The organism is Peptoniphilus grossensis (assembly GCF_001940285.1).
Lineage (GTDB): Bacteria > Bacillota > Clostridia > Tissierellales > Peptoniphilaceae > Peptoniphilus_A > Peptoniphilus_A faecalis.
The window spans coordinates 1,441,787-1,499,457 of the sequence record NZ_MJIH01000001.1; the positions used below are offsets into that span (position 1 = coordinate 1,441,787).

General features: G+C 32.1%; 47 protein-coding genes, 3 pseudogenes, 1 riboswitch and 1 other annotated feature (2 of these 52 running past the window's edge). Of the genes and pseudogenes, 44 read left to right on the forward strand and 6 right to left on the reverse strand.

Going from position 1 to position 57,671, the window contains the following annotated elements; translation table 11 throughout:
* From BIV18_RS06995 to BIV18_RS07015, 5 genes are all read left to right on the forward strand, one after another.
* Positions 1-186, forward strand: the final stretch of a protein-coding gene (locus tag BIV18_RS06995; RefSeq protein WP_075659920.1) for a dicarboxylate/amino acid:cation symporter. The gene continues 1,032 nt to the left of window position 1, outside the view; the window shows 186 of its 1,218 coding nt (coding positions 1,033-1,218); its start codon lies off the left edge, out of view; its stop codon occupies positions 184-186.
* A 341-nt stretch (positions 187-527) separates the two neighbouring features.
* Positions 528-1,352 carry a triphosphoribosyl-dephospho-CoA synthase gene (locus BIV18_RS07000; protein WP_075659921.1) on the forward strand — a complete coding sequence of 275 codons (825 nt, stop codon included), beginning with the start codon at positions 528-530 and terminating at the stop codon, positions 1,350-1,352.
* Positions 1,345-2,337, forward strand: a complete 993-nt coding sequence (citC, locus tag BIV18_RS07005) for a [citrate (pro-3S)-lyase] ligase (RefSeq protein WP_083635553.1) — start codon at positions 1,345-1,347, stop codon at positions 2,335-2,337. Before BIV18_RS07000 ends, citC begins: the two co-directional genes overlap by 8 nt.
* A complete protein-coding gene (gene citX, locus BIV18_RS07010) occupies positions 2,324-2,836 on the forward strand; it encodes a citrate lyase holo-[acyl-carrier protein] synthase (RefSeq protein ID WP_075659922.1) in 513 nt (170 codons plus the stop codon). Before citC ends, citX begins: the two co-directional genes overlap by 14 nt.
* Positions 2,837-3,187: 351 nt before the next feature.
* Positions 3,188-4,375 (forward strand): NADP-dependent isocitrate dehydrogenase, encoded by a 1,188-nt coding sequence (locus tag BIV18_RS07015; protein WP_075659923.1) that lies wholly within the window; start codon positions 3,188-3,190, stop codon positions 4,373-4,375.
* Between the two features lie 237 nt (positions 4,376-4,612).
* On the opposite strand, the gene BIV18_RS07020 is transcribed toward BIV18_RS07015, so the two are convergent.
* The gene (locus BIV18_RS07020) at positions 4,613-5,911 is read right to left on the reverse strand and encodes a CitMHS family transporter (protein WP_075659924.1); all 1,299 of its coding nucleotides are present in this window, start codon (positions 5,909-5,911) and stop codon (positions 4,613-4,615) included.
* A 127-nt stretch (positions 5,912-6,038) separates the two neighbouring features.
* Between BIV18_RS07020 and BIV18_RS07025 the strand changes: the two genes are divergently transcribed.
* The 16 genes and pseudogenes from BIV18_RS07025 to BIV18_RS07100 all read left to right on the forward strand — a co-directional run bounded on the left by BIV18_RS07025 (position 6,039) and on the right by BIV18_RS07100 (position 25,332).
* Positions 6,039-6,956: a LysR family transcriptional regulator gene (locus BIV18_RS07025; RefSeq protein WP_075659925.1), complete on the forward strand. Its 918-nt coding sequence runs from the start codon at positions 6,039-6,041 to the stop codon at positions 6,954-6,956.
* 339 nt (positions 6,957-7,295) lie between these two features.
* Positions 7,296-8,585 (forward strand): 2-hydroxycarboxylate transporter family protein, encoded by a 1,290-nt coding sequence (locus tag BIV18_RS07030; RefSeq protein ID WP_075659926.1) that lies wholly within the window; start codon positions 7,296-7,298, stop codon positions 8,583-8,585.
* Between the two features lie 14 nt (positions 8,586-8,599).
* The gene (gene citD, locus BIV18_RS07035) at positions 8,600-8,881 is read left to right on the forward strand and encodes a citrate lyase acyl carrier protein (RefSeq protein WP_075659927.1); all 282 of its coding nucleotides are present in this window, start codon (positions 8,600-8,602) and stop codon (positions 8,879-8,881) included.
* Positions 8,882-8,885: 4 nt separating this feature from the next.
* Positions 8,886-9,785, forward strand: a complete 900-nt coding sequence (citE, locus tag BIV18_RS07040; protein ID WP_075659928.1) for a citrate (pro-3S)-lyase subunit beta — start codon at positions 8,886-8,888, stop codon at positions 9,783-9,785.
* Positions 9,775-11,322, forward strand: coding sequence for a citrate lyase subunit alpha (citF, locus tag BIV18_RS07045; protein ID WP_075659929.1), 1,548 nt, complete (start codon positions 9,775-9,777; stop codon positions 11,320-11,322). The genes citE and citF overlap by 11 nt, the downstream gene beginning before the upstream one ends.
* A 413-nt stretch (positions 11,323-11,735) precedes the next feature.
* Entirely contained in the window at positions 11,736-12,941 is a 1,206-nt protein-coding gene (locus tag BIV18_RS07050; protein WP_075659930.1) for an aconitase X catalytic domain-containing protein, read from the forward strand.
* On the forward strand, positions 12,941-13,345 hold the full coding sequence (locus BIV18_RS07055; protein ID WP_075659931.1) for an aconitase X swivel domain-containing protein: 405 nt from the start codon (positions 12,941-12,943) through the stop codon (positions 13,343-13,345). Before BIV18_RS07050 ends, BIV18_RS07055 begins: the two co-directional genes overlap by 1 nt.
* A 16-nt stretch (positions 13,346-13,361) precedes the next feature.
* The gene (locus tag BIV18_RS07060) at positions 13,362-14,402 is read left to right on the forward strand and encodes a TRAP transporter substrate-binding protein (protein WP_075659932.1); all 1,041 of its coding nucleotides are present in this window, start codon (positions 13,362-13,364) and stop codon (positions 14,400-14,402) included.
* 55 nt (positions 14,403-14,457) lie between these two features.
* A complete protein-coding gene (locus BIV18_RS07065) occupies positions 14,458-14,970 on the forward strand; it encodes a TRAP transporter small permease (protein ID WP_075659933.1) in 513 nt (170 codons plus the stop codon).
* A gap of 1 nt (position 14,971) precedes the next feature.
* Positions 14,972-16,240 carry a TRAP transporter large permease gene (locus tag BIV18_RS07070; protein WP_075659934.1) on the forward strand — a complete coding sequence of 423 codons (1,269 nt, stop codon included), beginning with the start codon at positions 14,972-14,974 and terminating at the stop codon, positions 16,238-16,240.
* 16 nt (positions 16,241-16,256) lie between these two features.
* The gene (locus BIV18_RS07075) at positions 16,257-17,228 is read left to right on the forward strand and encodes an NAD(P)-dependent oxidoreductase (RefSeq protein WP_075659935.1); all 972 of its coding nucleotides are present in this window, start codon (positions 16,257-16,259) and stop codon (positions 17,226-17,228) included.
* Positions 17,229-17,263: 35 nt separating this feature from the next.
* Positions 17,264-17,938: a GntR family transcriptional regulator gene (locus BIV18_RS07080; protein WP_075659936.1), complete on the forward strand. Its 675-nt coding sequence runs from the start codon at positions 17,264-17,266 to the stop codon at positions 17,936-17,938.
* A 624-nt stretch (positions 17,939-18,562) separates the two neighbouring features.
* A pseudogene (locus tag BIV18_RS11365) lies at positions 18,563-18,919 on the forward strand (lysostaphin resistance A-like protein).
* Between the two features lie 285 nt (positions 18,920-19,204).
* Positions 19,205-22,171, forward strand: a complete 2,967-nt coding sequence (locus BIV18_RS07090) for a stalk domain-containing protein (RefSeq protein ID WP_075659938.1) — start codon at positions 19,205-19,207, stop codon at positions 22,169-22,171.
* A gap of 243 nt (positions 22,172-22,414) precedes the next feature.
* Positions 22,415-22,840 (forward strand): annotated as a pseudogene (locus BIV18_RS11370) (DUF6608 family protein).
* Positions 22,841-23,241: 401 nt separating this feature from the next.
* Positions 23,242-23,470: a binding site (T-box leader), on the forward strand.
* Between the two features lie 65 nt (positions 23,471-23,535).
* Positions 23,536-25,332: a homoserine O-acetyltransferase/O-succinyltransferase family protein gene (locus BIV18_RS07100; RefSeq protein ID WP_075659939.1), complete on the forward strand. Its 1,797-nt coding sequence runs from the start codon at positions 23,536-23,538 to the stop codon at positions 25,330-25,332.
* Positions 25,333-25,432: 100 nt separating this feature from the next.
* Here the strand turns inward: BIV18_RS07100 and gap are convergent, their stop codons facing one another.
* Entirely contained in the window at positions 25,433-26,455 is a 1,023-nt protein-coding gene (gene gap / locus BIV18_RS07105; protein WP_075659940.1) for a type I glyceraldehyde-3-phosphate dehydrogenase, read from the reverse strand.
* A gap of 380 nt (positions 26,456-26,835) precedes the next feature.
* Here gap and BIV18_RS07110 point away from each other — a divergent pair, with 380 nt between their 5' ends.
* From BIV18_RS07110 to BIV18_RS10665, 6 genes are all read left to right on the forward strand, one after another.
* Positions 26,836-27,426, forward strand: a complete 591-nt coding sequence (locus BIV18_RS07110; RefSeq protein ID WP_075659941.1) for an HDIG domain-containing metalloprotein — start codon at positions 26,836-26,838, stop codon at positions 27,424-27,426.
* 90 nt (positions 27,427-27,516) lie between these two features.
* Positions 27,517-27,741, forward strand: a complete 225-nt coding sequence (locus tag BIV18_RS07115) for a preprotein translocase subunit SecG (protein WP_075659942.1) — start codon at positions 27,517-27,519, stop codon at positions 27,739-27,741.
* Positions 27,742-27,763: 22 nt separating this feature from the next.
* On the forward strand, positions 27,764-29,767 hold the full coding sequence (locus BIV18_RS07120; protein WP_075659943.1) for a sodium-translocating pyrophosphatase: 2,004 nt from the start codon (positions 27,764-27,766) through the stop codon (positions 29,765-29,767).
* Between the two features lie 241 nt (positions 29,768-30,008).
* Positions 30,009-30,389 carry a hypothetical protein gene (locus tag BIV18_RS07125; protein WP_075659944.1) on the forward strand — a complete coding sequence of 127 codons (381 nt, stop codon included), beginning with the start codon at positions 30,009-30,011 and terminating at the stop codon, positions 30,387-30,389.
* Positions 30,390-30,537: 148 nt separating this feature from the next.
* The gene (locus tag BIV18_RS07130) at positions 30,538-30,891 is read left to right on the forward strand and encodes a hypothetical protein (protein ID WP_075659945.1); all 354 of its coding nucleotides are present in this window, start codon (positions 30,538-30,540) and stop codon (positions 30,889-30,891) included.
* A gap of 27 nt (positions 30,892-30,918) precedes the next feature.
* On the forward strand, positions 30,919-31,056 hold the full coding sequence (locus tag BIV18_RS10665) for a hypothetical protein (protein WP_178385780.1): 138 nt from the start codon (positions 30,919-30,921) through the stop codon (positions 31,054-31,056).
* A gap of 76 nt (positions 31,057-31,132) precedes the next feature.
* Here BIV18_RS10665 and BIV18_RS07135 read toward each other — a convergent pair whose 3' ends face one another.
* Complete coding sequence (locus BIV18_RS07135) at positions 31,133-32,560, reverse strand: leucyl aminopeptidase (protein ID WP_075659946.1); 1,428 nt, start codon at positions 32,558-32,560, stop codon at positions 31,133-31,135.
* A 182-nt stretch (positions 32,561-32,742) separates the two neighbouring features.
* Between BIV18_RS07135 and BIV18_RS07140 the strand changes: the two genes are divergently transcribed.
* From BIV18_RS07140 to BIV18_RS07150, 3 genes are all read left to right on the forward strand, one after another.
* Positions 32,743-33,648 carry a DMT family transporter gene (locus tag BIV18_RS07140; RefSeq protein ID WP_075659947.1) on the forward strand — a complete coding sequence of 302 codons (906 nt, stop codon included), beginning with the start codon at positions 32,743-32,745 and terminating at the stop codon, positions 33,646-33,648.
* 75 nt (positions 33,649-33,723) lie between these two features.
* On the forward strand, positions 33,724-34,350 hold the full coding sequence (locus BIV18_RS07145; protein WP_075659948.1) for a cytidylate kinase-like family protein: 627 nt from the start codon (positions 33,724-33,726) through the stop codon (positions 34,348-34,350).
* A 184-nt stretch (positions 34,351-34,534) separates the two neighbouring features.
* Positions 34,535-35,602: an enoyl-CoA hydratase/isomerase family protein gene (locus BIV18_RS07150; protein WP_075660395.1), complete on the forward strand. Its 1,068-nt coding sequence runs from the start codon at positions 34,535-34,537 to the stop codon at positions 35,600-35,602.
* 42 nt (positions 35,603-35,644) lie between these two features.
* Here BIV18_RS07150 and BIV18_RS07155 read toward each other — a convergent pair whose 3' ends face one another.
* Complete coding sequence (locus tag BIV18_RS07155) at positions 35,645-36,253, reverse strand: DUF4230 domain-containing protein (protein ID WP_075659949.1); 609 nt, start codon at positions 36,251-36,253, stop codon at positions 35,645-35,647.
* A 133-nt stretch (positions 36,254-36,386) separates the two neighbouring features.
* On the opposite strand from BIV18_RS07155, the pseudogene BIV18_RS07160 reads away from it, so the two are divergent.
* Both BIV18_RS07160 and BIV18_RS07165 read left to right on the forward strand, forming a co-directional pair.
* Positions 36,387-37,738 (forward strand): annotated as a pseudogene (locus tag BIV18_RS07160) (hemolysin family protein).
* Positions 37,739-37,965: 227 nt separating this feature from the next.
* Positions 37,966-39,192, forward strand: coding sequence for an ArgE/DapE family deacylase (locus BIV18_RS07165; RefSeq protein ID WP_075660396.1), 1,227 nt, complete (start codon positions 37,966-37,968; stop codon positions 39,190-39,192).
* 356 nt (positions 39,193-39,548) lie between these two features.
* Here the strand turns inward: BIV18_RS07165 and BIV18_RS07170 are convergent, their stop codons facing one another.
* Positions 39,549-40,388: a gamma-glutamyl-gamma-aminobutyrate hydrolase family protein gene (locus BIV18_RS07170; protein ID WP_075659950.1), complete on the reverse strand. Its 840-nt coding sequence runs from the start codon at positions 40,386-40,388 to the stop codon at positions 39,549-39,551.
* A gap of 302 nt (positions 40,389-40,690) precedes the next feature.
* Here BIV18_RS07170 and BIV18_RS07175 point away from each other — a divergent pair, with 302 nt between their 5' ends.
* The 6 genes from BIV18_RS07175 (at position 40,691) to BIV18_RS07200 (ending at position 49,066) form a co-directional block, all read left to right on the forward strand.
* Complete coding sequence (locus tag BIV18_RS07175) at positions 40,691-41,608, forward strand: DnaJ C-terminal domain-containing protein (RefSeq protein ID WP_075659951.1); 918 nt, start codon at positions 40,691-40,693, stop codon at positions 41,606-41,608.
* 19 nt (positions 41,609-41,627) lie between these two features.
* Positions 41,628-44,207: an ATP-dependent chaperone ClpB gene (gene clpB, locus BIV18_RS07180; RefSeq protein WP_075659952.1), complete on the forward strand. Its 2,580-nt coding sequence runs from the start codon at positions 41,628-41,630 to the stop codon at positions 44,205-44,207.
* A 178-nt stretch (positions 44,208-44,385) separates the two neighbouring features.
* A complete protein-coding gene (locus BIV18_RS07185; RefSeq protein WP_075659953.1) occupies positions 44,386-46,275 on the forward strand; it encodes an S-layer homology domain-containing protein in 1,890 nt (629 codons plus the stop codon).
* Between the two features lie 152 nt (positions 46,276-46,427).
* Positions 46,428-46,594: riboswitch (Lysine riboswitch) on the forward strand.
* A gap of 101 nt (positions 46,595-46,695) precedes the next feature.
* The gene (locus BIV18_RS07190; protein ID WP_075659954.1) at positions 46,696-47,550 is read left to right on the forward strand and encodes a transporter substrate-binding domain-containing protein; all 855 of its coding nucleotides are present in this window, start codon (positions 46,696-46,698) and stop codon (positions 47,548-47,550) included.
* Positions 47,551-47,565: 15 nt separating this feature from the next.
* Positions 47,566-48,336, forward strand: coding sequence for an amino acid ABC transporter permease (locus tag BIV18_RS07195; protein ID WP_075659955.1), 771 nt, complete (start codon positions 47,566-47,568; stop codon positions 48,334-48,336).
* A gap of 1 nt (position 48,337) precedes the next feature.
* Positions 48,338-49,066, forward strand: coding sequence for an amino acid ABC transporter ATP-binding protein (locus BIV18_RS07200; protein ID WP_075659956.1), 729 nt, complete (start codon positions 48,338-48,340; stop codon positions 49,064-49,066).
* 166 nt (positions 49,067-49,232) lie between these two features.
* On the opposite strand, the gene BIV18_RS07205 is transcribed toward BIV18_RS07200, so the two are convergent.
* Entirely contained in the window at positions 49,233-50,222 is a 990-nt protein-coding gene (locus BIV18_RS07205) for a YeiH family protein (RefSeq protein WP_075659957.1), read from the reverse strand.
* Between the two features lie 234 nt (positions 50,223-50,456).
* Between BIV18_RS07205 and BIV18_RS07210 the strand changes: the two genes are divergently transcribed.
* From BIV18_RS07210 to lon, 6 genes are all read left to right on the forward strand, one after another.
* Entirely contained in the window at positions 50,457-52,160 is a 1,704-nt protein-coding gene (locus BIV18_RS07210; RefSeq protein ID WP_075659958.1) for a proline--tRNA ligase, read from the forward strand.
* 1 nt (position 52,161) lies between these two features.
* Positions 52,162-52,383 carry a YdbC family protein gene (locus tag BIV18_RS07215; protein WP_075659959.1) on the forward strand — a complete coding sequence of 74 codons (222 nt, stop codon included), beginning with the start codon at positions 52,162-52,164 and terminating at the stop codon, positions 52,381-52,383.
* Positions 52,384-52,455: 72 nt separating this feature from the next.
* Complete coding sequence (tig, locus tag BIV18_RS07220) at positions 52,456-53,808, forward strand: trigger factor (RefSeq protein ID WP_075659960.1); 1,353 nt, start codon at positions 52,456-52,458, stop codon at positions 53,806-53,808.
* A gap of 17 nt (positions 53,809-53,825) precedes the next feature.
* Entirely contained in the window at positions 53,826-54,410 is a 585-nt protein-coding gene (gene clpP, locus BIV18_RS07225) for an ATP-dependent Clp endopeptidase proteolytic subunit ClpP (RefSeq protein ID WP_075659961.1), read from the forward strand.
* An 8-nt stretch (positions 54,411-54,418) separates the two neighbouring features.
* Positions 54,419-55,636, forward strand: a complete 1,218-nt coding sequence (gene clpX, locus BIV18_RS07230) for an ATP-dependent Clp protease ATP-binding subunit ClpX (protein ID WP_075659962.1) — start codon at positions 54,419-54,421, stop codon at positions 55,634-55,636.
* Positions 55,637-55,680: 44 nt separating this feature from the next.
* On the forward strand, positions 55,681-57,671 hold the 5' portion of the coding sequence (lon, locus tag BIV18_RS07235; RefSeq protein ID WP_075659963.1) for an endopeptidase La. 343 nt of this gene lie beyond the right edge of the window; the window shows 1,991 of its 2,334 coding nt (coding positions 1-1,991); the start codon lies at positions 55,681-55,683; the stop codon falls past the right edge of the window.

Genomic DNA, 57,671 nt, shown 5'->3' on the forward strand with positions numbered 1-57,671 from the left:
ATTCCTGGTTCAGGATTAGTTATGTTAACCATAGTTTTGTCTTCAGTAAATCTTCCCATGGAAGCCATAGGACTTTTAGCTGGGATTGATAGGATATTAAATATGGGTAGAGTAGTTCCCAATATTGTAGGAGATGCAGCTACATCAATAATAGTAGCTAGGACAGAAAAAACTTTAAATAATTAGTAATTGTGTAAAAGAAAACCTACTTTTTAGAGGCATCCTTTTAGAGATTAAAGGATGTCTTTTTTTTATATATTTTGTTTACTATTTATAATTTAGATTATCTTTATTTGTTTTAACAAAATTATTTTTTAGATGATAAAACTAAAAGGCCCTTGATGTTTCACTTTTATCTTTTGGCATATATAACAAGGAGCATAAAAATAAGCATTGCATCTTAAACATAAGTCTACTCATTCTGCACCTATTCTGATAATTTATATCCTCAAAATAATAATGAGAGTTTATGAAAATAATAGGTAGATGAAAAATTTTTTATTTATTATAATGATGGCGGAGGGATTATGTTAAACTCAAATATTATTGCAAGACTCTCAACTTATGCGTTAATCTACGAAGTATCACTTAGTCCAAAGCCGGGTCTTGTAACTTTGTTAGATTCCGGTGCACATAAAGATATGGATTATATAGATTTTTTAAATTCAGCTTTGGTACTACATGATTATTTTAAAATTGCCTACGAACTTGGCGAAAATTCATCTGGCGAAGATTATGATGAGCTTAGGAAATATGGAATTGTTTACGAAAAAAAGATGAAAGATGCAACTCATGGAGCAAACACTCACAAAGGGATTATTTTTTCCTTGGGACTTATGGTATATGCAACTGCAATTGAAATAAAAAGAAAAGATTTTTCCTTTGAAAAAATCATTTCAAGAGTTTCCTATTTGAATCGTGGAATTACTAGAGAACTAAATAAAAAGATTGCTACAAGTCATGGTGAAGAAAACTATAAAAAATACGGAGTAAAGGGAATAAGAGCAGAGGCAGAGAAAGGATTTTCAAAGGCTCTACTAGGTCTAAAATTTTTAAAAGAAGCTGAAAAAAACATAAACTTTGACTATGCTCTTACGGGAACTCTTTATTATTATATGTCTTTTATTGAAGATTCAAATATTATAAAAAGAGGAGGACTTGAAGGATTTAAATTTTTAAAGGAAAGTGCAAACTATGTTTTAACAAATAAACTTTACGAGACAAGTTGTGGCATGGTGGAGATTGAAAAAATAAATAAGGAGTTTAAAAGGAGAAATTTAAGTCCTGGAGGTTGTGCTGATTTTTTAATTTTAACTCTTTATTTATATCTATTGGAGGATTACATTGATTGAATATAAAGAAGTAATGAATTTCGAGAAAGGGAAAGTTGAAAAATTTTTAAAAAGATTTGATATAGATTACGAGAGGGACATTGAGTACACAATTATAGCGGTGGATGGTGATAAAATTGTGGGGACGGGCTCATCGTCTGGACGAGTTTTAAAATGTTTTGCCATTGAAGAAAGTTATCAGGGCATGGGCATTACTAATGCTATAATCACAAGACTTTTGAATCACCAATATGAAGTGGGAAACAAGCATCTCTTCATTTTTACAAAGCCAAAGAATGTAAAAATATTTTCTGATTTTGGATTTTCTATAGTCGAAGAGACAGAAGATGTGGCACTACTTGATAATAAAATAGAGCAACTCCATTGTATTCTAAAAAACATTAGCGATCATAGAGAATCTGGTGCCATTGTAATAAATGCAAACCCAATGACTAAGGGACATCTATATTTAATTGAGACTGCGAGAAAGTTTACGGATCTTCTTCACATCTTTATGGTGGAAGAGGAGGGTTCGACATTCCCCTATAAGTTTAGGTATCAAATAGTGAAAGAAGAAGTGGAAAAATTTGACGATGTAATTTTGCACCCAGGTAATGACTACATTATTTCAAAAAATACTTTTCCAACATATTTTTATAAGGACGAAAAAACAATTTTGAAAGCATATTCAGAACTTGACACGAAAATTTTTGGAAGATACTTCGCAAAGGCGTTAAATATCAAAAAAAGGTTTGTGGGAACAGAAGACATAGACATTGTAACTAAAAATTATAACGAGACTATGAAAAAAATTTTGCCAAATTATGGAGTTGAGTTAGTGGAAATCGAGAGGTTAAAAAGTGATGAAGAAGTAATCTCTGCATCAAAGGTGAGGAAACTTCTAAAGGAAAAAAAATTTCAAGAAGCCTATAAGTATTTGCCAGCTGCTACAATAAAGGCATTGAAATCAGATGAAGGGCAGAAAATAATAAATGAAAGACTCTAAAATAGTTCGCATGCAAAAAATGCTTGATGCAAAGGAAAAAAGATATTATAAAATAAAGGCTCTGACGGAAAAATTTAACTCCCCAGTGCTTTCCTTTATGCTAAATATTCCCGGCGAAGAAAAAAACTTTAAGGAAGCAGTAAAATTTCATAGAGATTATATAGAAAAAATAAAAAAAATTTTGCAAGAAAATAGCATCAGCATTCTTGAAGAAGAATACAATAATCTAAGGACGGGAATGGAGTATATTGCTGCCATCGATTGTAATGGAAAATTTGTAAAGAAAAGGATGATAGATCTTGAAGAAAAAAATCTTGGAGGAAGACTTCTTGATATAGATATTTATGACAAAGATTTTACACAAATTTCAAGATCAAGCTTAGGACTTTCCGAGAGAAGGTGCATAATTTGCGGGGATGTGGCAAGGACTTGTATAAAAGAAGAAAGGCATAGTATAGAAGAACTTGAAGAGAAAGTGCTAGAAATTTTAAAACTTTAATTTAAAGAGTTACACTTAAAGATAATACGACCTTGGAAAAATTTAATAAAATGTTATTGTAAAGGATTTGTTTTAATGCAGATGGCAAATAAGCTTTTGCAAGAAATATTTTGATTAATATATGCTTTGTTATAATCAATTTTATGAAAAAAAGTTTTTTGTAGTATTTAATAAATCAAAAACTTTTTAAATACTATAAGAGAATCATCCTACATCTTTTAACTTTTTTAATTTTAGCATATATTTTCTTTTTAATAGATTTTTACATAGGGTGAGGCTATATCAAAACTTGTTTTTTGATATTAGTCTTATATAAAAGCTTTTGATAGAATTTTATAAGAGGTGAATATATTGGCAAAAATTAAAATGAAAAATCCAATCGTAGAAATGGATGGAGACGAGATGACGAGAGTCATCTGGAAAGATATAAAAAAAGAATTGCTTGAACCATATATTGATTTAAATCTTGATTATTATGATCTATCGATAGAAAACAGAAACAATACTTATGATGAAGTAACAATTGATTCGGCAAAAGCTGTCGCTAGGCATCACATAGGCGTTAAATGTGCAACGATTACAGCAAATGAAGATAGAGTAAAAGAATTCAATTTAAATAAAATCTACCCTTCTCCAAATGCTACAATAAGAGCATATCTTGATGGTGTAATGTTTAGAGAACCCATTATTTTTGATTGTTTAGACATTTTAATCCCTACTTGGAAAGAGCCAATAGCAATAGCAAGGCATTCCTTTGGAGATATATATGTTTCAAAAGCTTTAAATGTAAAAAAAGGCGATGAATTAACAGTTTCAATTAATGGAGAAGACAAATATTCTTATAAACCTGATTATGACGCTATTTTTTTAACTCAATATAATAAAGTTAAGTCAATCGAAGATTTTGCTCATGTATCCTTCAAATACGCTATTTCTAAAAACATGAATTTAATTTTTTCAACTAAGGATACTGTAGTTTTAGGATACGATTCTGTTTTTAAAGAAATATTTAATGAAACTTATAAAGAATACAAAGATGAGTTTGAAAAAAGGGGATTAAATTATCATTACTACTTAATAGATAATGCTATAGCACAAATAATGAAATCAAAGGGAAATATTCTATGGGCTTTAAAGAATTATGACGGAGATGTGATGAGTGATATGATTTCTGCGGTATATGGATCATTATCTCTAATGGAATCATCAATTATTGGCAATGGCACTTATTTGTATGAAGCAGCACATGGAACTGTAACTGACCATTATAGAAGATATCAAAAGGGAGAGATTCCATCCACAAACTCTGTTGCTCTAATATTTACTTGGGCATCTGGAATTGAAAAAAGAGGTCAGCTTGATGGAAACAAAGAATTAGAAGATTTTGGAGTAAAATTAAAGAAGTCAGTTAGAGATACTATTGAAAGTGGATTTATAACTGGTGATTTAATATCAAGCTATAATAAGAGTGAATATGTAAAAGTAAATTATTTAGAATTTATAGAAAAGGTAAAAGAGTTTTTAGATAAATTAATATAATATTAGTATATAGCAGGCGAAAGCTTGCTTTTTTATTTTAATAATTGAAAAGATTAACAAAAAGTGGCTGTTGCAAAAGTCCTAAAAAAAGACGAGAAAATAGAGAAATCCTCGTCTTTTTTTACAATGTAATCACGGAAAAACAAAAAAACAATAGCTAAACTTAAATACTTGATAAAAAAAGATGTTGCAGAGTAGAATCATATATTCTGCAACATGACCTTTTAAACATAAATATTATAGATGAATTATTCCAAATACTAAACCTGCTAAAACCATTAGTATTGAGACAGAATACAAGTATTTGAAAGAGAACTTTATATGATCCTTTAATTCTAAATTTTCAACTAATCCTAGTGCAAGGTAAGTTGCAGGAACAAGTGGAGAAATCATCAGAGACACGTTTTTTCCAATCAACATAGCCATAGCTGTGTTAATTCCTTCAATACCAAAAGCCTTGCCAACTTCTATTATTGGTGGCATTAGTCCAAAGAAATAAGCGTCCGTACCAACAAGCATTCCCATAGGAAGTGCAAGGAAGCCAAAGATTAAATGAGTAAATCTTCCGAGAGCACTTGGAATAATATTAGTTAAAGTTATTGCCATAGCTTCAATCATTCCAGTTCCGTCCATTATTCCAACCATTATTCCAGCGGATAAAATTGTTGCAGAAATAGTTAAAGCTGATGCCGCATGTTCTTTAATTTTTTCGTTTTGCTCTTTTAAGCTTGGGTAGTTAATGCAAAGAGCAAGGGATAATCCAATCATAAAAACATAATAAGATTGGAGAATATCAACCATCAATAGACCTATTACAGCAATTGTCAAAATAATATTTAAAGGAAGGAGTTTCTTAAATCTTGGGTCAAGTTCTTCTGAAGATTTTTCAACATTAGATGATTGGATTTTCAAAGTTGTGCCAGCTCCTCTTTTCTTTTCAATTGTTCCAAGAATTATTGCAAGAGTAATTGTTGAAACGATTCCAAAAACTTGGATTGGAATTAATTTTAACCAGAGTCCAGTTGCATCAATACCAAGAACTGTTGCAGCTCTTGCAACAGGACCACCCCAAGGAAGAAGATTCATAACTCCCATTGCACAAGCAGTTAAACAAAGTAAAACCTGCGGTCTTATTCCCATTCTCTTATAAATTGGATACATAGTAGGTATTGTTATAAGGACAGTAGTAGCAGTAGCACCATCAAGGTGGGCAATAATACCTATTATTCCAGTTGCAATGGTAATGGCAATAACATTTTCTCCAGCCATAGCAACAAGTTTATCTACTATAACATCAAAAACTCCAACATCACTCATGATGCAGAAGAAAACGATTGAGAAAATAAACAAAATAGAGTTATTAGATACTGTCTTCATACCAGCACCAATCATTTCTTTCAAATCAGGGATACTAGTTCCAATTAAAAGAGCAGCTATACTAGGTACTAAAATAAGAACAACGATAGGGCTCATCTTTCCTTTTAAAAGCAAAACTATAATTGCTAGAACTAATAAAAAACCTACTAATGATAACATAAAATACCTCCTGTTATGTAATTGACATAAAGTCTTCTTATATATAGAATATTATCGTATTAAATATACTATGTAACAAATACTATTTTAAAATATATAATATAGATTTTAACTATGGGAGGAGAGTATGAACGATAGAGAATTACTTTATATTAAAACTATAGCTGATACTAAGTCGATATCAAAAGCTGCAGAAAAACTTTATATTGCTCAACCAAGTCTAAGCCAAGCACTACAAAGAATTGAAAAAGAATTAGGAACTCATTTATTTATTCGCGAACCAAGAGGTATGAAGTTAACCTATGCAGGGGAAAAGTATTACCTAATGGCGAAAGAAATTTTAAATATATATAATGATTTTAAATCGGAAATCACACATATAAATGAATTAAAATCAGGTAGACTAGTTATAGGAGTAGCAAGATATTTAGGCATGAACATCCTTCCTAAAGTTCTTCCAAATTTCAACAAGAATTATCCTAATATTGAAATAGTAATTAAAGAAGAAAACACAAGAGTTTTAGAGGAACTTGTTTTAAGTGGGGATGTTGATTTTGCTATAACTCATGTCCATAAAAAAGATATAAATGATAATATAGAATATGAGATGCTAAGAAAAGATGAATTCCTTTTAGTTACTTCTAAAGATTATTTAAAAAATTCAGAAAAAGTTAAAGAAGACAATGGTAAAAAGTTTGTAGACTTAAAAGATTTAGCATTAGAGAAATTTATACTTTTAAATATAAATAAAGGAATAAGAAAGGTACAAGAAAGGACAATAAAGTCCTATGGAATAAATCCAAAGGTTATTTTAACTACAAAAAATTTTGAGACTGCGAAGAGACTTGCGGCTAAGGGCATGGGAGTAACTATAATACCTAAGGATTATTTAAGTATATTTAACCAAGATAAGGATTATGATAGTTTTAATCTGATTGGAACAAAGGAAAATATATGGTACACGGCTATTCTTACAATTCCAAATTTATATAAGTCTCAAGCTACACAGGTTTTTATTGAAGAAATGAAAAAGTATTTTTTCTAATTAATTTTCGATTGTCATAAAAATATAATTAATAATAGAATTAAAATTTAATATGCAAAATATCTACAAATATATTATTATACTTTTATTAAAAATCTTAAAAATGGATTTGATAATTTGCATCTTTTTTAAAATAATAACTTAATAAATTTAAAGAAAAGCAAGCAATGGACTTGCTTTTTTAAATTTTATTATGCATTTAAAAGCGTTATAACAAAATTATTTTGTTAAGTCTACAACATAATTGTTACAACGAAGAGGCTAAAAGGAAATCTTACTTATTGAATAAGAGCATGTTTCTGGGGTATTATAGAAATATAGAAAAAAAGGAGGTTTTTTATGAAGAAAAAATATTTTGGACTTAATCTTCCAATGCTATTAATTTTAGCAATAATTGTTTTCATAGCGACTTATTTGGGAGTTTTGTCTAAGGATTTAGCGGGCGGAGTTGCCCTAATGTTCGCAATAGGTATAATTTTATATGAAATTGGCGAGAAAATTCCATTTTGGAACACTTATGTGGGTGGTGGACTTGTTCTTGCATTTTTAGGTACTGCAGTTTTATGTTATTACAAAGTAATTCCTGAAGAATATGTTGAACTTATTTCATCTGTAAACTCAAAACCAATGGGAGTTTTAAACTTCTTCATCATAATGCTTATCACTGGTTCACTTCTTGGACTAAATAGAGAGCTTATGATTAAGTCTTTTGCGGGTTATATACCAGCAATCCTAGGTGGAGTTGTTGGTGCAGCAGTTCTTGGAATTATTGGAGGACTTTTCTTTGGAGTTTCTCCTGCAAACACTGTTTTAAAATACGTTCTTCCAGTAATGGGTGGAGGTAATGGTGCAGGTGCAGTTCCATTAAGTCAAATTTATGAAAGAGTTACTGGAGACGCTGCAGCAAATTATTATGGATTTGCAATTTCAATTCTTACTATTGCAAATATTTTCGCAATAATTGCTGGCGGTCTTTTAAATAAAATTGGAGAAAAAAATCCAAAGCTTACTGGTGATAAGAAAACTCTTATGAGATCTGCTCCAGAAATTGGAAAGGGAGAAGAAAAATTCACTACACAAATAAAAGACTACACAGGAGCAATTTTAATGGGTCTTACTTTTTATCAATTGGGAAGACTTATTGCAGATAAAATTTGGGATCCACTAGTTCCATCAGTTCCAATTCACCCTTTTGCCTTTATGATTATTTTAGTTGCCCTAGCTAATGGTCTTGGAATTATTCCAGGTTCACTTAGACAAGCTGCAAAGGAAGTTCAGTCTTTCTTTACTAAAAATATTGTAATTTTAGTAATGGTTGGCGTAGGTGTTGAAACTGATTTACACGAGCTTGTAGCTGCAATAACTATAGGAAATGTTATTATGGCACTTTTAATTGTAATAGGCGCTATAATTGGTTCAGGACTTGTTGGTCACCTTGTAGGATTCTACTTTGTAGACTCTGCTGTTACAGCAGGACTATGTATGGCTAACAGAGGTGGTTCTGGAGATATCGCTGTTCTTGGAGCAGCTGATAGAATGGAACTTATGAGTTATGCTCAACTTTCATCAAGACTTGGTGGAGGAATTATACTTGTAATAGGTTCAATACTTTTTGGATCACTCATGTAGTAGGAGGGATATTTTTGAAACTAAAAAAGGAAGCAATGGCTGGAACTCTCGAGTCAAATGATATTTTAATAACAGTTGACGATGGCGAAGGCATCTCTATTGAACTTGAAAGTTCAGTGAAAAAACAATTTGGCAAACAAATTGAAAAAGTTATAAGAGAAACTTTAGAAAAGTTAGATATTAAGGATGCAAAAGTTACTGCAGTAGACAAGGGAGCCCTTGACTACACAATAAGAGCAAGAGTAGAAGCAGCATGCTTTAGAGCAGCTGAAAGTACAGAATATAAATGGAGCTGATATTTTGAAAGAAAGATTAAGAAGAACAATGATGTTTCTTCCAGGTAACAACCCTGCAAATATTACTGATGCTCATATTTATGGCCCGGATTCAATTATGATCGACCTTGAAGATGCAACGAGTATCAACCAAAAAGATGCGGCAAGATTTTTAGTTTACAATGCACTTAAAACTTTGGACTATGGAAAGACTGAAGTTGTTGTTAGAATTAATTCCCTTGACACACCATTTGGACGTGAAGATATTAAGGCAGTGGTTAAGGCTGGAGTAGATGTAATTAGATTGCCTAAATCAGAAACGGCACAAGATGTAAAAGATGTAGATGAAATAATAACTGAAGTCGAAGAAGAAATGGGATGCCTCGGCAAAACTCTTATGATGGCAGCTATTGAATCTCCAACTGGTGTAATAAATGCAGTTGATATTGCAAAGGCTTCACCTAGAATGATGGGCATTGCCCTTGGAGCTGCCGACTATGTTACAAATTTAAAGACACAAAGATCAACTCATGGTTGGGAACTTTTTGCAGCAAGAAGCCAAATAGTACTAGCTGCAAGAAATGCAGGCATTGCTTGTTTTGATACAGTTAATACAAATCTTGACGATATGGATGCCTTTAGAGAAGAAGTTCAATTTATAAAGGATCTTGGCTTTGATGGAAAATCTGTAATTCACCCTAAACAAATTGCTGTTGTAAATGAAGTTTACACACCAACGGAAAAGGACATTACAAAATCTCTTCGCATTATTGCAGGTTCAAAGGAAGCCGAAAGAAAGGGCTCTGGAGTTATTACTGTTGACGGAAAGATGGTTGACTATCCAATTATAGCTGGAGCACAAAGAGTATTGGATCTTGCAGTTGCTAGTGGAGTGCTAAAAAAGGAGGATATTGATGAACTATAATAAAAATGCAGTAGGAAGAGATATCCCTGAATACCTTGAAGGCATTGGTGAACTTGTTCCCTTTAAAGGCGAAGGCAAATATCTTAGAACAGACAAAAAGGCTTCACCAAAAATCAGATATGGAAATAGAGATGAAAGTAAACTACTAGGTTCAATCGAAGAAGCTGTAAAGAAAAGTGGTCTTAAAGACGGCATGACAATTTCTTTCCACCATCACCTAAGAAATGGTGATTATGTTGTAAACATGGTTATGCAAGTTATTGCAGACATGGGCATTAAAGATTTAACTCTTGCACCATCATCCCTTTCACCATGCCACGACAAATTAATTCCTCTAATTGAAGCCGGTGTAATAACTGGAATTCAGTCTTCAGGACTTAGAGGGGAACTGGGAGAAAAGATTTCTCAAGGAATTCTTAAAAAACCTTGTATAATTCGTTCCCACGGAGGACGTGCAAGAGCAATTGAAGATGGCGAACTTCACATTGACGTAGCATTTCTTGCAGCACCTTCCTGTGATGAATATGGCAACATAAACGGCAGAGAAGGAAAATCCGCTTGTGGTTCACTTGGTTATGCAATTGTAGATGCACAATACGCCGATTGCGTAATTGCAATCACAGATAATCTTGTACCCTTTCCAAATATTCCTGCATCAATTGGCATGATGTATGTTGATTATGTAGTTCAAGTTGATGCAATAGGAGATCCAAAGGGAATTGTTTCTGGCTCAATTAGATTTAACGACAATCCTAGAGATTTATTAATAGCAAATAATGCAGTAAAGGCAATCAAAGCCTCTGGACTTTATAAAGATGGATTTAGATTTCAAACTGGAGCAGCAGGATCAACTCTTGCAGTTGCAAAGCTTCTTCGTGAAGAGATGAAAAGGGATGGCATAAAGGCATCAATGGCACTTGGCGGAATCACTGGATACATGGTTACAATGCTTGAAGAAGGATTAATCGATGGAATTTACGATACACAATCCTTTGACCTTGATGCAGTAAGATCAATTCGTGAAAATGCAAAACACTTTGAACAAACAGCATCATCTTATGCAAATCCAAATAACCCAACTCCAGCAGTTAATACTCTTGACTTTGTACTTCTTGGCGCACTTGAAATCGACACAGACTTCAATGTAAATGTAATGACTAGATCTGATGGAGTTATTAACCAAGCAGTTGGCGGACACCAAGATACTGCACCAGGAGCAAAAATGTCCTTAATTCTTGCACCACTTGTAAGATCAAGAAATCCAATTATTATGGATAAAGTTACAACAGTTTGCACACCGGGAGAATCTGTAGATGTAGTATGTACTGACTATGGAATCTCCGTAAATCCAAAGAGAAAAGATTTAATCGAAAAATTTAAAGAAGCTGGAATTGAAGTTAAAGACATCAAAGAATTGCAACAAATGGCAGAAAAGCTAACAGGAAAACCTGAAGAAATTAAATTCTCTGAGGAAGTAGTTGCAGTTGTAGAATACAGAGATGGTTCTATAATTGATGTAATTAAAAAGGAAGCTTAAAATTAGAACTAAAAACTAACTATACTAAAAAAAGGCTCTATGTCAAATTTTGGAGAGACTCGATAATATCGGGTCTCTTTTTTTAGTATGACTGGCATGTCCCATATCTAGGATGAAAGTTTCTAATTTTATCAAATTTAGTCAAAACTACAGAAGATTCAAAGATACTAAGTGATATAAAAAACAACTAACAAAGGATTACTAAGAAGAATTAATTATAATTAAAATTTAACTTAAAGCATATAAAAATAATATAGAAAAAATTATTGTATAGATTACAAGAAAGTTATATTTATATTAGATAATTATAAAAAATTCGATTTCTTTTAATAACATATTGACAGAATAAAGCAATAGATGTATACTTGTTGCATACATGAAATTGTTTTCATGAGAAAGAGAGGAGAGGTATTTTGAAATTAACAAAAGATCAACAAGATTTATTAGATGGCAAGTACGGTGAAGGTGCTAAACTTGCAATGAAAGTACAAGTTGCAATAGGAGAATCTTTTGGGGCAGAGAGGATGGTTCCAATAACAAGGGCTCATGTAGCATTAAGTAATCAAGATGCCGATTTATGGTTAGCGGAAAAAATGGTAAATTTAGGAGCTCATTGTAGAGTTTCACCAACAGTTAATCCCGGATGGGGAATTCCTTATTTTAAAAAAATGAATATTGGAGATAAGGAAGATTATGAGATGATGCAAAGGACTCATGAAGCATATAAAAAATTAGGTGCAACATTGAGTTATAACTGTACTCCATACATAGATACAAATGTGCCTAATTTTGGAGAAATAATAGCTTTTTCAGAGTCCAGTGCTACACCATATGCAAATTCAGTGTGGGGTGCAAGATCTAATAGGGAAGGAGCTAACTCAGCTTTATTTGCTGCAATAACTGGATATGTACCAGAGTACGGTTTACTTTTAGATGAGAATAGAAAGGGAACTATTTTGGTAGAGGTAAAAGCTGATATGGATAATGACTATGATTATCATATGTTGGGGATGTGTGGTAAAAAGATAGGTCATGGAATTCCCGTTTTTGTAGGTTTGCCAGAACATATTAGTAAAGAAGCGTTAAGGAATTTGGGGGCCCAACTAAATACATCCGGAGCATATGATATGTATCATATAGTTGGTTTTACTCCAGAAGCTCAAACTCTAGAAATGGCTTTTGGTGGAAAAGAACCAGAAAGAAAAGTAACAATAACAAATGAGGATTTTGAAGAAGTGTTAAAGGATATTTCTTTAGAAGGAGAAAGAGAAATTGACTTTGCTATGTTTGGTTGTCCTCATTTTACACTTGATGAAGTAAGGCATATCTCTGAAAGAATTAATGGTAGGAAGTTAGAAAAGGAAATGTGGATTTTAGTTTCATCTCATGTAAAACATCTTTGTGATATTATGGGATATTCTGAAATCATGGAAAAACTTGGGGCTCATATTGTACCTAGTACTTGTCCAGATCAACCAATTTGGAAATTTTTAAAAGGAAAAGTTGGGGTAACAGAATCTCCTAAATGTGCTTATTACCCTAAACGAAGAGGAATCGATTTTGTGATAAGAGATTTAGACACATGTATTGATGCAGCATTAACAGGGAGGGTTAAATAATGAGTAGAGTTTATAAATGTCATAAAATATCTGATGGAAGAGTAGAAGCAGAAGTAACTATATCCAAAGATCCAATAATGTTTTATTTATTAGAACCAGGAACAGGGAAAATGATTGAACCTAACCATGATTTTACTGGAAGGAGTATGTCTGGAAAAATTTTAGTATTTCCATCAGGAAAAGGAAGTTCAGTTGTTCAAGCCGATGGTTTATTCCAATTAATGAAATATAATAATCAGCCTGCTGGGATGATTGTGAAGTATCCAGAAACAGTTTTAGTAACAAGTGCTATTATTTTCGAAATACCACTAGTAGACAAAGTTGATACGAAGTTCTACGAAGATATTAAAGAAGGTGATAGGATTATAATTGATGCAAATAAAGAAGAAATAACGATTTTATAATAATTAAGGAGATATTATGAAAAAGATTTTAAAAATTATAACAATTTTATTAGTTGCTGTTGCTATTACAGCTTGTGGAAGTAAAGGTAAGGCTAACAAGACATCTGATACGGCAGAAAGTACAAAAGCAGCAAAAGGAGATGTAATAATTAAAATAGGTCATGTTGAACCTGAAAGTAGGTCAACTCATAAGGCTTTGCTGAATTTCAAAAAGAATGTTGAAGAAAAAAGTAAGGGAAAAATTGGTATAGAGATTTATCCAAATGGTTCCTTAGGTGGAGATGTTCAAATGACAGAATCTGTAGCTATGGGGACATTACAATCAACATTGCCATCAACTTCTGTTCTAACAACATATTCAGAAGAATTTGGTATTTTAGATATGCCTTATCTTTTTAAAAATAGTGAATCTGCTTTTGCTGCGTTAGATGGAGAAGTAGGAGAATATTTTAATAAAAAGTTAGAGGAACAAGGAATTCATTGTTTAGGCTATGCATATAATGGACCTAGATCAACAACAACAAATTCAGGACCTATTGAAAAACCTGAAGATTTAAAGGGAGTCAAAATGAGAGTTATGGAGAGCCCAATATTTATTGACTTTTATAAAACATTAGGAGCAAATCCTACTCCAATGAGCTTTACAGAATTATATACAGGTTTACAACAAGGAACTGTAGAAGCACAAGAAAATCCACCATCTTTAACATTTGCAAATAAATTTTATGAGGTTCAAAAGTATCAAACTATTGATGAACACGTTCATAACTTTTTGCCATTTTTAATTAATAAAAATGTCTATGACTCTTTGGACAAAGATATGCAAGAATTGCTTGAAAATGAAGCAAAAGTTTTTGTTGCAGAACAAAGGAAGATTGAATTAGAAGATAACGTTAAAGCGATTAAAGATCTTGAAACAGAAGGAAAACTTACAACTAATGTATTTAGCGATGATCAAAAGTTAGAATTCAGAAAAGCTTTACAACCAATGTATGATAAATATCAAAAACAATTTGGAGAAGAATTATTTAATTTGTGTGAAAAGTATAATAAATAAACAACTATAATTTAGAAGAATTGGATATATCCAATTCTTCTAAAAGGAGTAAAATATGAGAAATTGTTTAAAAAAATTCAATAAGATTGAAGAAATTGTCCTAGTAAGTAGTTTAGTTATTAATGTTGCGATAGTATTTATGCAAGTTATAATGAGATATTTCTTTAATACATCGTTAGCATGGTCTGAGGAACTGTCTAGATACATATTTATTTGGCAAGTATGGCTTGGAAGTAGTATAGCATATGTTGACAATCAACATATTAGAGTGGACTTGATATTTAGCATTTTTAAATCAAAAAAAGTTCATAAAATTTTACACTTAATAATTAATATTATATGGCTTACTTTTAATGTATTTTTAGTCTATGTAGGAATAAAACTTCTTAAATCTATGAGCGCAAGAAATGCATTATCATCAGGGATGCGTTTGCCATTGGTATATGTATATTCAGCACTCCCTGTGTCATCTTTTATTCTAGTTTTTAGAATTTTTTTTGATACTATAGATACTATTACAGGAAAAAAAGAAGGTATAATAAATAACGAAGAAATTGAGGAGATTTAGTATGGAGTCAATGGTATTATTTGGAATATTTTTCGTGTTATTAATATTGGGAATTCCAATAGGATATGCAATAGGTATTTCTACTTTAGTAAACATTGTAAGTTTTACTGACATGCCAACAATGATGATTGCCCAGAATTCAATTGCTGGCGTAGATTCTTTTCCTTTATTAGCTATTCCATTTTTTATGTTAGCTGGAAATTTGATGAGTAGTGGAGGAATAGCAAAGAGACTAGTAGATTTCTTCCAATCTTTTATTGGACATATAACTGGTGGATTGGGTATGGTTACAATTGTAGTTTGTATGTTTTTTGCTGCAATATCAGGATCGGCAGTCGCAACAGTTTCTGCAGTTGGAGCATTTATGATTCCGCAGATGGTTAATCATGGATATAGTAAAGGATTTTCAACAGCTCTAACAGCTGCAGCTGGTACAATAGGAGTTATTATACCACCTAGTGTTCCTTTTGTAATATATGGTGTTGTTTCAGGAGCATCAATAACACAAATGTTTACAGCTGGTTTCTTGCCTGGAATTTTAATGGGCATAGCATTAATGATTGTATGTTATATTGTATCAAAGAAAAATGGGTATAAAGGTAATGAAAATAGAAAAAGTCTGAAAGAAATATTTCATTCTTTTATTGATGCATTTTGGGCTATAATGTCTCCAGTAATAATTTTAGGTGGAATTTATGCAGGAGTATTTACTCCAACAGAAGCGGCTGTTGTTTCGGTAGTATATTCGTTTGTAGTAGGTGTTTTTGTTTATAAAGAATTAAATTTGAAGGAAGCGTATAAGTCTTTTAGAGATGCTATAGTAGTTAATGGGGCAACTACTTTTATGGTGGGATTATCTACAGCATTTGCTGCGTTGTTAACAATGGAACAAATTCCCATGAAAATAGCAATGTTTATTACATCTCTTAGTGATAATGGTATCGTTATTTTAATTTTAATTAATATATTCCTAATTATTGTAGGAATGTTTATTGATAATATACCTGGTACAATTATCCTGACACCTATATTATTACCAATTGTTTTAAGATTAGGAATGAGTCCAATAACTTTTGGTATAATGCTAACTATGAATTTAGCTATTGGTTTTTGTACACCTCCTTATGGAATCAATTTATTTGTTGCAACGGCTATTTCTAAGGTAGGAATGAGTGTATTGACAAAAGAAATAATAAAATTCATATTAGCTTTAATTGTTGTATTAATGTTAGTTACGTTTGTACCATTAATTACAAATGTATTTTTATAAAAGGAGATTTATTAAAATGTTAATTTGGATTATAGATGAAGAGTGGACTAATTACGATTTGGAAAAAGAGTATTTGCCAAAAGCTTTTGAAAATGTTGAAATAAGGATTTCAAATTATGATTATGAAAAAGATCTTGAGGAGTTCGGAAGTAAAGTTGATGCTATTTTAGCACAAGTTTACGCTGATATTCCTAGAAAAACAATAGAAAAACTGGATAATTGTAAAGTCATATCGACATATGGAGGAGGATATGATAGGATTGATCTAGAAGCATGCAAAGAAAAAGGAATAAGAGTTACAAATATACAGGGATATTGTGCTGAAGACTTAGCAGATTACACTCTTGCAGCTATTTATTACTATAATAAGAGAATACAGTTTTATTCTGATACATGTTTAGAGAATGTAAAAAATGGTAAGTGGGGCTCTCTTGTAATAGAAGAACCTAGACATAGAATTTCGAAAGAGAACCTTGTCATTGTTGGATTTGGAGCTATAGGAAAAGCTATAGCTAATAAGGTTAAGCCTGTTGGAATTAATGTTTATGCCATTGATGATTTTTTAAGTGAAGCAGAGATAGCTAAATATGGAGTTAAAAAAGTATCTTGGGAAGAAGGATTTAAAATTGCGGATTATGTTAGTGTAAATTTAAAAGGAATTGATGCTAATAAAGATAAAATCACTATGAATGAATTTAAAATGATGAAAAAGACCGCTCATATAATTAATACTTCTAGAGGCAAAATTATAAAAGAAACAGATTTGATTGAGGCAATTAAAAACAAAGAAATAGAAGGTGCTATTTTAGATGTTGTGGCTAATGAGCCTCCTAATGGGAATGAAAAAATTTTTAATCAAAAAGGTATTTTGGTAACACCTCATATTTCTTATATTTCAATAGAGTCTATGAAAGCTTTAAAAGAATTTGCATTAGGAAATTTAGAGGCTGTTTTAAAAGGTAAAACTCCAAGAGATCCTGTTATTTAAGAATTTGTTTTTTTAATTAATTAAGTGGGGTTGTAATGACGAGAGTAAAATTAAAAAGTAAGGAAACTCTTTCAGATAAAGCTTATAAATTTATAAGAGATTCAATAATATCAGGTGATGTAAGGGGTGGAGAATTATTAACCGAAAAAAGAATTGGTGAACAATTAAACATGAGTAGAACTCCAGTCAAAAGAGCACTCACTAGATTAGAACAAGAAGGGTATTTAAAAAGTGTAGATGGAGTTGGTACAATTGTACTAGAATTATCTCTAAAAGATTTATCTGATATTTATGAAGTTAGAATTGCCATTGAAAAAATAGCAATGAAAACTTCAATAAGGAATATAAAGGATTATGAAATTGATAGATTAGAAAAAGATTTATATAAAATATTAGAAGACAAAAATAATAATAAATATATTTCTGAAAGATACTTGATAAGCAAAGATGAAGAAACTCATAGGCTTATTTTAGAAAATTCTGCGAACAATTATATTAAGACTATTTATTCAAGTATAAAGGGACAAATTGATAGATATCAGCATGAAGCTTATGCTTTAACGGATACAACTGTGGAAAGTACTAGATACCATTTAGAAATATTAAAATGTATAAAGAATAGAAATTTAGAAGCAGCTCAAGACATTTTAGAGAAGCATTTAAAATGGTCATATGAGGTTTTAGTAAATGAGTTTACAAGGTTAATTTGACCAACAAGTGTTTTTGAGATGTTTGTTTATTCTGAACAATTAAGATGACTACAAAAGTTGAACCTAATACTAGAGTTAGTTTATACTTTCTCTGGTATTTTGTTCTTTTCTGTCTTAATAGATAGGAAAATTTTATGCTGTACTCTCCTTTTTAAATTATACTGGAATTTAGTGTACTACTTTTTAAGTTCATGTAAAATAGAGTTAAACTCAAACAAAGGGAGAGCTAAAATATAGGGGTATAAAAATGACTTGAGTTTTTTATGCGGAATTGAAGGATTTTTTAGCGTTGTTAGATGTATTAATTGAATATGAAAAAACATTTAAAAATATTATTTTTTTGCATCACTTATTGTTTTGCAAATTGATTAGTATTTAACATAATCTTTAGTATAATTTTTCGATCTTTAAAAAAGTTAGATTATAAAAGTCATATAAATTTATTAGCTTCTATTGTATTTATTGTTGTTACATATTTAATTACTAAAATATATATAAAAAGAAAAAGTTTTTATTTTAAGAATTTAAACATTAAAAAACTGATGTTTATTCATTTATTCTTTTAGGCATGTTAATATCAACAATATTGAAAAGGAATTTAATTTTACTTATTTTGAAAGGTATATGAAGTATTTTGGTGAAAATATAAAAGTAAATGATATTAATAAAATTAGTCCATTAGAAACAATTATAACATCTGTGGTTTTAATACCAATAGGGGAAGAATTGTATTTTAGAAAATTTGGATTAAATTTTTTAAAGTCCAAAGGTCTTGATAAAAAACATGTCATTTTATTATCAGCACTTTCTTTTTGACTATTTCATTTTAGAATTATTAGTTCTTTTGTATCTTCTTTTTTAATTGGAGTTATTGCTGGGTTGGTATACGTTGTAACTGATAAACTAAGATATTCAATTTTTACTCATGGTTTAAATAATTTACTTGCTATGTTATCGGTATTATATTATGAATTTATATAAGAGATACCCCTAACATAAATTTTATTATGAAATATAATGATAATATAATAGCTGTGATATACATATTTATTATTTTATTATTGTTGTTTTTGATACAAACTTTTTATAAAAGAAAAATTAGCTATTACAAAGAAAAAATAATTGGAATATATAAAAATCTTTAAATAATTACATAAATAGATTTTGAAAAATAAGGGTATAAGATAAAAAAGGAGTTGGAAGAAGAAAAAAACTATAAAAATTCTGGAGAAAATAAAAATTATAAAAAATTATAAGGAGTGAAAAATGAAAGCAAGGAAGGAACAGAGTTCAATATTATGTTTATTTTTGTTATTTCTAATGATTTTGTCTACAATCCCTATCCAAACCTTTGCAGAGAAAGAAACTAGTCAAAATATTGTAAGGGAAAAAGAGGATCTAGTCAATAGTTTAAACTTGGTGGAAGGGACTGCCGATAAGGAAATCGCCGTAATTGTCTCACCTGAATTAGAAACTAGCAGTGAAACTGCTGATATTGCAATAGACGAAGTCCACTTTCCAGATCCGAAGTTTAGAGAATGTGTAAAAAAATATGATAAAAATAGTGATGGTATTCTTTCGCAAGAGGAATTGGATGCGGTTACAAATATTGATTGTGCTTCTAAAGGAATTAAAGACCTTAAGGGAGTAGAATATTTTACGAAACTTGAGGAGCTTGACTGCGAAACTAATTCTCTGAGAACCTTAGATCTAAGTAAGAATTTAACTCTTAAGAAACTTCATTGCGGGTACAATAGTCTAAGCACCTTAGACCTAAGCCATAACTCGACCCTTGAGGAGCTTAATTGCCGAGTTAATAGTATAAGTACATTAAACGTAAAAAATAATCCAGCTCTTAAGAAGCTTAATTGCTATACAAATAAATTAAGAACATTAAATATAAAAAACAACCCAGCTCTTGAGGAACTTAATTGCCATAAAAACAATCTAAGCACCTTAGACTTAAGTCAAAACTCTGCCCTCGTGGAACTTCATTGTGAGTACAACAATCTAAGCACTTTAGACCTAAGCAATAATCCGCAGCTTGAGGCTCTTTACTGTTTAGAAAACAATCTAAGTACTTTAGATATAAACAAGAACCCAGCCCTTAAGAAGCTTAATTGCCATACAAATAAATTAAGAACATTAAACATAAAAAACAATCCAGCTCTTGAGGAACTTAATTGCTATAAAAATAAATTAAGCACATTAAACGTAAGCAAGAATCCTATTCTTCGTGTACTTAATTGTGATTATAACAAAATAAGCACCTTAGACCTAAGCAAAAACCCGAACCTTGAAGAACTCGATTGTAACTACAATCAACTAACGAGCTTGGATTTAAGTAAAAATGAAAAAATAAATTCTTTTAATGGATATGATGAAGAATATCCAATTAAAGTCGATAAAAAAGACTTGAGCTTTGAGCTTACGAGCTTACCGGGAAATTTTAATCCTGCACTGACAAGCGACTGGGAAAAAGCTTCCGTCTTAGGTTCAATACTAAAGCTTCCTTCGTCAAAGCCTTCCTTTGTAAAATACAGATATAAAGTAATAGATAATTATACTTTACGTGTTACTTTAAAGGTTACTTATGCTGATAAAGTTGTAGCATCCTTTGATGCAGGAGAAGGAAGTGGCAAAATGGAAAGGGCTAAAGTTTTCAAGAATAGTAGCTATAAATTACCTGATTGTACTTTCACAGCCCCTGCTGGTAAAAGATTCAATGCTTGGGAAGTAAAGGGAGAGGAAAAGCAAGTTGGCGAAGAAATTACATTAAAAGAAGATATTACTGTAAAAGCCCTTTGGAAAGACAAACCAGTAGTACTAATGACAGAACCAAAGATAGACGATCCACAAAACTTAGGAACAAAGATACCGGACCCAGAGTATGCAAAAGTGGAATTCAAAGCAGGAGAAGGAGAGCTAGAAGGCATAACTAAGTACTATGTGTTAAAAGGACATTCACTAAGTGAATCAAGTGATTTTGCAGAACCAAAAGCAAGAAAAGCAGGTTCAACATTTAAAGTGTGGACACCAACCTTTGACAAAACTGCAAAGATAAAGGACAATACAAAATACATGGCAACTTTTGAAGAAATAAAATTTGACCCTAGTAATGTATTGTCTATTGAAGTAAAAGAACAGCCTACAAAATTGACATATTCAGATGGAGAAAACTTAAACCTTGATGGATTAGTAGTAAGTTTAAAAGATAATAAAGGATTGAAAAAAGATATAGCCTTTGCAGATTTTGACGCTAATAACATTAATGCAAATCCTGCAAGTGGAATTAAGTTAAGTCTATCCGATAATGAAAAAGCAATTACACTAACAAGGGGTAGCTTGCAAACTGAAACAGCCAAATTAAAAATAAATACCTTAGTAAAAGTAGTAACAGACCCTAAAGCTTCAGCAATAGAAGGCTATGCAAGAGTAATCTTTGATGCAACAGAAAAGGGAAAAATAGACGGAACAAATAGATACAAAGTACTAGACATCCTAAAGGGAACAACATGGGATAATGTAGAAGTAATAAGTGAAATTCCAGTAAAAGCTATCTACAATGATGGAACAAAAGAATTTAAAGAATGGGATAGCACAGTGCCAACAGATGGCAAAGTAGTATCACAAAAATTTGATGCAATTTACAAAGCAAAAGCAGTAATACCAGTAACACCTAATCCAAGTCTCGATGATAGTGACTCAGATTGTGAAAATTGGCACACACCTTTGTGGTCAAGTCATTCAGGTTCATCGTCAACGACAAGAGTAATAGCAAATGCGACAAATACAGCAAATAAATCCAATTCAGCAAAATCAGTTAAATTAGAAGTAAGATTAGCAATTGGTCTTGAAGTAATGAGAAAATCAACAGATGGTGTAGAAGAAAAGATAAAGATGGACGTTGCACCATTTATTGAAAAAAGCAGAACAATGTTGCCAATTAGATTTGTAGCAGAAGCCTTAGGATTTAATGTTCAATGGGACAATGAAAACAGAACAGTAATCCTAATAGACAAAGAAAATTTAGTAAAAATACCAGTAGATACAAAGGAAATAATCGTAAATGGAAAGGTTTATGAAAGTGATGTAAAACCAGTCCTTAGAAAGGACAGAACAATGTTACCAATAGCAAATATAGCTAGAGCATTGGGATTAAAAGATGGCAAGGATATCATCTGGAATGAAAATACAAAAGAAGTCGTCATAATGAGAGAAATTGGTAAATAATATTTAGCGGAAATTAAAAAGGCTTTATAATATCTATTATGGAGTGAAAGCTCTAATAGATATTACAAAGCCTTTAAATATTTTAAATATAATAGTTGTTATATCGCAATAAAGTAAGTAAAAATATGATACAACATCAAAAATATTAAGTGAAACAACTAGAAATTATTTAAGAAATAGATTTGATGTTATAAAGTAAAAAATTAATAGGATTATTCATATTTGTTTGAGTGTTATAGATATGTGAAAATCAGTGGAGGAAAGAATGAAAAAATCTGGAATAGTTGGCTAAGAGAGGCGATATTTATTTACAGTATTATCTATACAATCGCAACAATTATTAATAGTATTGCATACCTAATTCAGGGTATTAGATATGATCCAAGTGGTAATGGGCATGAACTCACAAGAGCATTGATAGTTTTTATTGGTATTATTGCTTATGGAATGGTGAAACATCTACCTATAAAAAATATATTTTTAAGAGTGGTAATTACATAAGTGGTTGCTTTAGCATGTGTATTTTTTACTGTATGGTTAACTCAGTTTGTTGAGCCTTTGACAAAAAGAGCATATAAAGACGTTTCTATAAATTATACAGGCTTGTTTATAGTTGTTGCTGTAATCGCAGTGATATTTCAAAAGATAAGGCAGAAGAAAGGAATATAATGATGGCTTCGTTATTTATGTAAATAATCATATAAATCACAGTTTGTCTAACTGAATAGAGCAATTTTAGAAATAGCAAATCAAATTGGTTTATTATTTTTGCCCAAAAGAGAAAAAAGGGACTTATGGAAGAAAAAGATAAAATAAGACCCATAGTAACTAATTATAGATATTGGAATACTGTAAATCTACATTTCAAGAGAACATACTAGGATAAAATACTAAAGCTAATCAAGAGAGAAATAGATAATATATAAAGTTTTAAAAGAAATTTCTTTTATGTCCTTGCGAGTATTTCCAAAGATGCTGTTATAAATTTTTGACTTATCTACATTTTTACAAAATTTAGAAATTCTATGTAGTTGACATCTTGGGAAATAGATGCTATTATGATATAAAATTTAAACTCAATAGGAAGAAGAGTAGCTTGTTGGAACTTTTACAGAGAACTTCGTTTGGTGAAAGAAGCAGAGGAAAAATAAGTGAACATGGTCTTTCTCGAGTGCTTGCTGATATTTAGGTGAGCACGGGTGCACCCGTTATAGTGCTAGAGTATGGTAGTACTTGAAGAGTCCTTTATCGCGAGATAAGGGAGAATTAAGGTGGTAACACGAAGCTTTCGTCCTTTTAAGGGCGGGAGCTTTTTTTATTAGACTCCTTGCAAGTACAAATTTTAGATGAGAGAGGAATAAAGAATGCCATTAATAATACCCAAGGATTTAATAGTTGAAGAAGTTTTAGAAAGAGAAAATATTTTTACAATGAGAGACTCTTGTGCAAGTAAGCAGGACATAAGGCCTCTTAACATAGCTATTGTAAATTTAATGCCTAAAAAGGAAGAGACAGAGCTTCAACTTTTGAGAATGTTGTCAAATACTGCCCTTCAAATAAATATTGACCTTATTAGGATGGAGTCCTATAATCCATCAAATAGCGATATTAAAAGGCTCAAGGCCTTTTACAAAACTTACGAAGACATAAAAAATAATAAGTATGACGCAATGATAATAACTGGTGCACCAATTGAAACTATTGCCTATGAGAAAATAAAATATTGGGAAGAACTAAAGACAATTTTTGAATTTGCAAAGGAAAATGTCTATTCCACAATGTTTATATGTTGGTCTGCACAAGCAGCTCTATATCATTATTACAATATCGAGCATAAAGTTTCAAAGGAGAAAATTTTTGGTGTATTTGAATTTGACAAGTTAAAGGAAAATAAAATCATTAAAGGCTTTGACGACACCTTTTTAGTTCCAACTTCAAGGCACACCTATGTAGACATAGAAGACTTTGAAGATTTTCCAGATTTAGAAGTTATAGCAGCAAGACCTGATACGGGAGTTTCTCTTGTTACAACAAAGGACGAGCGCTTTGTATTTAATTTTGGACACTGGGAGTACGACAAGTACACACTTCACGATGAATACATTAGAGATATTTCAAAGGGCAAAAAAATTAACCCACCTCAAAATTATTATGAAGACAATGATCCAAAAAAGGAAATAAAAATAAGGTGGAAATCTGCCGGAAATTTGTTTTTTTCCAACTGGCTCAACTACTGTGTATACCAAGAAACACCCTTTGCCATCGAGACTATTGAGGGAAAATCTGTTTCTAAATTTGGCGGGAGTTCTCTAAAGGATGCAGGTCAATTTGCAAAGGTTAAAAAAATAATTTTTTCCAAGGAAGATAGAGATGTAATAGTAGTTTCTGCTCCGGGAAGAAGATTTTCAAGTGATACAAAAATTACAGACGAATTAATTTCACTTGCAGATAAAAACTTAAAAATAGATGAACTCAATAAGATTATAAAATCTCTAGAAGAAGAATTAAGCGTGCAGAGAGTTTATAGGGATACTCAACTTAAAAAAATAAAAAAAAGATTTTTGTCTATTGCAGAAGATTTAAAGCTTGAAGAATTTTGGAAGGATGAATTACAATTTGTATTTGAGGAAATAGAAAACTCAGTGGATAAAGAATTTATAGTAAGTAGGGGCGAATATTTAAATGCAAAACTTCTCTCAAAATATTTAAATTATAGTTTTGTAGATGCCAAGGACATAATAATTTTTGACAATGATGGACAGGTAGATTTAGAAAAATCGAGAAATGCAATAAAAAAACATATTGGCGAAAACAAAAAAGTAGTTGTGCCAGGATTTTATGGAAGCGACAACAATGGAGATATAGTAACTTTTACAAGAGGTGGCAGCGACTACACGGGAAGCCTAATTGCCTACGCACTAGATTCAAAAGTTTATGAAAATTGGACAGATGTAAATGGGATAATGACATCTGATCCAAATCAAGATCCAAATGCAAAGACCATTGACAAACTAAATTTTAAAGAATTAAAAGAAATAATAGATAAGGGTGCACAGGTTTATCAAGGAGATGCAATAAAACCAGTGGAAGAAAAAAATATAACAATAAAAATATTAAATACAAATAATCCGAAAAACCATGGGACAATTATTAAGGATTGATTGATAGTTGCTGTAGAATTATATTTTACGGCAACTTTTATACCTTTAATTATGCAAAAAAGGCTCGCAATAGCAAGCCTTAATAAAATATAATTTAAAATTATAGGGATTCTGCAATTTTTTCGGTTAAGTCAATTACTCTTTCTGTATAACCCCATTCATTGTCATACCAAGAAATTAATTTAACCATTTTCCCATTAACTGTTGTAAGAAGTGAATCGAAAATTGAAGAGTGAGTGTTTCCAATAATATCGGAGGAAACAAGTTCATCTTCAGAATATTCTAGGATTCCTTTTAATTCATTTTCAGAAGCTTTTTTGATTGCAGCGTTGATTTCTTCGACAGTTGCCTCTTTTTCAAGTTCAAAGGTAACATCGACTAGCGAACCAGTTGGAACGGGAACTCTTAGTGCAAAACCAGTTAAAATACCATCAACTTCAGGAATTACTTTTCCAACAGCTTTTGCTGCACCAGTGGAAGTTGGAATGATATTTTCTGCACCCATTCTTGCACGTCTCATGTCCTTTTTGTGGACACCATCGTGGATGTTTTGGTCATTGGTGTATGCGTGAACTGTGGACATAAGTCCCTTCTTGATTCCGAAGTTTTCTAAAATAACCTTTGTAATTGGAGCAAGACAATTTGTAGTGCAGCTTGCATTGGAGACAATGTCGTGTTTTGTTGGATCGTACTTGTCGTCATTAACGCCCATTACAACAGTAAGCATGTCGCCCTTGCCTGGAGAAGTTAAAACGACTTTTTTTGCGCCACTTGTAAGGTGTCCTCTAGCTTTGTCTTCGTCTTTGAAAGCACCTGAAGAGTCGATAACAATGTCAACACCGAGCTTTTTCCAATTCATTTGATCTGGAGTTTTTGATTCAACAAAAGTAACTTTTTTTCCATTAATAATCATTCCGTCATCAGTAAATTCAATCTCACCTGGGAATTTTCTATAAATTGAATCGAATTTAAATAGGTGAGTTCTTTCTTTTAAAGTTTTTTCTAAATTTCTAACGGCTACATGAGTAACTTCGAAGTTAACATCATCATTTCTTAATGCCCAAATTCTAAGAGCGTCTCTGCCAATTCTTCCAAAGCCCATTATGCCAACATTTTTTTTCATAAAAAACCTCCGTAATCATTCAATGCTATAATTATTATAACACAAGTAGTAAAAAGTAAAATCTAATATTGTTTTAAAGATGAGGTAATAGATATCTTATTTGTAATAAAAGGGAAAGCTTGCAATGGAGTTTATAAAATTTCTAAAGATAAAGAGAAAATTATTATGGAAATAAATTGGAATTAGAAAATTTTAAAATATTTGTAGATGATTTTATAAATTATAATAAAAAATTAGGCTTGCCGACTCTATTGAAAATTTAAGTTATTTAAAATAGATTTTAACTTTAGGGTATTTTTAGCCTTTTTATTATAATAAAAGTGGAAAAAAAGTGAAATTTAAAATTTATTGTGATAATATATGTAAAAGGAAGTGACGATATGAATAGCGGTATTACGAGAGAAAATGCTTTAAAGCTTTTAAAAGAGTATAACAAAGATGAGTTTCACATTAGACATGCCCTTACTCTTGAAAGTGTAATGGGATACTTGGCAGAAGAGTATGATGCGGATAATGTGGACTTTTGGAAGATAGCAGGTCTGCTCCACGATGTTGATTATGAAAAATATCCCAAGGAGCATTTAAAAAACACTCCAGAAATCTTAAAGAGTGCTGGAGGAAGTGATGAACTTATTCACGCAATTTTATCTCATGGCTATGGTCTATGTTCAAATGTTTCTCCAGAGCTTTTTATGGAAAAAGTCCTCTATGCAACTGACGAGTTAACAGGACTTATTTATGCGGCATCACTTATGAGGCCATCTAAAAGCACAAAGGACATGAATTTAAAAAGTGTGAAGAAAAAGTTTAAGGACAAAAAATTTGCGGAAGGTTGCTCTCGTGACGTTATTAAAAGGGGAGCAGAAATTTTAGGCTGGGAGCTAGACAAATTAATAGAAAAAACTCTTGTTGCAATGCAAGCTAGAGAAGATTTTATTGAAGAAAATTTAAAAATCGAGATGAGTTGTTAAAAAAACAACAAAAATCGTATAAATTCGTTGATTAGAAAGTCTGGCTGTGTTAGAATTTATATGTTATAGAAATTTAAGGGAGGTAATAGTTTGCAAACTTTATTATCTATTATAATTATCGTTGCTAGCATTATTATAATAACAATAGTTGCACAAATGGAATCAGACCAAGCTGGTCTTGGAACTCTTCAAGGAGAAGAAACTACAACTTGGGGATCTCACAAGGGTTCAAGTAAAAAAGACATCCAAAATAAAATTGTCATTGGTTCAAGCGTCGTTTTTGCACTTGCACTTGTTATTTTAGCTGCAATCTAATTAAAATTTAAGGAGGATTAGAATGAATATTTTATATCTAGCTCCTATAGTCGGTGTTTTGGCACTTTTATTTGCTTTTTATAAGGCAAATTTTGTGTCAAAACAAGATGCTGGCAATGAAAGAATGAAGGAAATTTCTTCTTACATTTCAGAAGGAGCTATGGCATTTTTAACAAGAGAATATAAGGCTCTTGTTGTATTTGTTATTGTACTTGCAATTATATTGGCAGTAGGACTTAAATCAATTCCAACTGCTATTTGTTTTGTTGTTGGGGCTATCTTTTCAGTAGCTGCGGGCTATGTTGGTATGAAAGTTGCTACTAAGGCAAATGTTAGAACTACTAACGCAGCATGGAAAAGTGGTCTAGGTAAAGCACTTGATGTTGCCTTTTCAGGTGGTGTCGTAATGGGAATGTGCGTTGTTGGACTTGGAATTATTGGTATTACTTGTGCATATTTCTTTACAGGTGGACAAACTGAAATCATTACTGGTTTTTCACTTGGAGCATCTTCTATTGCACTTTTTGCAAGAGTTGGTGGCGGTATCTATACTAAGGCAGCAGATGTTGGGGCGGACCTTGTAGGTAAAGTTGAAGCGGGAATCCCAGAAGACGACCCAAGAAACCCGGCAGTTATCGCTGATAACGTTGGCGACAATGTTGGTGACGTTGCTGGAATGGGCGCTGACTTATTTGAATCTTATGTAGGAGCACTTTTATCAGTTATCACTCTTGGGGTAGTAGCCTATGGAAATGATGGAGTTACCTTTGGACTTCTTGTTGCAACAGTTGGTATTTTAGCATCAATTGTAGCCGCATTTTTTGTAAAGGGAGATAAGAATCCACAAAAAGCACTTAATGCAGGAGAATATGTATCAGCTGCCGTTACTATGGTTGCTTCAGCAGTTTTATCAAATGTAATTTTCGGAAGTTTTGCACCTTTTGCACCAGTTATCATTGGTATTGCAGTTGGTCTTATTATTTCTAAATTCACAGAATATTATACAGCTGACGATTATGCACCAGTTAAAAGAATTGGAGCTGAATCAGAAACGGGAGCGTCTACAAATATTATCGCTGGACTTTCTGTAGGTATGATGTCAACAGTAGGACCTATTATTGTAATAGCAATTGGAATTATCGCAGCTTATCTTGGAGCAGGCGGAGCTGAAAATTCAATTATTGGGCTTTACGGAATTTCACTAGCAGCTGTTGGCATGCTTTCAACAACGGGTATGACAATTGCCGTAGATGCTTACGGACCAATTGCCGATAACGCTGGTGGTATTGCAGAAATGTGTGAACTACCAGAAGATGTTCGTGAAATCACAGACTCACTTGACTCCGTTGGGAATACAACAGCAGCAATAGGAAAGGGATTTGCAATTGGATCAGCAGCACTTACTGCCCTTGCACTTTTCGTTTCTTATATCAACGCAACTGGACTAAGTGGAATTGACATTTCTAAACCAGAAGTTATAGCTGCAACATTTATAGGCGGCATGCTTCCCTTTGCCTTCTCTGCACTTACCATGTCAGCAGTAGGTAATGCAGCATCAGAAATGATTGACGAAGTAAGAAGACAATTTAGAGAAATTCCTGGAATCATGGAAGGCAAGGCAACTCCTGACTATGCAAAATGTGTAGATATATCAACAGGAGCAGCATTAAAGCAAATGATCGTGCCAGGACTTATCGCAGTAGTAGTTCCAATCATAGTAGGAATTTTACTAGGAACAGAAGCACTAGGTGGACTTCAAGCAGGAGCTCTTGTAACTGGAGTATTAATGGCAATCTTTATGTCAAATGCTGGTGGAGCTTGGGATAATGCTAAGAAATACATTGAAGGCGGAGCACATGGTGGAAAGGGTTCAGAAGCCCACAAAGCTGCTGTAACTGGAGACACAGTTGGAGACCCATTTAAAGATACATCAGGACCTTCTCTTAATATTCTAATTAAACTTATCACTGTTGTATCCCTTGTATTTGCACCACTATTTGTTGCATACGGCGGACTATTCTTATAAAAACAAATCTGTTAGAGAAATTCTCTAGCAGATTTTTTAGGTTGTAAAATACATGAAGGCTGTTATGAACATGGTAAAAAAATTGCAGATGTAATCAGATATTAATAGATCATATAGACAGGTATATTGATCCTATGACTGGTGGGCAAAGACAAATGGCTAAAATAGTTAGAAGTTATTTTGCATTTGAAAATTGGAGAGATGGATGTTAGATTATTGAAGAATAAAGGAAGGACTTTTTATGGGATTAAGGAGCAATTTAGAGAAAAGTCAAAAGGGAAGAAGGTTATTTTATCTTATTTCATTAATAATAATCGGTTTATTTGTATTAGATATTATTTTAATGAATTTAGATGAGCTAAACTTTTTAAATAAATTACATGGAAATATATACTTTCTGGATTCTTTTTTATTGTTTTTATCTGTTATAACTTTTATTTTAGGATTATTTTTTGTCAATAAAAATTGGACTGTTTGGGTAGTATTAGCACTGTTGCTGGCTCCGAATATTTTTGTGTTCATAGTGTTTTTTGGGTTTGCATCATTAAATTTATTTAAAGCCTTATCTGCATATCTTTATACAATAGTGGCTTGGTTTTTAAAGTTAATAAATGTGCTTTAAATCTCATCATATAGATACAGTAATTTATTAAAAGTCAATTTTTATGATTGGTACTTATTTTCATATGATGAATTGCAAATAAAATTGACAAGAAAAGATTTTTATACAATTTAGGTAGATAATGGGATGAAATATTTGGTTAATTTTAATGGAGGTATTTATTGATGCAAAAAAATTAGGAATACTTTTAATAATTATTTTATCTTTATCATCATTAATATACTTTAGGGGTAAAACTGATAATGAAAAGGTAGATGATAAGAGTAATTCCAATGTTATGAGCGAAGAAGTAAAAGCAAATATTATCAATAAAAATTCTAATGACCTTTATAGAGATGTAATCATTAGTAAAGATAACGACTTTCATGGAAGAAAATTGAATAGCCAGTTTTCTTTTACATTATTACTCGAAAAAGCTGATAAAATAAAATTTAAAGATCCTAAAGATTATAAAATAAATTTCAGATTATTGGAAGATGCAAATATTAGAGAATTTTATTAATATCAAATTCTTTCAGAAGATTTTGAATTGTATAAAGATTATCAAGGTATAGAACACTTTAGATTTTATTTAACTTATTCTATAAGAGAAGATTTTGGGAAATTAGAAAATAATAAATCGGATATTTACAGTTTGCATGGTGAAATAAATATAGAAGATATATGAGAACTCGTCTTAGAAATAAGATGAGTTTTTTAATTGAAAAAAACCACTGGCTAAGGCCAGTGGTTGTGGTTAATTTTTAGCAATCTATTGGGTCTAATAAATTATTTAATGTTTTTACATGAATTCCTGTGGCGTTCTTTGGTAGATATCCCTTAGCTTTGTTTCTGTAAGCTGTTGCGGCTATGTCAAGGTGAACCCAAGGTGTATTTTCCTTTACGAACTCCCCGACAAATAGTCCTGCTGTTACAGATCCTGCATCTCTTCCTGAAGTATTTTTGATGTCTGCGACTTCTGAATTGTTTAATTTTTTAAAGTCTTCATCATAAGGAAATGCCCAAATTTTTTCACCAGATAGCTTTGCAGCTTCAAGGACTTCTCTATAAAAATCTTCGTCATTTGTAACGGCACCTGTGTAAACTTCGCCAAGGGCAATTGTTACTGCTCCAGTAAGAGTTGCAAGGTCGATAATTTTTTCTGCACCAAGGTCATTTGTAGCGTAGTGAACTGCGTCGGCAAGGGTAATTCTTCCTTCGGCATCTGTGTTTGCAACTTCAATAGTAAGCCCCTTCATAGAGTCGATTACATCGCCTGATTTGTAAGATGTGCCTGAAATCATATTTTCACAAGCGGCAATAACTCCAACTACATTTACCTTTGCTTTGTTTTTTGCGAGAGCATACATTGTGCCAATTACAGTACCAGCACCACCCATGTCGCAGTGCATATAATTCATTCCAGAGGGAGATTTAATATTGTAGCCGCCAGAATCGTAAGTTAGCCCCTTGCCAACAAGGGCAATTTTTTCGGCGTCAGAATTTTTATATTCCATTACAATAAGTCTTGGACGGTTAGTCGCTCCAGCAGCAACTTTTAAAAAGGCCTTCATTCCAATTTTTTCAATTTCATCTTCTTCGTAAACACATACATTTACGCCGAGATTTTCTAATTTTTCAACTGCAATATTTGCAAGGCTCTCAGGATAAATTACATTGGCTCTTTCATTTACAAGATTTCTTGCTAGAAATACTCCGTCCATAATATTTTCCATTTTATTTAAACCTTCACGCAACTTTTCTTCAGGTCCTTTAAAAGCAGAGTAATTGACAGTGAGTTCAAAGTCTTCTTTTTTATGCTTGACATCGGTTTTTTTTGTAAATTCATATTCGCCATGACGAAGTCCTTCATAAGCTGCCATAATAGTTTTTCTATTGCAAATATTAAATTCTGGCATTTTTATTTCAACTTCGTGCTCTTCATTTTTTCTAAGAGTGTTTCCAAGTTTAAAGAAAATATTTCTTATGTCTTCAAGATCTATTTCATCGTCGCCAAGTCCAATAAAAACATGGGAGTCGCCTTCAATTATGGGAAGGTATAATATTTCATTAAATTGTCCATCAAATTTTTTCGATTCCAAAAATTTTTTAAATTCACTATTGATATCTTCATTTTTCTTTATGAAGTGGACCTTGAGTCCTCCTTCTTTATACAAATTAAATTTAATCATATTTCACCTCTACATTCATTATACATGAGATTTTAAAAAGGTCTAATTAAAAAATTTTATAATATAAAGGAAATTAACATTATTGTTTTTTTTAGATAAATTATGATATGATAAAATTATAAAATAATAGCATAAATTTAGTTGATAAAGTATTGGATTGGTGTTTTTTGGGTGGTGTTATAATGGGTAAAGAATTAAAAGCTTCAATAATGTTATTTTTCACATCAATAATTTGGGGACTTGCCTTTGTTGCACAGGCAGTCGGCATGGATCATATAGGGCCTTTAACCTTCACAGCAGTAAGATCACTCGTGGCAATAATATTTCTATACTTGACATATGTGTTTTTTAATAAGACATCAAAAACTTATAGAGAACAAAAATTTAGCATGTCTAGAACTATAAAGGGCGGAATATTATGTGGTTTTGTATTTACAATATCTATTAACCTTCAACAATTTGGTTTAGTTTATACAACGGCAGGTAAAGCAAGTTTTCTCACAGCATTATATATAGTATTTATTCCAATTATTAGCCTATTTTTGGGAAAGAAAATAAGTAAGAAACTATTAATTTGTATAATTTTTGCGATGATGGGAACTTATATAATGTCAGTAAAGGAAAGCATAAGCATTAATAGAGGCGACATAGTTACAATTATCAGTGCCTTTATTTTTGCAGTCCACATTTTAATTCTTTCAGAATTTTCCAAGGATACAAATGCAGTCTTGCTGTCTTTATTTCAATTTACAATTTGCGGAATAATTTCTTTTATCGGCGCAATTATTTTTGAAGGAATAGATATTGGTGCAATTTTAAAATCCTATGTATCAATTTTATATGTAGGAATTTTGTCTTCGGGTGTTGGCTTTACAATTCAGCTTATGGCATTAAAGGAGCTTGACCCAGTAATTGCATCTATGATTAGCTCCCTTGAATCAGTTTTTGGAGCAATATTTGGTTGGATTATTCTTTCACAAAGGATGAATGAAAGAGAAATAATTGGAGCTATAATCATTTTTATGGCGACTTTGATAGCTCAACTTCCAATTGAAGTTTATTTTAATAGAAGATTGAGGAAACATTGAAAATTTTCACAAGAATTTTATATTAATTAAAAAACATTTCACATTAATGATATATAATGTTTGAGAGGTGAAGATATGTCACTATTTGATAAATTTTTTGAAAAGGCTGGCAAAAAATTAATTACAATAGACGGAGAGTATGGCAGTGGAGCAAATGAAATTGCAAAAAAAGTTGCCGATAAATTAGGTTATGAGTTCTTTGATGAGAAATTAATTGAACTTATGAGCCTTGAAGGAAAAGTAAAGCCTGATGAAGTAAAAAAAGATGATTCCTTTTTACAAGGAACTATTTACGATTTGTACAAACAAAATTATTCCTATTCTCAAGAGGACATTGCGACTAATGATGCAGCCTTTCTCTTAGAATCAAGGACTATAAGGGAAATTGCAAAGGGTAAAAAAGCAGTGATTTTTGGCAAATGTAGTGACTTTGTTTTGGAGGATTTTCCAAAACTTTCTGTATTTATTTACGCATCTAGCGAATTTAAGGAAGAGCGAATTTTAAACACTTATAATGTAAAAAAAGACAAGCTTGAATTAAAGCTAGAACGTGAAAATAGTAGAAGGTCAAATCACTACGGTAGAAATACAGGAAAAGCATGGGGAGAAAGGTCAAATTACGATGTCTTAATTAATTCATCGGCCTTTGACTTTGAGAGCATTACAAATTTAATTGTAGATATGTCAAGAAATAAGAAATAAAATTATTTTAATCCCGACAAGAGTTGGGATTTTTTGTTTCCAATTTATATAAAGGATTTTGTAAAATGCAATATAATAGAAAGTAAAGTATTTAGTAAAAGATTTTATTAGAAGTTGTGAACTTTTTATTTTTATTAACTTTTATAAGGGTAGAATATTTCGAGGTGATTTAATGAATAATGATTTGGTTATAGAAAAAGTTATAAAAAATGTTGGTGTGATTTATTTAAATAGGCCAGAGAAGATAAATGCGCTAAATTTAGAAATGATAAATAAGATTCAAGAAATTTTAGAAAGATGGGAAAGTGACGAAAATATTAGAGTAGTTCTCTTTGATACTTTGACTAAAAAGGGATTTTGTTCAGGCGGTGATTTAAAGGAGCTTTACATTGACTATATAAATAATGACGAGTGCAAAGTGAAAAATAAATTTTTCGCCACTGAATTTGAGATGGACAAGTACATCGCTTCTTATAAAAAACCCGTTGTGAGCCATTGGACTGGAATTGTCATGGGTGGAGGCATTGGTCTTAGCATAAATTCAGATTTAATAATTTCAGATGAGAGTGTAATCTGGGCTATGCCAGAAACTAGTCTTGGATTTGTTCCAGATGTTGGCGTATGTAGTTTTATCTCCACTCTTCCACAAGCTTTAGGTCAATATGTTGGGCTAACAGGATCTAGTTTAGAATCTTCTGATTTAGTAAACTATGGTTTGGCAGATCTTTATATAAATTCAAGGAATTATACAAAATTAGTTGAAAAGCTTTTTGAATTTTCAGAAATCTATAGTGGCAAGGAGTTAATAAAAAAACTAAAAATTGAAGGTAGAAAATATAAATTAGAGCCAAGAGAAACTTCTGTAACTAAAAGCTTAGAAAAAATTGAGAAATATTTTTCAGAGGAAAGTGTAGTTGAGATTTACAAAATTTTAGAAAATAATTTAGATGAGGATTTTGCAAGAAAAACCTATGAAATATTAAAAGAAAGATCACAACTTATGCTTGCCGTGCAATTTGAAAAGTATTTTGTATGTAAAAATTTAAGTTATCATGAAACAGTGGATCTTGATCTGAAAGTTTTAAATTATTCAGTGGAAATTGGCGAGATGCAAGAGGGAGCAAGGGCAAAAGTTATAGACAAAGGTAGCAAGCCAAATTGGAGTACGAAGTCTATAGAAGATGTAAATATGGACGAAGTAAAAAAATTACTTGGACTGGAAAAAACTTATAGCGAAAGGAAAAACTCATAAATACAAATTTTTAATAAGAAGGCATTCGTAGGAATGCCCTTTTTATTTCAAAGAATTGTCCTTTGTAACATTTATTTTGTATTCACTTAGAATTGTATCGCCCAAGAGAATTTCTTCAATTGCTTTTTTAGCTTCCTCATCAGCTTGATTTAACAAACCCTTTTCAATTGCCTTGTATTCAACATCTTTCTTTTGGTCTTTTGAAAAATTATTGTAGTCCTCGATGTCGATTCTGTTAAAAATAGATTCTCTCTCATCAAAAACCTTTAGCGAATCTTCGTAAATTTCATGACTCAAAATTTTTGCAGCTGGAATTTGTATTTCAATACTTTTTTTGTCAAGGCTTATTTTCATTTTATTGAGGTCTATCCCTGCGTTTATAACTCCATCATAGGATACTATAAACTTTTTTGATGTAAAGGGAATTTTGTAGCCGTAAAAAGTATTTTGATTTTCAAATTGACCCATATTTGTGTAATGATATTTAAGGGTAGTAAGTTCCTTAGCCGACATTATTTTATTAGCAATTAAACTGGCAGTAATATTTGGTTTCATTTCACTTTTCATAGTTTTTTTGCCGGCGAAAAATGTGGCAGTAAGAGCAATGGCAAGAAGTAATACCAAGATAATTAACTTTTTTAATTTTTTCATAAACTCTCCTTTTTCACAAAATTATAACATAAAAAATAAAAAAAGTCTGAAAATTTGTTATTCCTTACATTTTTCTGTTATAATCACGAGTTCTTTGATATAATTAGTCTAAAAGATATGGAGGAAGATGTTAATGGACGATGGCGCCTTGTGGGCTAAACTCATATTAATCGCAATACTTACGAGCATAAATGCATTTTTTGCATCAGCTGAAATGGCAATGGTTTCAGTGAATAACAACAAAATCAAAGAAATGGCAGAAGAAGGAGACAAAAGGGCGAAGACACTTATGTCAATCTCAGCAGATCAAACGAGATTTTTGTCCACAATACAAGTGGCAATAACTCTTGCGGGATTTTTCTCATCTGGTTCTGCGGCAACAAGTATTTCACAAGTCTTTGGAGTATTCTTGAGAGAAAGGGGAATACCCTATGGGAACACAGTGTCCTTTATTTTTGTTACACTTTTACTATCCTATATAACACTTGTATTTGGAGAACTTGTGCCAAAGAGAATTGCACTTCAAAATTCAGAAAAAGTTGCACTAAAATCAAGTGGTATAATTGCCTTTGCCTCAAAAATATTTTATCCCTTTGTAAAATTGCTATCACTGTCGACGGTCTTAGTATTAAAAATCATGGGAAAATATTCAGAAGATGTTGAAGAAAAAATTTCAGAAGAAGAATTAAAATCCTATATAAAAGTATCGACTCAGCAGGGAGTAATAAACTCAGCTGGTGAAGAAATGATAGTAAATATAATGGACTTTGATGACAAATTGGCTTATGAAATAATGACGCCGAGGACATCAATTTACATGGTTGACTATGACGAATTTACCACAGATACAGTTGAAGAAATACTAAAAAAAGGTTACTCTAGGATGCCTGTCTTTAGAGAAAATACAGATAATATCCTTGGAACAGTTTACATCAAAGACCTCTTCGTAGAATACGCAAAAAATGATTATGAATCAATTAACCTAGATAATTGCATCAAGTCCCCTTATTTTGTGCCGGAAACAAAAAAATAGACATGCTTTTAAAAGAACTGCAATCCTCAAAAAATTATGTAGCAATACTAATTGACGAGTATGGTGGATTTTCAGGCATGGTAACAGTGGAAGACATAGTAGAAGAAATTGTCGGCGAAATAGAAGATGAATACGACGAAGATATTCGCAGCGTGGAAAAAATTTCAGAAAACGAATATATAGTAGATGGAGCTATGGATATTGAAGACATAAATGACGCAATAGGGACATCACTTTATTCAGAAAATCACGAAACAATTTCAGGGCTAATCATAGAAAAACTGGGATTCATACCAGAAGAAAATGAGAAGAAGAAACTTAGCGTAAAAACATCGGGTTGTATACTTACAGAATTAGCAGTAGCCGAAAAAAGAATAGTAAAGGCAAGCATAAAAATTATTCCCGAGGAACAGGAAGAAGCAAAAAAAGAATATAAAGAGTTTAACTCATAAACAATAAGACAGGGCAGCCTGTCTTTTTTATTTAGAAGTAAATATTTCGCATTAAAAATATAAAAATAATTATAGCTTTAAAAATTTATATAAGAAAACAATTGTGGTACAATTTAATAGGAGGGCATTGCTATATATTAATGTTTTTTCACATTAGGAGCAATGACCTATTATATTTAAGTAGAAGTTTAAATAGATATTTAAAAAAATATGAAGGAGGAAATAAAATGAATAGAGAAAATGCAATCAACATTTTAAGTGATTTAATTGAAATTAAAACTGTAAATGGAAATGAACTTGAGGTAGCAAATTACCTAAGGGATTTACTTCTCAAAAATGGAATTCAATCTGAACTTGTTAAGTTTGCAGAGAATAGGGCCAATCTCATCGCAGAAATAGAAAATGGTCCAGGGAAAACTTTAGTTTTAAGTGGGCATATGGATGTGGTATCTCCAGGAGATGAATCTCAGTGGACCTTTCCTCCTTTTGATGCCCATATTGAAGACGACGTGATTTGGGGCAGGGGTGCATCTGACATGAAGTCAGGGTTGGCGGCACTTACTATTGCTTTTATTGAAACTGCTAAGGAAAAGAATTTTTCTGGTAAAATCAAACTGATTGCAACTGTGGGAGAAGAAATAGGAGAACTTGGTGCCGAGCAACTTACTGACCTTGGTTATGTCGAGGATGTCGATGCAATTTTAATTGCAGAGCCATGTAATTTAGGAGTTGTATATGCTCATAAGGGATCACTTAATTATAAGGTAAGTTCAAAGGGTGTTGCAGCTCATTCCTCTACACCAGAGATAGGCAAAAATGCAGTTGAACACTTAAATAGAGCAATGAGTGAGATAAGTAAGCACTTTGAAAAGAGGGCAGAAGATTTCTCAAATGAAATGCTTGGAAAAATGACACATAGCATCACAGTTGTAAAGGGAGGGACACAGGTCAATTCTATACCTGATTTTGCAGAATTTGAGGCAAATGTGAGAACAATACCGGAATTAAAAAATCAACAGATCATTGAAGAAATTCAAGAGATTCTTGCAAGACTAAATAAAGAAAAGGACTTTGAACTTAATATGGAGGTAACAGCAAATCAGTCTCCTGTTCAGTCAGATCCAAATTCCAAGTTAGTCAAGACAATCATCGATGTTGTAAAGGAGATGCCAGATCTTTTGCCAATGAATTTAATGAAATCTATGGGAGAAGTGCTGGGCAAAGATTTGAGGGAAACCCTTGATGTATCTTTTTCTGAAATTAAACCTATGGCAGTTGCTGGAACAACAGATGCAGCTCAGTTTATGAAAGATAGATCAGACATAGAACTTGCCGTTTATGGACCGGGTATGCCAATGCTTAATCATAAAATAGATGAAAGACTTCCATTAAAACAATATATAGATTTCATTGAAGCTTATATAAGAATTATTAATAATTATATGAATGTTTAATTCTTTTAAAAAATAAATTTTTTGTGAAATTTATCTTTAAGAATAAAGGCAAATGAAAGAGAGAAATACTTGATAAATTTCATTATGTACTAATACTAATATATAAACTAAAAATATATTAAAAAAGGCTATGGAAACTTCCATGGCCTTAATTTTAGCATAAAACTTATATAAAATAGTTTTGATTCAATTTTTTTTATTTTATAAAAAAGGGCAGAAAAAATGCCGAGTTTTTCTCGGCGTTTAAAAGGAAATTAATTAAAAAAGTGTATTAAATAATCTGTTATTAGTTTAGCATAATAAATTTATAAATACAAGAAAAATTTTTAAAATTTTTGTAAAACTAGATTATTTTTTTATTTTTGTTGTGATAATTCTTGAGATTTTGTTATAAAAGCTTTATAAAGATTTAAAGCATCTTTATTATTATCTTCTATAATCATTGCTTCAGGATGAAATTGTAATCCTAAGAAATAGGATTTATCGGTTTTAACTATTGCTTCAATAGTTCCATCGTCAGCTTTTGCTAAAATGTCTAAATTTTTACCAAGATCTTTTATTGCTTGATGATGCCATGAGTTAACTTCCAATTTTCCAGATTTTCCCAATCCATCTGACAATATATTGTTTGGCAGAACATCAATTTCATGTTTTACAAAAACCTTTTTTTCAGGATCTCTATGAATAATATCAGTAGGCCTTTGAGTAATTATATCTTGATATAAAGAACCGCCAGATAAAACATTAGTAAGTTGCATTCCTCTGCAAGTTGCTAATGTAGGTTTGTCTTCTTCTAATAAAGCCTTGAGTAAAAACACATCAGAGCTATCTCTTCTAGGATTAATTTCTTCTAATTTTTCAATTGGATTTTCGTTGTAAAGATTTGGATTTAAATCATCTCCGCCAGTTACAACAACACCATCTACGTCTTTAATTTCCTTTTTAGCTTCATCTATGGATTTCATTTCCTTTAAAAATATAACTTTTGCTCCAGCTTTTCTAAGTGCATCGGCATACATTTGAGTATCGACATCAACTTTGTCTTTAGAATTTTTATCAACTTCATCAGTAGACCATGAAATTCCTATTGTGGGTGCATTTTTATTTTCTTTTTTTGAACAAGCTGTAAATGTGAACAGTGCTATTAGTAAAAAAGTGATATAAGTTATAATATTTTTTATGTTGTTTTTTCTCATGTAATGCTCCTTTATTAAATATTTTTACTAGTTTTACAATTTTTAGTATATCCTTATTCTAAATAAACAATCAAGACTTAAAAAATAAAAAAACAAAAAATAATTAGCAGAGTACTTGCAAGAGTGCTAATGATGTTGTATAATGGAATAGTCAAAGATAGTCAAATAATTTTGATATAGCTGACAAAATTTTAAATTTAAAATTATTCATTTAATTTATAATTTATGTTCCTTTGCTTTTAATTTGGATATAATTATGTTGACAGTTAAATGAGTTTATATAGATTATGAGGAGGTTAATTTTGAAATACAAAGATTATTATGAAATCCTTGGAGTTTCTAAAGATGCAGATGAAAAGGAGATAAAGAGCGCCTATAGAAAGCTGGCTAAAAAGTATCACCCAGATCTTCATCAAGGCGATAATGCCGCTGCTGAAAAGTTTAAGGAAGTTTCAGAGGCTTATGAGGTTTTATCTGATGCCGATAAGAGAAAAAAATACGATACTTTTGGCTCTAATTATGATTTTAGTTCTGGCTATGATTTCGATCCTTCTCAATATGGTTACACATACACTACTGGAGGAAGTGGAGCAGATTTTTCTGATTTCTTCGAAACTATTTTTGGTTCTTCTAGATCTGGCGGAAATTTCTCTGGTGGTTTTAACATAAATGATATTTTTGGAGATTTGTCTGGAAGGGGAAAAAGAACGTCAAACAAGAGCAGAAATAAGTTTGAATCTGAACTTTCTATTTCTATTAAAGATGCCTATGAGGGTACTACGAAAAATGTGAATTTGACTTATAATAAAAAGGAATACCAAGTTGCTGTCAAAATCCCTAAGGGAATAACCCGTGGTAAGAAAATTAAGGTCAAGGGCGAAAAATTTGGTCTTCCTGGCGATATTTTATTTAAAATAAATATTCGTGATGAGAAAGATCTCGTTCTCGATGGGTTAGATATTACTAAAACTCAAAATATTTATCCATGGGATGCAGCTCTTGGCAGCAGTCAAACTGTGGAAACTTTAGGTGGCAAATTAAAATTAAGAATACCAGAAAATTTTGTTGGAGGAAATAAAATGAGAATTCCTTCAAAGGGATTTAAAGATTTAAAGGGCAATGTGGGGGATCTCTACATTATTTTTAATATCGTAAACCCTAATAATTTATCTGACAAACAATTAAAATTATATAAAGAATTACAAAATTTAAGTAAATAATAAAAAATGAGGTGTTTTTATGAATTTTGAAAAATTTACTCAAAAATCCCTTGAAGCCGTTCAAGGTGCATACAATATTGCTAAGGAATACGGCAATCCCGAGGTAAAAGAAATTCACATCAATTACGCCCTTTTAAAGGACAAAGATGGACTTATTCCAAGAGTCTTGACATATATGGACCAAAACCCAGACATGATAAAGGCAGATGTCTTAAAGATTATTGAAAGACTTCCAAAACAATCTGGTGCGGAAGTTTATGCAGACTCTTCTTATAGAGAGCTTTTCCAAAAGGCGGAAGATTTTATGAAAAAGATGGGCGACGAATACCTTTCTGTTGAGCATATTTACCTTGCTCTATTAAACATGAAGGGAAAGGATTCTTCTTCTGTTTTCAACAAGTATAAAATTGATGCAGATGGATTTTTAAATGCTCTAAAAAAAATTAGGGGCAATCAACATGTTACAACAGATAATCCTGAGGGAACTTATGATGCATTAAAAAAATATGGTCAAGATTTGACTGAACTTGCAAGAGATGGCAAGCTTGACCCAGTAATTGGTCGTGACGAAGAGGTGCGCAATGTTATTAGAATTCTTTCTCGTAGGACTAAGAACAATCCAGTTTTAATTGGTCCTCCCGGAGTTGGTAAAACGGCAATTGCAGGTGGTCTTGCACAAAGAATTGTATCCGAAGATGTACCTGAAGGTCTTAAAAATAAAATTGTCTTTTCACTAGACATGGGTGCACTTGTAGCAGGTGCAAAATACCGTGGAGAGTTTGAAGAGAGATTAAAAGCTGTTTTAAATGAAGTGAAAAAGTCTGATGGAAATATTATTTTATTCATCGATGAAATTCACAACATAGTTGGCGCAGGAAAAACTGATGGAGCGATGGACGCATCAAATTTGTTAAAGCCAATGCTTGCTCGTGGAGAACTACATGCAATTGGTGCAACAACTCTTGACGAATACAGAAAGTATATTGAAAAGGACCCTGCACTTGAAAGAAGATTCCAAAAAGTTTTGGTTAAAGAGCCAACTGTGGAAGATACAATTGCAATCCTGCGTGGATTAAAGGATAAATACGAAATTTATCACGGAATAAGAATTTCTGATTCCGCAGTAATTGCAGCAGCAACTCTATCTGATAGATATATTACAGATAGATTTTTGCCAGACAAAGCAATTGACTTAATGGATGAAGCTTGTGCAATGTTGAGGACAGAAATTGATTCAATGCCCACAGAAATTGATGAAGTGAGAAGAAAAATTTTGCAACTTGAAATCGAAAATCAAGCTTTAAAAAAGGAAACTGATGAGGCAAGTTTAGAAAGACTTAAAAAACTTCAAGGCGAACTTTCTGAAGAAAAGGCAGAATTTGACAGATTAAAATCAAAATGGGAAGCTGAAAAGAAGGAGCTTGACTCTACAAAGGACTTAAAGAAACAAATTGAAGATACTAATCACGCAATTGAAGAAGCCGAAAGGAATTACGATTTAGAAAAACTTTCAGAATTAAAATATGGCATTCTTCCAAAGTTAAAGGAAGAATTAAAAAAGAAGGAGTCATCTACTAAAGATGAATCTTCCATGGTAAAGGAAGAAGTTACAGAAGATGAAATTGCCTATGTAGTAAGTAGATGGACTGGAATTCCAGTTGAAAAGCTAAATAAAACTGAAAGAGAAAAACTTCTCAATTTGGAAGAAATTCTTCACAAGAGAGTAATTGGTCAAGATAGAGCTATTGAAGTTGTGTCTGATGCAGTACTAAGGGCAAGAGCAGGACTAAAGGATAAAAACAAACCAATTGGATCCTTTATATTCTTGGGACCAACTGGAGTTGGAAAGACAGAAACTGCAAAGGCTCTTACAGAAACACTTTTTGACGATGAAAGAAATTTAATTAGAATAGATATGTCTGAGTACATGGAAAAACATTCTGTGTCAAGACTTGTAGGTTCTCCTCCAGGATATGTTGGCTACGATGAAGGCGGACAGCTTACAGAAGCTGTTAGAAGAAAACCCTATTCAGTAATTCTATTTGATGAAATTGAAAAGGCACATCCAGATGTATTTAATATCCTTTTACAAGTTTTAGACGACGGAAGACTTACAGATAACCAAGGAAGGACTGTGGATTTTAAAAACACAGTAATAATAATGACTTCAAACATTGGCTCACACTTTTTAATTGACGGAATTGGCAAAGATGGGCAAATAACTGAAGGTGCAAGGGAAAATGTAATGCAAGATCTTCGTACTTCCTTTAGACCAGAATTTTTAAATAGAGTTGACGAAATAGTTTTATTTAAACCGCTTCAAAGAGATGAAATTTACAACATTATTAAACAAAGCATTAAAGAAGTTGAAAGAAAACTTCAGGATAGAGATATTAAAATCGAAGTTACCGATGCTGCCCTTGAATTTATTTTGAACGCATCTTTTAGTCCACAATATGGTGCAAGACCAGTTAAGAGATATATTGGTCATACTCTTGAAACAAAAATTTCAAAGATGATAATAAAGGGCGATGTAATGGATGGCGACACAATCATAGTTGATGTCTATGCAGATGATTTATCTGTAAGAGTTAAATAAGATTTAAAGACTTGCTATTTTTGGCAGGTCTTTTTATGTCGGTAGTATTACGAATATTAAGAAATTATTAATTAAGTTGAAATAATGTCCTTTATCACTTTTTTATCACAAAAAAGATTTAAACTCAATGACATAATGTAATATAATACAAATAGCATTTTATTTAGGAGGAACTTTAATGAAACCATATAGTAAGAAATATTTAACACTTGCACTAGCAGGGGTATTAGTATCGTCAATGCCAGTATCTGCTTTTGCACAAACAGAACCAGCAGCACCAGCAGGAGTACCAGCAGCACCAGCAGGAGTACCAGCAGCACCAGCAGGAGTACCAGCAGCAGGAACTACACCAAGTACAACTACACCAAGTACAACTACATCAAGTACAACTACACCAAATACTGAAACTACAACTCCATCAGAGGCTGAAAATAAGAAAGAAAGAGAAGCAGATAAAAGCAATCTATCAAGCCGTGATTACACTATTAATAAGGGAGAAAGAGTTGATGCTAGTAAAGTTCTATCTCTACCAGATGGTGCAGAAATAATTGGTAATAAAACTTTTGAATTTTATTCAAAGGGAAATCATGAAGAAACTGTAACAGTTAAATTTAAAGATGGATCTACAAAAGAAGTTAAGATTAACTTTGACGTTAGGGATAGATATGATGATAGATACAATAATATTACACTTACAAATGTGAGATACGATGGAACATATTTGACAGGTTATACTTCTGCAAAAGCTGACATATATATAAAGAGAGTTAGTTCAGGATATGGATACGGATATAGCTATGACAGAGGATATGAAAAAATAGGATATGCAGATAATAGAGGCGATTTTAAAATTAAAGTAGATCTTAAAGAAGGAGAAACTTATTCTGTAATAGCAAGAGATGGATCAAAAGAATCAAGAAGTGTAGAAGTTAAAAATGACAATTACAAAAACATCAAGGGTTCAAAAGTTGATGCAAGTGATTTAAGAATTATGGGAAGAACTTTAACGGGTTATGTTAAAAATCATCCTTTTGAAAATGTAAGAGTTTACATGGACGGAAAGCTACTTGGAAGCTTTAGAACTGATAAAAATTCATATTTTTCAGTAACTTTAAGCGAAAGTGTATATGATAGAGAACTTGATGATTTAAAATTCTACACAGATTCAAAAACAGTTGAAAATAAAAAAATTAAAATTAAAGAAGCCCTTGAAGGACAAAAACTTGTAAAGGGAACTGCAAATGCAAAGGACGAAATTACAGTTTACGATGCAAGCAATAGAAAACTTGGAAGCATCACTGTAAATAATTCGGGAGTATTCACTGTATTTTTAGATAGAGCATTAATCTTTGGTGAAACTATAAAAGTCGAAGCAAAAAATGAAGCAGGAGATATTACAAAGATTGAATACAAAGTTACAAAAAATGCAGTTGAAGAAGTTAAGGCAATTGCTTATATTAAGGGCTACCCAGATGGAACATTTAAGCCACAAGCAAATGTAACAAGAGCAGAAGCAGCTCAAATGTTTGCTACTTTGTTAAATGGAGGAGCAGATTTTGGAACAAGCTCTGCAACAAAGTTTTCTGATGCAAATGACAACTGGTTCTCTAAGGCAATTAATTATGTTGTTGCAAAGGGTCTAATTAGTGGTTACCCAGATGGAACATTTAAACCAAATGAAAGCATTACAAGAGCAGAATTTGCACAAATGATTTCTGGCTATGTTAAGAATGAAAAGAAGGGTTCTTCTGACTTCCAAGATGTTAAAGATCACTGGGCAAAGGATGCTATTGAAAAATTAAATGGCAACAAAAATGTAACAGGTTATCCCGATGGAACATTTAAACCTAATGCAAAAATAACTAGAGCCGAAGCTGTTACTATTTTAAACTCTGTTTTTAATAGAAATACAACTAAAAACTCACTTAACAATGTGAACACTTCATCTCTTAATAAATTCTCAGATGTAAGCGAAGGATTCTGGGCTTATTACAATATTCTTGATGCAGCAAACACTCACAACAGAGAAAGATTAAACTCAACTTCTGAAGTTGATATGTGGAAATAATTTTAATGAGGCTCCTAAAGGGGCCTTATTTATTGCAAATTTTTAGGAGAAATTAATAAAAATTAATAAAAATTAATAAAAATAAAAAAGCACTTGACTTTTGTAAATCTCCTATATATAATTTAAAAAACAATTGAATACATTGTATTGAAAAATACGATAGAGGAGCGGGATTTATCAGTAATCTTTTGGAGCAAGACCATGCAGTGAATAAAGATGAAAGGAAATTTCGCCGAAGTGTATTAATGGTAAGTTAATATGCTGGGCATGCAAACAATATTTGTATGACTGTCACAATATGTGGGGAGCTATCTAAAGTTAAATACTTTGTCTTATTTTATTAGACATCTTTAACAGTTTGGTTTTCCAGACTGTTTTTTTATTACTTTTTATAGCCACCGAGAATTACGGAGGTATATTATGAATTTAAGAAAGAATTTAGCAAAAGTTTTATTAGTTGCAGGTTTAGCTAGCACAATGTTTTTAACTGCTTGTAATTCAAAGGGAGATGGAGGCACAGCGGCTGCTCCATCAGATTCAGGAACTTTAAAAGTTGGAATGGAATGCGATTATGCACCTTTTAACTGGACACAAACAAATGAAAAAAATGGTTATCCAATTGCAGCTGGAGGATATGCTGGCGGATACGATGTTGAAATCGCAAAGGAAATCGCAAAGTCCATGGACAAGAAGCTTGAAATAGTAAAAACTGAATGGAATGGGCTTACTCCTGCACTTACTTCAGGGAAAATTGATTTAATTATTGCAGGAATGAGTCCAACTGCTGAAAGAAAGGAAACTATTGATTTTTCAAATACTTATTACACATCAGATCTTGTAATAGTTGTTAAAAAGGATTCGCCTTATGCAAAGGCAAAATCACTTGCTGATTTTAAGGGTGCAAATATAACAGGGCAACTTAACACTTTTCACTACGATGTAATTGATCAAATTGAAGGTGTAAATAAATCCACAGCTCTTGAAACTTTTCCAGCAATGATAGTTGCACTTAGAAGTGGAAAGATCGATGGATATGTTTCTGAAAGACCGGGCGCACTTTCTGCAACTTCTGCAAACAATGACTTAAATTTTGTAGAATTTGAAAAGGGAAAGGGATTTGAAGCATCAGAAGAAGATACATCAATTTCAGTAGGAGTTAAGAAGGGCAACGATGAACTTTTAAATAAAGTTAATGATGCACTATCAAAAATTTCTGAAGAAGAAAGACAAAGTATAATGGAAGAAGCTGTAGCAAATCAACCACTTGGCGAATAATTATGGGAGAATAAGATGCCGGAAAGTTTTTTTGGATGGATAGGATTTTTAATAAAGGAATATGGTTCCCTCTTTGTCGAGGGAACTCTTAACACAATTATAATTGCTGTAATTGGCACATTAGTTGGATTTTTAATAGGATTATTAGTTGCAATAATAAGAACAATAAAGGTAAATAAAAAATCATCAGCCTTTAAAAGGGCAGTTTTAAAAATTGCAAATGCAATAATTACAGTTTACATTCAAGTTATTAGGGGAACACCAATGATGGTACAAGCTATGATGTTTTATTATGGCTCCCTTCAATATTTTAATTTAAATATGGCAGCAATGCCTTCGGCACTTATAATCGTATCTGTAAACACAGGAGCTTATATGGCTGAAATAATTAGAGGCGGAATAATTTCTATTGACAAGGGCCAAACTGAAGGGGCACTTTCCATAGGAATGACTCATTGGCAAACAATGACAGAAATTGTACTTCCTCAAGCCGTTAGAAATATAATCCCATCAGTGGGAAATGAATTTATTGTAAACATCAAGGATTCATCAGTTTTAAATGTAATTTCCGTTTCAGAATTATTCTTTATTTCAAAATCAGCAGCGGGAACTTATCTGAGATACTTTGAAGTATTTTTTATCACAGCTTTAATTTATTTATTCTTAACTATTACAGTAAGTCAAATTATGAAGCTCGTTGAAAGAAAAATGGATGGAGATGGAACTTATAAAATTTACGGTTCACAATCTTCAGCAGAAGTAATAGAGGTTAAGGAAGAGGTGTGAGATGGCGTATATTTTTGAAATAGAAAATTTAGAAAAAAGCTTTGGCTCTAATGAAGTTTTAAGGGATATAAATTTTAAGGTTGAAAAGGGCGAAGTCCTTTCAATAATTGGTTCATCTGGATCAGGCAAGTCAACACTTCTTAGATGCATAAATTTATTGGAAGAACCAGATGGTGGAAAAATAAAATATCACGGTGAAAATATTTTAGATTATATTTCTATAAATAATTATAGGACAAAGGTGGGAATGGTTTTTCAATCCTTTAACCTTTTTAACAACAAGACTGTTCTTGAAAATTGTGTAGTAGGACAAGTTAAAGTTCTAAAAAAATCTCGAGAAGAGGCAGTAAGGGTTGCAGATGAATTTTTGAAAAAAGTTGGGATGTATCCCTTTAGAGATGCAAAACCGGCATCATTATCTGGTGGGCAAAAGCAAAGAGTTGCCATAGCGAGGTCACTTGCAATGAATCCAGAAGTTCTTCTCTTTGACGAACCAACATCGGCGCTTGACCCAGAGATGGTAAATGAAGTTTTAAATGTAATGCGTTCTCTTGCAGAGGAAGGACTTACAATGCTTGTAGTAACTCACGAGATGGGCTTTGCAAGGGATGTATCTAACAGAGTTCTCTTCATGGATAAGGGCGTTATAGCAGAGGACGAAGATTCAAAAGAATTTTTTGCAAATCCAAAAACTAAGAGGGCAAAGGAATTTTTGTCCATGGTTTTATAATTTAAATTTTAATAAATCTTAAAAAGCTCGAAAGGGCTTTTATTTTTTTGTTTTTTACTAAAAAAGCAGCTCTAAGACTGCTTTAAGTAAAATAAATAATCTTATTCACAAGTTTTGTAAAAAATTCCAAATAAAACAAGCATTCTAAATTAAAAAATCCAATAAATTACCAAATGCCAAGTAGGTTTTGCATTGCCAAGCTCACAAAAATTATTCCTATCCAACAAAGGGCACCTTCTACTATTGCCTTTCCTCCTTGTGAAATTAATTTTTTAAGATCTGTATTAAGTCCAATTGCAGACATTGCCATTATAATAAAAAATTTTGACAAAAATTTCATTGTTGACAAGAAAGAGGCTGGAAGTGGAAGCACAGTTGTGAAAATTGATGCAAGTAGGAAAAATAAAATGAATGTTGGAAAAGATTTTAACACGCTAACTTTTTCTGCATTTTCCTTTGATTTTATGATTCCAAGTCCAAGAGTAATTGGAATAATTGCAAGAGTTCTCGTTAATTTTACAATTGTTGCATAATTAAGTGCGGTGTCGTCATTAAACATTGTTGACCAAGTTCCTGATGCTGCCACAACTGATGATGTGTCGTTTATTGCTGTTCCAGCCCACATGCCAAAGCCTGTGTGAGTCATGCCAAGTTTTACGCCAAGGGTTGGGAAGATTAGTGCAGCGATAATATTAAATAAAAATATTACGGATATTGAAGTCGCAATGTCTTCGTCCTTTGCGTTAATAACTGGTGCTGTTGCAGCAATTGCCGATCCACCACAGATTGATGATCCAACTCCAATTAGTGTTGCAACATCTGAATCAATTTTTAAAATCTTTGCTGTGGCAAAGGAGATTATAAGTGCAGTTGAAATTGTAGAAAGAATTATTAAAAGTGATGATTTTCCTACTACAATAATTTCGCTAAGGTTAAGACCAAACCCAAGTAGTATTACGGCAAATTGAAGTATTTTTTTTGATGTAAATTTTATTCCAGATTCAAAGGACTCTGGTCTTTTAAAATTATTCAATATAATACCGAAAAGAATGCCAAAGACAGGTCCGCCAATTACTGGAAAATTTTTGCCTAAAAAGTAGGCACAAGTTGCAATTAAAGCTGAAAATAAAATGCCAGATATATTTCTTTTTTCCATTATTATGTTCTCCTATGTTTTTGTTTAATAAATAATTATTATACATGATTTTTTTAAATTAGTTCTTACTTTTACAAAAATTTTCTAATGAATTTTATAAATCTAAAATTTTTCCACAAAACTGTGAAGTATTGGCACCTTTATAGTATAATGAAAATAGTATGCAATGAGATTTTCCATAAAACTTGTGGAAATTTATTTTATTTATTATAATACTTTTATTATGGAGGTAATATGAGATTATCAAAACTTTATATGCCAACTCTTAGGGAGGATCCACAAGATGCAGAGATTGCATCTCATAAATTTCTACTAAGAGCAGGAATGATTAGAAAATCTGCTAGTGGCATCTATACATATTTGCCACTTGGTTATAGATCTATTCGAAAAATTGAAAATATAGTCCGTGAAGAAATGGACAAAGCTGGTGCAATGGAGATTTTAATGTCTGCCATTCAACCAGCAGAAATTTGGAAAGAGTCTGGTAGATGGGAAAAATTTGGTCCTGAAATGTTTAAGCTAAAGGATAGAAATGACAGAGAATTTTGTCTTGGGCCAACTGCGGAAGAATATTTTACCACTCTTATCAGAGATGAGGTTAAAAGTTATAAGGATCTTCCTCTTAATTTATATCAAATTCAAACTAAGTATAGAGATGAAAAAAGACCTAGATTTGGGATAAATAGAGCTAGAGAATTTTCTATGAAAGATGCCTATACTTTTGACACTTCTCCTGAAACTCTTCACATTGCTTACATGAATATGTATAAAGCTTATGAAAAAATATTTGACAGATTAGAGCTTGATTATAAAATTGTCGAAGGGGATAATGGTGCAATGGGCGGTACTGGTTCGCACGAATTTATTGCTCTTTCTGAAACTGGCGAAGGTGTAATTGTATATTCTGAATCTGGAAAATTTGGAGCAACTGAAGAAAAGGCTCCTGTTGAATATGCGATGCCAGCACATGAAGATAAAAAGGAATTAGAAAAAGTTCACACACCGAAGGCGAGCACAATTGAAGAAGTTGCTAAATTTTTAAAGGTGGATGAAAAAAAATGTGCCAAGGCAGTTGACTTAATGCTTGGAGATGAGCCAGTTATAGTATTTATTCCAGGAGATAGAGAATTAAATATGGCAAAGCTTGTATCTTACACTGGAGTTGCTGAACACGACATAAGGATGATGGAAGAGTCTGACATCGAAGCTATAAAATCTAAAAAGGGTTATACTGGACCAATTGGTTTAGATGTTAGAAAGATTTTTGACAAAAGAGTTGCTGAAATGGACAATCTTATTGTCGGTGCAAATGAAGAAGATTACCACTACATCAATGCAAATTATGGCAGAGACTTTGAAGGTGAAGTTGTAGAGGACCTTCTTCTTGTATCTCAAGGCGACAAAGTGCCTGGAACTGATGAAGAATATAAATTTGCAAGGGGTATTGAAGTAGGAAATATCTTCAAATTGGGTACAAAATACTCAGAGGCTCTTAATGCAACTTATCTCGATGAAAGGGGCAAGGCAAATTACTTCTATATGGGTTCTTATGGTGTGGGCATTACAAGATCTGTAACGGCAATAATCGAACAGAATCACGACGACAATGGGATTATTTGGCCAATGGCAGTGGCTCCTTATGAAGCAATTATTACTATTGTAAATGTAAAGGATGATGAACAAGTTGCCCTTGGAGAAAAAATTTATGACGAGTTAAAGAAAAAGGGTGTAGAAGTTTTACTTGACGACAGAAAAGAAAGAGCTGGAGTTAAGTTTAAAGATAGGGATCTAATTGGTATTCCACTAAGAATTACTTGTGGCAAGAAGTCCGGAGAAAGTTTTGTTGAATATTCAACTAGAAAAGAAATGGAAAATTTTGAAATTTCTTCTGAAGATGCAATAAAAAATGTTTTAAATGAAATAGAGAAGGTTAGATAATATGAGCGATTTTAAATTTGAAATTATAGAGCACTTGGGAGTTTTATCTGAAAGTGCAAAGGGCTGGACTAAGGAACTTAACAAAGTTTCCTTTAACGACAGACCGGCAAAGTATGATTTGAGAGAATGGGATTCAAACCACGAAAAGATGTCTAAAGGTGTTACACTTAATGATGAGGAAATGGAAATTCTCTCTAAAATCCTAAAGGATAGAGGTATTTAATATATTTTTAAAACAACTTATGTTATAATATAGAGATGTTAAAAAACGCAATGGAGCGAGGAGGCAATTAAAATGGAAATTAAAAAGAAAGAAAACAGTACTGTCTTTTTTGACATTGTTTTAAAAAGAGAAGATATAAAGAACGCTGAAACTGAAGTGTATAAAAAAAATAAAAAGCACTTCCAACTTCCTGGATTTAGAAAGGGTCATGTTCCAAGAAAGATGATCGAAAACATGTATGGCAAAGATGTATTCTTCGAAGATGCTATTAATGAAATTCTTCCAAGTGAATATGAAAAAGCTGTTAAGGAATTAGACCTCAAAGTTGTTGACCAACCAAATATTGACATCGACGAAGAAAGTGCAAAAAAAGAAGAAGATTTAATTGTAAATGTATCTGTTAATGTTAAGCCAGAAGTTGAACTTAAAGACTACGAAGGAATAGAAATCGAAGATCCAACTCTTGAAGTAACTGATGAGCTTATTGATTCTGAAGTTGAAAATCAAAGAGCGATGAATGCTAGAATTATAAATGTTGATGATAGAGCAGTAGAAGATGGCGACACTGTAAACATTGATTTCAAGGGTTCAGCCGATGGAAATTATTTTGAAGGCGGAGAAGCTGAAAGCCAAGACCTTAAAATTGGTTCAAATACATTTATTCCAGGCTTTGAAGAACAATTAATTGGACACAAAATTGGAGAAGAATTTGACATTATTGTTAAATTTCCAGAAGATTATCATCAAAAGGATCTTGCAGGAAAAGATGCAAAATTTGAAATTAAATTAAATAGCATATCTTATGAAGAACTTCCAGAACTTGACGATGAATTTGTAAAAGACATTTCTGAATTTGACACTCTTGATGAATTTAAAGCTGACATTAGAAAGAAAAAAGAAGAAGAATTTAAAACAACTTCTGAGATGGAAAAGCAAAGAAGAGCAATTGACAAAATCGGAGAAATGGTAGATGTAGAAATTCCTGAAGCAATGATAAGTACTCAAATCGACGATATGATTAGAAACTATGACCAAAGTCTTAGAGCTCAAGGCATTAGCTTCGAAGATTATATTAAGATGATTGGTCAAACTCTTGAAGATTTCAAAAAGACAATGAGACCTGAAGCAGAAAAAACTGTAAAAAATGATCTTGCTATTGAAGCACTTGTTAGGGATTTAAACATTGAAATTACTGATGAAGAAATAGAAGAAGAAGTAAACAAAGTTGTAGAAGAATACTTTAAAGACGACAAGGAACACATGGAAAAAATGAGAGATTATATGCTAAATCAAAATAAGGAAGTTGTAAAAGACGACCTTCAAAAGAGAAAGGCAATTGATACTCTTGTTGAAAAAGTTAAATTTGTTGAACCTAAGGAAACTACTGAAGAAGAAATTAAAGAAGAAATTAAAGAAGACAAATAATTAAAGGACGTGATTAAATGGCATTAGTGCCAATGGTAGTAGAACAAACTAATAGAGGAGAAAGATCCTACGATATTTACTCAAGACTTTTAAAGGATAGAATTATATTTGCAAGTGGCGAAGTAAATGATGCAATGGCGGATCTAATTGTTGCTCAACTTTTATTTTTAGAATCTGAAGATCCAAATAAAGATATTCAACTTTATATTAATTCACCAGGAGGCTCTGTAAGTGCAGGATTTGCAATTTACGATACTATGAATTATATAAAGCCAGATGTATCTACGATTTGTATTGGAATGGCTGCATCTATGGGAGCATTTTTACTTGCATCAGGTGCAAAGGGAAAGAGGTTTGCTCTTCCCAACTCCGACATAATGATTCATCAACCTTCTGGCGGTGCGCAAGGTCAAGCTAGTGACATTCAAATTAATGCAGAAAAGATTTTAAAAATTAGAAAAAAGTTAAATGAAATTTTGGCTGAAAGAACTGGACAGGATCTTGAAAAAATCGAAAGAGATACAGATAGAGATTATTGGCTAACTTCTGAAGAAGCAAAAAAATATGGTTTAATCGACAAAGTTATAGAAAAAAGGGCTTGAGGTGAGATATGTCAAGTACAGATGAAATATTGAGATGTTCATTCTGTGGCAAAACGCAAAACCAAGTGAATAGATTAATCGCCGGACCTAATGTAAATATTTGTGATGAATGTATTGAGAGATGTCATCTAATTTTAGAGGAAGAAATTTCAAATACAATAGATAGAGAATTTGAACTTAAAAAACCTGCTGAAATCAAAAAGATTTTGGATCAGTATGTTATAAAGCAAGAGGATGCAAAGCGTGCTCTTGCAGTTGCAGTTTACAATCACTATAAGAGAATAGCTTCTTCTAAAAAAGTTAATCCAGATATTGAGCTTCAAAAGTCCAATATTCTCATGATTGGACCAACGGGTTCAGGTAAGACTTTACTTGCACAAACTCTTGCTAGACTTTTAAATGTTCCCTTTGCAATTGCCGATGCCACAACTCTAACTGAAGCTGGATATGTTGGTGAAGATGTTGAAAATATTATTTTAAAATTAATTCAAAATGCCGATTACGACATTGAAAGGGCGGAAAAGGGAATTATTTACATCGATGAGATAGATAAAATTGCCAGAAAATCTGAAAATGTATCTATAACAAGAGATGTAAGTGGAGAAGGTGTGCAGCAAGCACTTTTGAAGATTATAGAAGGAACAATTGCAAATGTTCCACCACAAGGTGGCAGAAAGCATCCTTCACAAGAGTTTATTCAAGTTGACACCACAGATATTTTATTCATAGTTGGTGGTGCCTTTGACGGAATTGACAAAATCATAGAAAACAGAACTGCTAAATCGTCCATGGGCTTCGGATCTGAACTTATAGACAAAGAAGCTAATAGAGAAAATATTTTAAAGAAAGTAGAAACTGAAGATTTGCTAAAGTTTGGACTTATACCAGAACTTATTGGCAGACTTCCTGTTACTATTACTCTTGAAGAATTAGACGAAGATGCCCTAGTTGAAATTTTGACTAAGCCAAAGAATGCTCTTGTAAAACAATACAAGGAGCTGCTAAAATTTGATGATGTTGAATTAATTTTTGACGACGAAGCCCTAAAATATATTGCAAAAAAAGCAATAGAGAAAAAGGCAGGGGCCAGAGGATTAAGAGGGGTTATCGAAGATACAATTATGAATGTGATGTACGAAATTCCTTCAAGAAATGACATCAAAGCAGTTAAAATAACTAAAGAGTCAGTGGAAGGTACAGCATCTGCTGAATTAATAAAAAAATAAATATATTTAGCCGTGGTTGCCACGGCTTTTTTAGAAGGTGAAAAATGAAAAAAATTAAATTACCACTTATTCCTCTTCGAAATTTAGTAATCTTTCCACACATGGTCATGCATTTCGATTGTGGCAGAAAAATTTCTGTAAATGCAATTGAAAGGTCGGAAATGCAAGATTCAAAAATTTTTTTGGTGGCACAAAGAGAATTAGAAGTAGAAGATCCAAAGAGAGAGGATCTCTTTGAAATTGGGACTGTGGCTACTATAAAACAAATTTTAAAATTGCCTGGCGGAGTTGTAAGGGTTTTAGTTGAAGGTGAAAAGAGAGCAAAAATATCTAGTTTAGATATTACAGAGGAAATTATAGAAGCGGAAATAGAAATTTTAGAAGAAGATGAAATTGACTACACTGAAGACGATAAAATTGAAGCAGCACTTCGCCTTGCATTAAATGATTTAGAAAGTTATGCCTCTCTCGATGAAAAATTCTTTCCAGGGATTCTTTCAAATATTGCAGACACAGATGATCCATCAAGATTTATTGACACAGTAGTAGGATATCTAAATTTCAAATTAGAAGATTATCAAAAACTACTTGAAACCACTGATATTTACGACAGACTTGTTGCTTTTCACGAGATAATGAAAAAGGAAATTGAAATTCTTTCCATCGAAAAAAATATCAACGATCAAGTTAAAAAGAAAATGGACGAAATCCAAAGGGAGTACTATCTAAAGGAACAGCTTCGTGTAATTCACAAAGAACTTGGCGATAGCGAAGACGAGGGAGAATTAACTGAAGTATATAAGAAAAAAATTGAAGAAAAAAAACTTCCTGAAGAAGTGAAGGAAAAAGCCCTTAGTGAATTAAAGAAACTTCGCAACTTAAATTCGCAGTCGCCTGATTATTCAATATTAATAAATTATCTGGACTGGATTTTAGATCTGCCTTGGATGGAAGGTGGGGGAGAAAAAGTAAAATTAAGTGATGCTAGGAAAGTTTTAAACGATGAGCACTATGGACTTGAAAATGTAAAAGAGAGAATTTTAGAATTTATCGCAGTTAGGATTTTATCCGGCGACAAAAGCAGAGGGCCAATACTTTGCCTTGTAGGACCTCCTGGAGTTGGAAAGACTTCTATTGCACAGTCCATTGCAAAATCGCTTAATAAAGAATTTGTTCGCATGAGTCTTGGGGGGATCACTGACGAAGCAGAAATTAGAGGGCACAGAAGAACTTATATTGGAGCACTCCCAGGTCGAATTATAAGTTTGATGAAAAAAGCTGGCAAAAATGATCCAGTATTTCTATTTGACGAGATAGATAAAATTGGCAATGACTTTAAGGGTGATCCTGCATCTGCACTCTTAGAAGTCCTTGATCCAGAGCAAAACAATACTTTTACAGATAGATATATGGAACTTCCCTTTGACCTATCTAATGTATTTTTTATCGCAACGGCAAATACAACTCAGACTATCCCGAGGCCGCTTCTCGATAGAATGGAATTAATTGAAATAGGCGGCTATACTCCAAATGAAAAATTAAATATTGCAAAAAAATATTTAGTTTCAAAACAAATTTCTGAAAATGGCTTAAAGAAAGAAAATATAAATATTTCTGAAAGGGCGTTAAAGGACATAATTGATTATTACACTCGTGAATCTGGAGTTAGAGGTCTTGAAAAACAAATTTCAAAAATCGTGAGAAAAGCCGCACTGAAAATTGTGGAAGAAAACTTAGAAAAAGTATCAGTATCTACGAAAAATATTTCGGATTTTCTCGGAGAAAAAATTTATTTAATAAATGAAAGAGAAAAAAATTCTGAAGTGGGTTCAGTAAACGGACTTGCATGGACAGAAGTAGGAGGGACTACTCTTGTAATAGAGGCTACAGTAATGCCAGGCAAGGGCAATCTAACTCTCACAGGTTCTCTTGGCGATGTAATGAAAGAATCTGCTATTGCTGCCATTTCACACATTGCATCTAATGCAGAGGAATTTAAACTTGATCCAAAATTTAGAAGTGAAAAGGACATTCA

Bases quoted from the DNA above. Each gene is read 5' to 3' on its own strand.
- BIV18_RS07000 (WP_075659921.1), top strand. From the start codon at position 528: ATGTTAAACTCAAATATTATTGCAAGACTCTCAACTTATGCGTTAATC.
- citX (WP_075659922.1), top strand. From the start codon at position 2,324: ATGAAAGACTCTAAAATAGTTCGCATGCAAAAAATGCTTGATGCAAAG.
- BIV18_RS07020 (WP_075659924.1), bottom strand. From the start codon at position 5,911: ATGTTATCATTAGTAGGTTTTTTATTAGTTCTAGCAATTATAGTTTTG.
- BIV18_RS07025 (WP_075659925.1), top strand. From the start codon at position 6,039: ATGAACGATAGAGAATTACTTTATATTAAAACTATAGCTGATACTAAG.
- BIV18_RS07030 (WP_075659926.1), top strand. From the start codon at position 7,296: ATGAAGAAAAAATATTTTGGACTTAATCTTCCAATGCTATTAATTTTA.
- citF (WP_075659929.1), top strand. From the start codon at position 9,775: ATGAACTATAATAAAAATGCAGTAGGAAGAGATATCCCTGAATACCTT.
- BIV18_RS07055 (WP_075659931.1), top strand. From the start codon at position 12,941: ATGAGTAGAGTTTATAAATGTCATAAAATATCTGATGGAAGAGTAGAA.
- BIV18_RS07060 (WP_075659932.1), top strand. From the start codon at position 13,362: ATGAAAAAGATTTTAAAAATTATAACAATTTTATTAGTTGCTGTTGCT.
- BIV18_RS07065 (WP_075659933.1), top strand. From the start codon at position 14,458: ATGAGAAATTGTTTAAAAAAATTCAATAAGATTGAAGAAATTGTCCTA.
- BIV18_RS07070 (WP_075659934.1), top strand. From the start codon at position 14,972: ATGGAGTCAATGGTATTATTTGGAATATTTTTCGTGTTATTAATATTG.
- BIV18_RS07075 (WP_075659935.1), top strand. From the start codon at position 16,257: ATGTTAATTTGGATTATAGATGAAGAGTGGACTAATTACGATTTGGAA.
- BIV18_RS07080 (WP_075659936.1), top strand. From the start codon at position 17,264: ATGACGAGAGTAAAATTAAAAAGTAAGGAAACTCTTTCAGATAAAGCT.
- BIV18_RS07090 (WP_075659938.1), top strand. From the start codon at position 19,205: ATGAAAGCAAGGAAGGAACAGAGTTCAATATTATGTTTATTTTTGTTA.
- BIV18_RS07100 (WP_075659939.1), top strand. From the start codon at position 23,536: ATGCCATTAATAATACCCAAGGATTTAATAGTTGAAGAAGTTTTAGAA.
- gap (WP_075659940.1), bottom strand. From the start codon at position 26,455: ATGAAAAAAAATGTTGGCATAATGGGCTTTGGAAGAATTGGCAGAGAC.
- BIV18_RS07110 (WP_075659941.1), top strand. From the start codon at position 26,836: ATGAATAGCGGTATTACGAGAGAAAATGCTTTAAAGCTTTTAAAAGAG.
- BIV18_RS07120 (WP_075659943.1), top strand. From the start codon at position 27,764: ATGAATATTTTATATCTAGCTCCTATAGTCGGTGTTTTGGCACTTTTA.
- BIV18_RS07125 (WP_075659944.1), top strand. From the start codon at position 30,009: ATGGGATTAAGGAGCAATTTAGAGAAAAGTCAAAAGGGAAGAAGGTTA.
- BIV18_RS07130 (WP_075659945.1), top strand. From the start codon at position 30,538: ATGGAGGTATTTATTGATGCAAAAAAATTAGGAATACTTTTAATAATT.
- BIV18_RS07135 (WP_075659946.1), bottom strand. From the start codon at position 32,560: ATGATTAAATTTAATTTGTATAAAGAAGGAGGACTCAAGGTCCACTTC.
- BIV18_RS07140 (WP_075659947.1), top strand. From the start codon at position 32,743: ATGGGTAAAGAATTAAAAGCTTCAATAATGTTATTTTTCACATCAATA.
- BIV18_RS07145 (WP_075659948.1), top strand. From the start codon at position 33,724: ATGTCACTATTTGATAAATTTTTTGAAAAGGCTGGCAAAAAATTAATT.
- BIV18_RS07155 (WP_075659949.1), bottom strand. From the start codon at position 36,253: ATGAAAAAATTAAAAAAGTTAATTATCTTGGTATTACTTCTTGCCATT.
- BIV18_RS07165 (WP_075660396.1), top strand. From the start codon at position 37,966: ATGAATAGAGAAAATGCAATCAACATTTTAAGTGATTTAATTGAAATT.
- BIV18_RS07170 (WP_075659950.1), bottom strand. From the start codon at position 40,388: ATGAGAAAAAACAACATAAAAAATATTATAACTTATATCACTTTTTTA.
- clpB (WP_075659952.1), top strand. From the start codon at position 41,628: ATGAATTTTGAAAAATTTACTCAAAAATCCCTTGAAGCCGTTCAAGGT.
- BIV18_RS07185 (WP_075659953.1), top strand. From the start codon at position 44,386: ATGAAACCATATAGTAAGAAATATTTAACACTTGCACTAGCAGGGGTA.
- BIV18_RS07190 (WP_075659954.1), top strand. From the start codon at position 46,696: ATGAATTTAAGAAAGAATTTAGCAAAAGTTTTATTAGTTGCAGGTTTA.
- BIV18_RS07195 (WP_075659955.1), top strand. From the start codon at position 47,566: ATGCCGGAAAGTTTTTTTGGATGGATAGGATTTTTAATAAAGGAATAT.
- BIV18_RS07200 (WP_075659956.1), top strand. From the start codon at position 48,338: ATGGCGTATATTTTTGAAATAGAAAATTTAGAAAAAAGCTTTGGCTCT.
- BIV18_RS07205 (WP_075659957.1), bottom strand. From the start codon at position 50,222: ATGGAAAAAAGAAATATATCTGGCATTTTATTTTCAGCTTTAATTGCA.
- BIV18_RS07210 (WP_075659958.1), top strand. From the start codon at position 50,457: ATGAGATTATCAAAACTTTATATGCCAACTCTTAGGGAGGATCCACAA.
- BIV18_RS07215 (WP_075659959.1), top strand. From the start codon at position 52,162: ATGAGCGATTTTAAATTTGAAATTATAGAGCACTTGGGAGTTTTATCT.
- tig (WP_075659960.1), top strand. From the start codon at position 52,456: ATGGAAATTAAAAAGAAAGAAAACAGTACTGTCTTTTTTGACATTGTT.
- clpP (WP_075659961.1), top strand. From the start codon at position 53,826: ATGGCATTAGTGCCAATGGTAGTAGAACAAACTAATAGAGGAGAAAGA.
- clpX (WP_075659962.1), top strand. From the start codon at position 54,419: ATGTCAAGTACAGATGAAATATTGAGATGTTCATTCTGTGGCAAAACG.